The sequence below is a fragment of the Vibrio sp. 1727 genome, assembly GCF_033344415.1.
Lineage (GTDB): Bacteria > Pseudomonadota > Gammaproteobacteria > Enterobacterales > Vibrionaceae > Vibrio > Vibrio alginolyticus.
Genome location: NZ_JAWPOT010000002.1, coordinates 115,344 through 173,014, shown reverse-complemented (window position 1 = coordinate 173,014; position 57,671 = coordinate 115,344). Strand labels below are relative to the sequence as shown.

General features: G+C 45.0%; 35 protein-coding genes (1 of these 35 only partly in view). 16 read left to right on the top strand and 19 right to left on the bottom strand.

Going from position 1 to position 57,671, the window contains the following annotated elements; genetic code table 11:
* A protein-coding gene (locus R8O10_RS03125) for a response regulator (RefSeq protein ID WP_318191093.1) crosses the window boundary here: on the bottom strand, window positions 1-457 show its start. 1,589 nt of this gene lie to the left of the window's left edge; 457 of the gene's 2,046 nt are visible here — the first part of the coding sequence; its start codon is at window positions 455-457; its stop codon lies beyond the left edge, outside the window.
* Between the two features lie 363 nt (window positions 458-820).
* Here R8O10_RS03125 and R8O10_RS03120 point away from each other — a divergent pair, with 363 nt between their 5' ends.
* On the top strand, window positions 821-1,438 hold the full coding sequence (locus R8O10_RS03120) for an HAD family hydrolase (RefSeq protein WP_025767847.1): 618 nt from the start codon (window positions 821-823) through the stop codon (window positions 1,436-1,438).
* Window positions 1,439-1,528: 90 nt separating this feature from the next.
* Here R8O10_RS03120 and R8O10_RS03115 read toward each other — a convergent pair whose 3' ends face one another.
* Window positions 1,529-2,077, bottom strand: a complete 549-nt coding sequence (locus R8O10_RS03115; RefSeq protein WP_318191092.1) for a GNAT family N-acetyltransferase — start codon at window positions 2,075-2,077, stop codon at window positions 1,529-1,531.
* A 271-nt stretch (window positions 2,078-2,348) separates the two neighbouring features.
* Between R8O10_RS03115 and R8O10_RS03110 the strand changes: the two genes are divergently transcribed.
* Both R8O10_RS03110 and dcuC read left to right on the top strand, forming a co-directional pair.
* Window positions 2,349-3,473 (top strand): acyl-CoA desaturase, encoded by a 1,125-nt coding sequence (locus R8O10_RS03110; protein ID WP_017821552.1) that lies wholly within the window; start codon window positions 2,349-2,351, stop codon window positions 3,471-3,473.
* A gap of 359 nt (window positions 3,474-3,832) precedes the next feature.
* Window positions 3,833-5,200, top strand: coding sequence for an anaerobic C4-dicarboxylate transporter DcuC (dcuC, locus tag R8O10_RS03105; RefSeq protein WP_005398199.1), 1,368 nt, complete (start codon window positions 3,833-3,835; stop codon window positions 5,198-5,200).
* Between the two features lie 103 nt (window positions 5,201-5,303).
* On the opposite strand, the gene R8O10_RS03100 is transcribed toward dcuC, so the two are convergent.
* Window positions 5,304-5,660, bottom strand: a complete 357-nt coding sequence (locus R8O10_RS03100) for a hypothetical protein (protein WP_005376535.1) — start codon at window positions 5,658-5,660, stop codon at window positions 5,304-5,306.
* 576 nt (window positions 5,661-6,236) lie between these two features.
* On the opposite strand from R8O10_RS03100, the gene R8O10_RS03095 reads away from it, so the two are divergent.
* From R8O10_RS03095 to R8O10_RS03080, 4 genes are all read left to right on the top strand, one after another.
* Window positions 6,237-7,469 carry an OFA family MFS transporter gene (locus R8O10_RS03095; RefSeq protein ID WP_017635352.1) on the top strand — a complete coding sequence of 411 codons (1,233 nt, stop codon included), beginning with the start codon at window positions 6,237-6,239 and terminating at the stop codon, window positions 7,467-7,469.
* A gap of 67 nt (window positions 7,470-7,536) precedes the next feature.
* The gene (locus R8O10_RS03090) at window positions 7,537-9,150 is read left to right on the top strand and encodes a VRR-NUC domain-containing protein (RefSeq protein ID WP_318191091.1); all 1,614 of its coding nucleotides are present in this window, start codon (window positions 7,537-7,539) and stop codon (window positions 9,148-9,150) included.
* Between the two features lie 165 nt (window positions 9,151-9,315).
* A complete protein-coding gene (locus R8O10_RS03085) occupies window positions 9,316-9,963 on the top strand; it encodes an AcfA family outer membrane beta-barrel protein (protein ID WP_318191090.1) in 648 nt (215 codons plus the stop codon).
* Between the two features lie 15 nt (window positions 9,964-9,978).
* Window positions 9,979-10,314 carry a NirD/YgiW/YdeI family stress tolerance protein gene (locus R8O10_RS03080; protein WP_318191089.1) on the top strand — a complete coding sequence of 112 codons (336 nt, stop codon included), beginning with the start codon at window positions 9,979-9,981 and terminating at the stop codon, window positions 10,312-10,314.
* A gap of 81 nt (window positions 10,315-10,395) precedes the next feature.
* Here R8O10_RS03080 and yegS read toward each other — a convergent pair whose 3' ends face one another.
* From yegS to R8O10_RS03025, 11 genes are all read right to left on the bottom strand, one after another.
* Window positions 10,396-11,298, bottom strand: coding sequence for a lipid kinase YegS (yegS, locus tag R8O10_RS03075; protein ID WP_318191088.1), 903 nt, complete (start codon window positions 11,296-11,298; stop codon window positions 10,396-10,398).
* Window positions 11,299-11,306: 8 nt separating this feature from the next.
* Complete coding sequence (locus R8O10_RS03070) at window positions 11,307-12,212, bottom strand: LysR family transcriptional regulator (RefSeq protein WP_005376541.1); 906 nt, start codon at window positions 12,210-12,212, stop codon at window positions 11,307-11,309.
* Between the two features lie 172 nt (window positions 12,213-12,384).
* Window positions 12,385-12,810 carry a bifunctional diaminohydroxyphosphoribosylaminopyrimidine deaminase/5-amino-6-(5-phosphoribosylamino)uracil reductase RibD gene (locus tag R8O10_RS03065; RefSeq protein ID WP_005376542.1) on the bottom strand — a complete coding sequence of 142 codons (426 nt, stop codon included), beginning with the start codon at window positions 12,808-12,810 and terminating at the stop codon, window positions 12,385-12,387.
* A 49-nt stretch (window positions 12,811-12,859) separates the two neighbouring features.
* A complete protein-coding gene (locus R8O10_RS03060) occupies window positions 12,860-14,161 on the bottom strand; it encodes a BatD family protein (protein ID WP_318191087.1) in 1,302 nt (433 codons plus the stop codon).
* The gene (locus R8O10_RS03055) at window positions 14,158-15,888 is read right to left on the bottom strand and encodes a vWA domain-containing protein (protein ID WP_213915792.1); all 1,731 of its coding nucleotides are present in this window, start codon (window positions 15,886-15,888) and stop codon (window positions 14,158-14,160) included. Before R8O10_RS03055 ends, R8O10_RS03060 begins: the two co-directional genes overlap by 4 nt.
* Complete coding sequence (locus R8O10_RS03050; RefSeq protein WP_213915793.1) at window positions 15,881-16,951, bottom strand: vWA domain-containing protein; 1,071 nt, start codon at window positions 16,949-16,951, stop codon at window positions 15,881-15,883. Before R8O10_RS03050 ends, R8O10_RS03055 begins: the two co-directional genes overlap by 8 nt.
* Window positions 16,944-17,522, bottom strand: coding sequence for a DUF4381 domain-containing protein (locus R8O10_RS03045; RefSeq protein WP_213915794.1), 579 nt, complete (start codon window positions 17,520-17,522; stop codon window positions 16,944-16,946). The genes R8O10_RS03050 and R8O10_RS03045 overlap by 8 nt, the downstream gene beginning before the upstream one ends.
* Window positions 17,523-18,485 (bottom strand): DUF58 domain-containing protein, encoded by a 963-nt coding sequence (locus R8O10_RS03040; protein ID WP_046875998.1) that lies wholly within the window; start codon window positions 18,483-18,485, stop codon window positions 17,523-17,525.
* A gap of 12 nt (window positions 18,486-18,497) precedes the next feature.
* Window positions 18,498-19,481 carry an AAA family ATPase gene (locus R8O10_RS03035; RefSeq protein ID WP_213915795.1) on the bottom strand — a complete coding sequence of 328 codons (984 nt, stop codon included), beginning with the start codon at window positions 19,479-19,481 and terminating at the stop codon, window positions 18,498-18,500.
* A gap of 85 nt (window positions 19,482-19,566) precedes the next feature.
* Window positions 19,567-20,868, bottom strand: a complete 1,302-nt coding sequence (locus tag R8O10_RS03030) for an anaerobic sulfatase maturase (RefSeq protein WP_213915796.1) — start codon at window positions 20,866-20,868, stop codon at window positions 19,567-19,569.
* Between the two features lie 106 nt (window positions 20,869-20,974).
* Window positions 20,975-22,501 carry an arylsulfatase gene (locus tag R8O10_RS03025; RefSeq protein ID WP_017635363.1) on the bottom strand — a complete coding sequence of 509 codons (1,527 nt, stop codon included), beginning with the start codon at window positions 22,499-22,501 and terminating at the stop codon, window positions 20,975-20,977.
* A gap of 141 nt (window positions 22,502-22,642) precedes the next feature.
* Here R8O10_RS03025 and R8O10_RS03020 point away from each other — a divergent pair, with 141 nt between their 5' ends.
* Complete coding sequence (locus R8O10_RS03020) at window positions 22,643-23,500, top strand: LysR family transcriptional regulator (protein ID WP_025767859.1); 858 nt, start codon at window positions 22,643-22,645, stop codon at window positions 23,498-23,500.
* Between the two features lie 134 nt (window positions 23,501-23,634).
* Here the strand turns inward: R8O10_RS03020 and R8O10_RS03015 are convergent, their stop codons facing one another.
* Window positions 23,635-25,182, bottom strand: coding sequence for an arylsulfatase (locus R8O10_RS03015; protein WP_005376560.1), 1,548 nt, complete (start codon window positions 25,180-25,182; stop codon window positions 23,635-23,637).
* 306 nt (window positions 25,183-25,488) lie between these two features.
* Between R8O10_RS03015 and R8O10_RS03010 the strand changes: the two genes are divergently transcribed.
* From R8O10_RS03010 to R8O10_RS03000, 3 genes are all read left to right on the top strand, one after another.
* Window positions 25,489-25,875: a winged helix-turn-helix domain-containing protein gene (locus tag R8O10_RS03010; RefSeq protein ID WP_213915798.1), complete on the top strand. Its 387-nt coding sequence runs from the start codon at window positions 25,489-25,491 to the stop codon at window positions 25,873-25,875.
* An 80-nt stretch (window positions 25,876-25,955) separates the two neighbouring features.
* Window positions 25,956-28,310 (top strand): fatty acid cis/trans isomerase, encoded by a 2,355-nt coding sequence (locus R8O10_RS03005; protein ID WP_170960431.1) that lies wholly within the window; start codon window positions 25,956-25,958, stop codon window positions 28,308-28,310.
* An 18-nt stretch (window positions 28,311-28,328) separates the two neighbouring features.
* Window positions 28,329-28,520 carry a hypothetical protein gene (locus tag R8O10_RS03000; protein WP_005376565.1) on the top strand — a complete coding sequence of 64 codons (192 nt, stop codon included), beginning with the start codon at window positions 28,329-28,331 and terminating at the stop codon, window positions 28,518-28,520.
* Window positions 28,521-28,570: 50 nt separating this feature from the next.
* Here R8O10_RS03000 and torS read toward each other — a convergent pair whose 3' ends face one another.
* Complete coding sequence (torS, locus tag R8O10_RS02995) at window positions 28,571-31,534, bottom strand: TMAO reductase system sensor histidine kinase/response regulator TorS (protein WP_136977175.1); 2,964 nt, start codon at window positions 31,532-31,534, stop codon at window positions 28,571-28,573.
* Window positions 31,535-31,577: 43 nt separating this feature from the next.
* Here torS and torT point away from each other — a divergent pair, with 43 nt between their 5' ends.
* Together torT and R8O10_RS02985 are read left to right on the top strand one after the other, a co-directional pair.
* A complete protein-coding gene (gene torT, locus R8O10_RS02990) occupies window positions 31,578-32,627 on the top strand; it encodes a TMAO reductase system periplasmic protein TorT (protein ID WP_318191138.1) in 1,050 nt (349 codons plus the stop codon).
* 64 nt (window positions 32,628-32,691) lie between these two features.
* On the top strand, window positions 32,692-33,147 hold the full coding sequence (locus R8O10_RS02985; protein ID WP_005376571.1) for a methylglyoxal synthase: 456 nt from the start codon (window positions 32,692-32,694) through the stop codon (window positions 33,145-33,147).
* Window positions 33,148-33,224: 77 nt separating this feature from the next.
* Here R8O10_RS02985 and helD read toward each other — a convergent pair whose 3' ends face one another.
* Window positions 33,225-35,294, bottom strand: coding sequence for a DNA helicase IV (gene helD / locus R8O10_RS02980; RefSeq protein ID WP_005376572.1), 2,070 nt, complete (start codon window positions 35,292-35,294; stop codon window positions 33,225-33,227).
* Window positions 35,295-35,618: 324 nt separating this feature from the next.
* Between helD and yccS the strand changes: the two genes are divergently transcribed.
* From yccS to R8O10_RS02965, 3 genes are all read left to right on the top strand, one after another.
* A complete protein-coding gene (gene yccS / locus R8O10_RS02975; RefSeq protein ID WP_053303489.1) occupies window positions 35,619-37,772 on the top strand; it encodes a YccS family putative transporter in 2,154 nt (717 codons plus the stop codon).
* Between the two features lie 189 nt (window positions 37,773-37,961).
* Window positions 37,962-38,192: a hypothetical protein gene (locus R8O10_RS02970; RefSeq protein ID WP_005376575.1), complete on the top strand. Its 231-nt coding sequence runs from the start codon at window positions 37,962-37,964 to the stop codon at window positions 38,190-38,192.
* An 80-nt stretch (window positions 38,193-38,272) separates the two neighbouring features.
* Complete coding sequence (locus R8O10_RS02965) at window positions 38,273-38,575, top strand: hypothetical protein (RefSeq protein ID WP_318191086.1); 303 nt, start codon at window positions 38,273-38,275, stop codon at window positions 38,573-38,575.
* 184 nt (window positions 38,576-38,759) lie between these two features.
* Here the strand turns inward: R8O10_RS02965 and R8O10_RS27915 are convergent, their stop codons facing one another.
* Window positions 38,760-44,006, bottom strand: a complete 5,247-nt coding sequence (locus R8O10_RS27915) for a cadherin-like domain-containing protein (protein WP_412035158.1) — start codon at window positions 44,004-44,006, stop codon at window positions 38,760-38,762.
* 189 nt (window positions 44,007-44,195) lie between these two features.
* Complete coding sequence (locus R8O10_RS02960; protein ID WP_412035157.1) at window positions 44,196-57,380, bottom strand: retention module-containing protein; 13,185 nt, start codon at window positions 57,378-57,380, stop codon at window positions 44,196-44,198.
* Window positions 57,381-57,671: the final 291 nt, after the last annotated feature.

The following is a 57,671-nucleotide window of genomic DNA, read 5'->3' as shown; positions in this document are numbered from 1 at the left end:
CATGAGTCCAATCCATGGTCAAGTCAAGATGGAACCCTTTTGCAACCCAAGCGAAGAATGTTGCTAAACCTATCCCAGCAAAGGTTTGAGCAAACATGACCCTAGTAACATGAACCAGTAAAATGTGTAAGAAAATTGCAGACATAAACGACATAACCCATACATTGGACCAGTCATTCATCAGTAACATATAAAAAAAGAAAAACGGTAAGCACAGCGTTATCGTCACTTGGTAGTAAATAGGAACATAATCTCTCCAAGTCGATGATAAGCGGTTTCTAAAAATGATGCCGAAAAACAATAACGAGCAAAACAATCTAAGAGGTAAATTTTCATAAGCCTGTGGAAAGGCAAACTCCCAGACAAAGTAGTACAGCGGAAAGCCAAGAAACCCCATCCAGCCAACGAGAGTTAGGTTTGGTTCTGCATATTGATAAACCTTACGTATCGAGTCCATATAATCTGTTTTGCTTACTCCGCCTGACGCACAACAATGTGATTTTGATTCACTTTTATCATTTTATTATTAACTAATTATATATTAATCATCATTTATAAGCAGCGCGAAATGACGTAAACAGCTCGCAATACTTATCTTTAGTTTCAATCTTTTAAGACAGCTGCACTTGATTTACAACCAAATAAACAAAGTTGCATATAGTTTAGTGTAATTTTGCGATAATCGCTCTGTATCCAATTGGATGTTAATCTCATTTTGTGCAAGAAACTTAAGTCGCGCCTTTGGCACGACTTTCCAACGATTCAAAAACAGTACTCACCGCATATAGCGTGGTGAAGAACAATTGGCTTGGGATGTGTTATGAATTCTGTCCAGATAAAAAATGTCATTTTTGATGTAGGTAATGTATTGGTACGCTGGTCTCCAGTAGAAATCGTTCGCTTAACATTTGGTGGTTCCGTAGAGTCAGAGAAAATGGCTCAGATGCTATTTTCATCACAAATCTGGAAAGATTTAAATAAAGGGACGATCTCCGAAAGGGAAGCAAAACAGCGTTATCAACGTGAACACCAAGTAACGACGGAAGAAATGGGCCGCTTCTTTTATTATGTAAAACACACTCAAATATTACTTTACGGCAGTATAGAGCTGTTAAAACGAGTAAAAAGAGCCGGATATGGCGTATATGCGCTCACAGACAACATCAACGAAATTGTGGAACACCTTCGTACTACTTATGAGTTTTGGCCACTGTTTGATGGAGCAATCATCTCTTCTGAAGTTCAATTACTAAAACCACAAGCGGAGATCTACCAAACTCTACTTTCAAAGTATCAGCTTAACCCCGAAGAGACAGTATTTCTTGATGACATGCCTTACAATGTTGAAGGTGCCCGAGCAGTTGGCATGGCTGCTATTCAGTTTGAAAATGCTCAGCAATGTGAGCTCGAACTAAAAGCCATGGGGGTTAACTTCTAGAAAGCTTTTAATAAAAACATAACGTTAGGGTGCATAAACAAAAAAGAGCAGTGTTGAGACTGCTCTTATCTAATGTTTTAGAACGCTAGGTTAGGAGTAAATCACGTTTTCCTCAATCCCACTAACTAATGACTGGGCGTTCTTCCAACGGAATACTTTTTCTAACACCTCTTTGCCATCAGGTGCGCGCCAAGTTCGCTCTTGATCCTCTTGTCCACAAATGTGGCGATAGAATTCAATCGCAGAAATGTTTTGCGACACAACTTCTAAATAAAGACCTGTGTCTTTAAAGTACTGCTGTTGCCATTCTGCGACAGCAAGTAATAGCTGCTTACCAATACCACGACCACGGTAACTGTCATCAACATGCAATGCGTCAATAAAGGTTCCACGCTCGAAATCATGGTTGCCGAACACACAAACAAAGCCAAGTAGCAAACCTCCCTCCTCCGCCAAGACAATGTGCTGATTGAATGGTGGGTTGGTCAAACGGGTTTGCCAAATCAGTAGTTTGTCGTCAATCGCTTCTTTCTCAAGATAGTTATCACTAAGAATGCCACGGTAATGACGCTTCCAGCTATCCGCATGAAGATGCGCAATGCGCTCGTAGTCCTTATATTCCGCTAATCGTAAATCCATTACGTATTCCTATTTTCTTACATTTTTGCTTCTTTATAGAGTCTCGGTATATTCCACCTTTATAACACTTGTTTCTTGGCAGATTTTATACACCTTAAGCCAGAGCTCATTTTTTAATACTACTCATTATTCAATTAAAAGCAAAATATCCCATCAAGTTCCTTAATCTACACCCAAAGGAATAGTCACATTTGTCTAACTTTAATTTGACTTACATGTGTACGCTGATATTCTGGCGAACAGTTGTTAGCTCAAAGTTAGGGATACACCTGTGACTCAAAACAAACCACCTGTTATCTGGTTGAATACATTGATATTTTCTGCCAGTTTTGTTCTGACTTTTATTGTAATGCCTTGGTATGCATATCATTTTGGACTGGGTTGGGAACATCTAATTTGGGGAGTGATTGCATTTAGTTTTACTAACCTTTCTATTACAGCAGGCTATCATCGTCTCTGGAGCCACAAAACGTACGAAGCTCATCCTATTTTGCGCGCCATTTTTGCGATTGGAGGAGCATTTTCTTTGCAAAATAGTGCATTACATTGGTCTTCTGATCATCGTGTGCATCACAAACATGTCGACAATAACGATAAAGATCCGTACTCAGCCAAGCGGGGTTTTTGGTATTCTCACATTGGGTGGATGTTACGTGATTACAATAAATCAAAGGAAAACGAATATACAAACTGCCGTGACCTAAAGCGCGACAAAATCGTCATGTGGCAGCATAAGTATTATGTTCCACTTGCCCTACTGACTAATATTGGTTTCCCAGTCATGCTCGGACTGATCTACGGTGATATCTGGGGGATGTTATTGGTCGTTGGTGCGGCTCGACTCTTTATGAGTCACCATACGACTTTTTTCATTAACTCCCTCGCACATATTTGGGGTAAGCAAACTTTCACAGACAAAAACACTGCTCGCGATAATGGTGTACTCGCCTTTTTCACATTTGGAGAGGGTTACCATAATTTCCATCATATTTTCGAGAATGACTATCGCAATGGCGTGTATTGGTGGCATTACGACCCAACGAAGTGGTTGATAAAGTCATGTTCTTGGCTAGGACTCACATCTAAGTTGCGCACAACGCCTACATTTAGAATTGAAAAGGCCCGTGCGAGTCAACTTTTGAAGAAAGCAAGAGAAAAGCTAGAATCGAAACCGAACACGCAAACAATCCTCGATCAGCTACAGCACGAGTTTGATACTCTAGTTCATCACATGCAGGAATACTACGAGATGCGCAAAGAAGTACTCGGTGCCAAAACTGCCAGTGTGGTAAAGAAATACGAATGTTCTGTAACGAAAATGAAGTACCAGCAAATTAAAGCAGAGTTCGAACGGCAGCAACGTAGTTGGAACCTTATGGTTCGTCGATACGCATAGTTTATCCTCATTCTTACGATTACTTAGCTTCGCTTCGGCGAAGCTTTTTTGTTGTGAAGAGTGTTTTCCAATAATTGCTTACTGAGTAAAGTCTTTTTCCTATTGTGAATCAATTCACTCTTTATTCATTCACTTTCCTAGTCATATTTTCCTTCCTATAAATAGCTTCAAACCAGCACATAACACTTAGAAAACCAAATTCCAACAATACAATCTAACGAAATTATTTATTAAATTATTATTTGTCTCAGATCATGCAAGCCCCATATTTGTCTCGTGCCACAGCTAAGAATTCTGTAAATTCCTTGTCATAAACTGAAACAGTTTCTTTCTTTTTTACATAACATTCGGAGATCCCTATGTTAGAGCTCTTAATTGGCTTAGTGGTTACCATTGCGGTGGGTTACTTTATTGTCAAAGGCTATAAAGCTGCGGGCGTGTTACTGACAGCTGGTATTGCTTTACTTCTTATGACTGGCGTTTTGGGGCACGACGTGCTGCCGTCAAAAATCACCTCAACTGGTAACATGGTGACAGATGCGCTTGAATACGTGAAATACATGCTTCAATACCGCGGTGGCGGTCTTGGTATGCAAATCATGCTGCTTTGTGGTTTTGCGTCATACATGACTCATATCGGCGCGAACAACGTGGTAGTGAAACAGTTCTCTAAACCGCTTTCTGTCATCAAGTCTCCTTACGTCCTTTTGGTAGCGGCTTACATTGTGGCGTGTTTGATGTCTCTTGCGGTAAGTTCTGCAACAGGCCTTGGCGTACTATTAATGGCGACACTATTCCCAATGATGGTCGCGATGGGCATTTCTCGTCCAGCAGCCGTTGCAGTGTGTGCCTCTCCAGCGGCAATCATCCTTTCTCCTACTTCTGGTGATGTTGTTATCGCAGCAGAAAAGTCTGGTTTAGCGCTTGATGTGTTTGCGGTACAAACTGTGTTGCCTGTTTCTATTTGCGCAATCATCGTCATGGCAGCGGCAGCGTTCTTCTGGAACAAATACTTAGATAAGAAAGAAAATACACCAATGGAAAAAATTGATGTATCAGAGATCAAAGCTGACGCACCAGCGTTTTATGCAGCTCTTCCATTTCTACCTATCATCGGCGTTTTCCTATTCAACGGTCGTACCATTCCAGGACTTAGTCTAGACATCTACACTATTGTGGTTGGTTCGATTTTCCTTGGAGCTCTGATCCATTATGTTGTAAATAAGTTCGATGGTAAGAAATCACTAGAAGATTTAGATTCTTGTTACGCAGGCATGGCTGACGCGTTCAAAGGCGTTGTGATGCTTTTGGTTGCCGCAGGGGTTTTTGCACAAGGTCTGATGTCTATCGGAGCTATCGATAACCTACTTCATCTCGCAGATAATGCTGGTGCAGGCGGCGTTGCTTTAATGCTTATTCTAACTGCATTGACAGTTGCAGCAGCAATTGCAACGGGTTCGGGTAACGCGCCTTTTTATGCGTTCGTGGAGTTAGCACCATCTTTGGCTGCGAAAATGGGATTAAACCCTGCTTTCCTAATTATCCCGATGCTTCAAGCATCAAACCTAGGCCGTACTATCTCACCAGTATCTGGCGTAATCGTTGCGACATCAGGTATGGCAAACATCAGCCCGTTTGAGGTTGTAAAACGCACATCCGTTCCAGTTCTAGCAGGCCTTATCACGGTGATTATTGGTACTATGGTGCTTGTTCCAATGAGTGCCTAACGGTATTGCCACGATCAAACTAAAAGCAATATCCGAACAAAATTACGTTTAATTAAAAACGCCAGCAAATGTGCTGGCGTTTTTTTTATTCTAATGTGTTGATTTACGCTGACTTAAATCGGTCAGGAATCTTAGTGATGCTCTCTCTGTAGCTAAACCATAAGTAGGTAACGGCAAGCGAAAAGAATAAATATGAAAGTGCGAATACGATTGGAGACGTGATTAATTCCGCGGACATTCCCCACATCACACCGACTACGGTTATCGTCAACTTAGAAAGCATACCGCAAATGAGTAGGAATAAAGCAAGCTGTGGAAAGCGCGAGCTGCGAAATGCGAAGAAATAACAGCTACCTACCGCTAAAGAAGCAATAGATAAGCCCAACATAAATGAATGGATGTGGTCTGCTGATGCGATACCAGCGGATACCGAAGCCATGAGTAATAGGAACAGTTTCATAAGTCACCTCACAACAAATCTAAAAAGCATCCCTTCATAAATGAAAACTCATTTTTCACTATATTCTGCGCCTAAAATCAGCAATTACAAGTTACTTTTTTGCTCACTTAATGAACACAAAAGCTAATCAGCTTCAATTATTACAAAAGGTTAACAATTAAAAATTAAGAAACCCTTTGCATCTGATACTTACGACAGTCAGATGATAAATTCGCCATTTTTGTTACAGATGGTTAACATGGAAACATTTTGAAATTTTTTATTTGAAATGTGAACTGTGCACTCAACAGCGTAAAACCTCTCTGTCTTGACTCATCATTCGTTATTAGCGAACAAAAAATATCACTTTTTTACAACGTTCTTACTACATACAAAACCATGAATTCACATCCACTTTTAATGTTGCAAATTATTTTATCAGTAACCGTAAAAAGAGATTCCAATCACATATTTATTGGTTATAATCCGCGCTCATTGCGTTAAACGTTGAAAAACGCAAACTAATTTTGAGAAAAAACATCTTTAAACCAACCTTCTTTGCGGCATTGCCAATAAGAGGAAAAACTGAGAATAAAAATGAGCAAGATTGATAAAGCTATGCGCATCCTGTTAGCAGGGTTCTGTATCAACCTTTGTCTTGGCATCCTGTATGCTTGGAGTGTATTCAACAAGGCACTGGTAACTGAATCAGGCTGGAGTGCTGCAGAAGCTTCTGCACCTTACGCAACTGCAACCATCACTTTCTCTATCTGTCTTCTTATTGCAGGTATTCTTCAAGACCGCATGGGCCCTCGAATGATCCTTATCCTAGGTACTGTTCTTACAGGTCTGGGCATGATCGCGTCTGGCTTTGTTGACACTCCACTCATGCTGAACATTACATTCGGCGTGATCACAGGTGCAGGTATCGGTTTTGGTTACGCATGCCTATCACCTTCTGCGATGAAGTGGTTCCACGCTTCGAAGAAAGGTATGGTTAACGGCATTATTGCGGCAGGTTTTGGTCTAGCGGCTATTTACCTTGCGCCAGTAACTTCTGCGCTAATAGACAGCATGGGCATTCAAACTAGCTTTATGGTTCTTGGTGTTGGTATCCTAGCGATTGCGGTTCCTCTTGCAGCAACCATCAACAACCCACCAGCAGACTACACACCTGCGGAGCCTAAAGTAAAAGAAGGCCAAGCACCTAAAGCGGTGAAAAAGTCAGATGACTTAACTTGGAAAGCAATGTTGAAAACGCCACAGTTCTACTCTCTATGGATCATGTACGCGTTTGCAGCTTCTGTTGGTCTAATGATCATTGGTAACATCACGACAATCGCAAGCGTTCAAGCAAACTTGCCAAACGCGGTTTACCTAGCGTCTATTCTTGCTGTATTTAACTCTGGCGGTCGTGTTGCCGCGGGTATGCTTGCAGATAAAATCGGCGGTGTTCGTACGCTTCTACTTGCGTTCGTTCTACAAGGCGTAAACATGGTGCTGTTCGCGACGTTCGACTCTGAGTTTACACTGATCATCGGTACAGCAATCGCAGCGGTAGGTTACGGCACACTTCTAGCGGTATTCCCTACTCTAACGGCTGAGTTCTACGGTCTGAAAAACTACGGCACTAACTACGGCGTGCTTTACACAGCATGGGGTATTGGTGGTGCAATCGGCGCAGCGGTTGTTGGTTTCTCGATGACAAATGGCGACGGCTACACCTTGGCTTACACAATTTCTTCAGCAATGATGGCAGTATGTATCGTACTAGCGTTCATCACTAAGCCATTGTCTGAAGCGAAAGTAGCACAGCTAAAAAACGCATAATTGCGAATTGATTTGATAGCAAAAAGGCTTAACCTATGGGTTAAGCCTTTTTTGTTATCGGTCGTTTATGGAAAGCCCTATCGAACTTGCACCAGACTACTATCTAGAGAACTTCTTCAAGCTGACTCATCACGCAGTAACTTGGTACAGCGATTTACTGACCAAGGAAGAACACGCATGGCTTTGCTCGTTTGATTCTTTGAGCAAACACGCCCAGTGCCTTTTGGTGCGTTTATACAGCCGAAAGGGGTGTTGGTTTCGAAGCGATAAGCTGAGTTATCAAGAAATACCTTCTATCAATGAAGCACTGGTAGAATTGAGTCAGCATGAGTTTGTAGCCCTTTCCCCCCCTCTTTCTCATCAAGAGTTAGCGGCCAATTTACTGACCAAACCAGAAATCTCTGCGCTTTATCCCGAACTGCCGAAATCACTCAAGAAAGACGCCCTTGTCGAACGTTTGAGTAATGCGGAATTTGATCGTATAGAGAAGCTTGAGTTTACGATCGTCAAACTCAATTCAGCTCATATGATCGACGTGTTGCTCACTCTGTTTTTTGCCAACACCCATCAAGACTTAAGTCAGTTTGTGCTTGATGACTTAGGTTTGCATCAGTTCGAGCAATATCAATTGAGTAAAGTGCGCCGTTTCTTTGATTCACGTGAGCAAATAGACCGTTTAATTGAACTGAGCCAGTTGGCCAACCTGTACTGGCAATTTGACCGAAAAGACAAAGCCAATCTCGACTTATTAATTGAGGCAATGCCTCAGCCCGTTAAACACCGTTACGTAGATCGTAAACGCGAGCACATGTTGAATGACATAGCACGTGATTACGAACGGCTTAATGATCTAGAGACCGCCCTGTCTCTATTTGGCCAAACTCAACTCACACCGAGCCGAGAACGACGCGCACGTATCTATGACAAATTAAACCATGATGATTTATTTGGTGACATTGTCACAGATATGCTTAACTCACCGATCGATGTGTCTGAGCTCGAAGTTGCACAAAAACTTGAGCAACGGTTAAAACGAAAACAAGGCGAGAAAGTGCCAAGAGTGACGAAGCCAACCTGTACGGAATACCGCCTTGAACTGGATTTATCTCAACAGAGAGTCGAACTCGCCAGCAAAGCGTATTTTGAGTCCTTAGGCTGGACTGTATTTTACGCCGAAAATGCACTGCTTAATGCATTACTTGGTCTCACTTTTTGGGATGCGATTTTCGCTCCCATCGAAGGCGCATTCATCAATGCCTATCAACATCGTCCTCTGGATTTGTACCATTCTGATTTTGTTACCAAACGCCAAGCTTTGATAGATGCGACGTTTGATATGTTGGAAACGGGCAATACTTATACGTTGTTAACTAGATACGATGAGAAGTTTGGTATCAGCAATCCATTTGTGCATTGGAGCTTAATAAGTAAAGAGCTACTCGAAATGGCACTCGATACAATCCCAACTAACATGTTGATGGCGCTATTTAAAATACAATTGAGTGACCTAAAGCTTTACCGCAATGGGATGCCTGATCTGATTGCTTTTAAAGGAAACGAGTTCGAATGGATTGAAGTAAAAGGGCCAGGCGATAAACTCCAGGATAACCAATGGCGTTGGATCAAAGAGTTTACTCGCCTTAATGTCCCGTTTGCGGTGTGTTACGTCGCAGCAACTTAACTTACTCTATATAAAGAGCTTGGTGTTTGTTCACTCAAACCGCCCCTCGGTTATCGCCCCTTGCTCTTTTTTCTAAACATTTTTTCGTTTCTTCACGATCGCTTCACGCTTCTTCACACAAAATGCGCTTCTACTCACTAAGTTGATTTGAAGAGGCAAAATAAAATGAACAAAACACTTCTTGCGTTACTTGTTACCTGCTCAGTTTCGGTATCTGCGGCTCCTTATGTAGGTCTGGAATATGGACTAGGCACCACTGACCATGATTTGGAACCTCACTTTTCAACTGACAACGTAACACTCAACCCTGAGCTTGAAGACGGTATTTTCTCAGGCTTTGTCGGTTACGCATTTAATGACAACTGGGCATTGGAACTGGGTTACAGCCAGTTTGACCTTGATGACGGCCGTTCTAAGAACCTTGGTATCAAGACAATTGATGGCAAAGATTACCATCATGAAATGGATTGGGATTCCTCGATCACAGCCAAACAAGTCTCGCTAGCACCAGTGTTTAACTATACATTAAGTGATAAATGGACAACAAAATTCAAAGCGGGTTTAACTTACACGCAATACGACGCCAAGGTTGCTCAACATCAAGAATATGAGCTTGTCGTGAATGACGATGTGGAAATAAGCAACACGCTTTTCCATAGCTCAGAGAAAAACAACGAGTTAGGCGCAATGTTCTCTGTGGGCGCGGAATACCAAGTGTTGCCAAAGCTCACCATTGGCGCAAACGCAAAATACCAACTAGACAGCTACGCAAACACTGCATCCTTTAATGTAGGCACAACTTATTACTTCTAATATCAGGAGAGGATAATGAAAAGAGTATTGTTAACATCCATGCTTGCCCTACTTTCAAGCTCGGTTTTCGCCGCGTTTAATGGTCCAGAAGTCAGTGCAATCAATACGGTGAAAGAGGCGCGCAACGCAACCGACAACAGCGCTGTAGTGCTAACCGGGCATATTGTTCAATCATTTGGTAACGAGACTTACTTGTTCAAAGACAACACTGGTGAGATCGAAGTAGAGATCGACAACGAAGATTGGATGGGTCAAGAAGTGACACCAAAAGATACCGTAATGATTCGAGGAGAGGTTGATTCAGATTGGACAACTACGCAAATAGACGTTGAGACCATTCAAAAACGTTAAGAAGTTGACTAATACCTCAACACAAATAACACAGCCACATTTTAGTGGCTGTGTTACGCAATAATCATGGAAAACGCTCGTTTAGCTAGTCAAGCAAGGGCAATCTTGCGGTACGACTAATCGTATACTCTTAGGCTGAACATCAAATCTAATGGTTCTCGAATGATAAGGTTCTCCATCTAAATTAAGAGGCAATGGATTCGGAAAATCTATCTCCAACCAGCTTGCTTTAGTGTACTTCACAAACTCTCCTTTCTCACTCGGGTTATTGATCTCGTCGATTACTTTAGGCAGCTCATGAGGTAAAAATGGGCGCACCAATGTTAGATCCATCATCCCATCATTAATCATCGCTTTTGGAGCTAACTCTTGCCCACCTCCAGCAAGGCGCCCATTACAAAACGCACCGAGCAACATTTCTCCCTGATACGCGCCACCTTCAATCTTTATTGTTCCGTCATATGGTTTAAAGCCAAGTGCTTTTATAACACCAGTTAACGTGTAAGCTCCGCCGCCAAGAAAGTTTTTGAGTTCAACAGGCGTTTCTGCTGTAACTTCTGCACCAAACCCTGCTGTTGCCACGTTAATAAAGCAGCGATCGTTCGCTTTGACGCAATCGACCAAAGCGGACTGCCCCTCAACAGCAAGAGATAAAGACGCCTTAATGGAATTAGGTACTTGAATAGCGGCAGCAAAGTCATTGGCGGTACCAAGGGGAATAATGGCTAACTCAGGGCGTTTTTCTTTGTCAATTTGAATAATCGCAGAAGCCGCCTCATTGACGGTCCCATCGCCACCAGCGACAACAATACGTTCAATGCCTTCATCAACCGCTTCTTTAACTAGCCGCGGCATGTCTTGAGATTCCCACGTCACACGCACCGGTACGTCGATGCCTTTTTCTCTCATTTTCATGATTGCATCTCTTAACTCTGGATTCCCAGCTTTTTTTCCGTTAAGGATGGCACGTATTGTCTTTTTCATTGCACTTCCTATTGGTTGATGACTTTTCCTGCTTGCTTAATCTGTGAACGTAACCACTGATGGGCGCTGTCGTTTGTGCGACTAGGATGCCAGATTGTACAAAGCTCATACATTTGTTCATCAAATGGCATTGATAAAGATTTAACATGATAGGTGTTATTGAACAAGTTGATCATCGACTCTGGCATTAAACCAATGTATTCACTACCACAAATAATTGGGAGCATTTCTAGTACGCCTGAGGCTCGATACTTAATCTTTCTCTTATCCAAGTCGACAATGTCATCGGCGTTTAACAAGCTCTTACGACTCTGCCACTGCGAAACCACTACGTGTTCTTCTTCAAAAAATTGTTCAGCCGTAATCTCGTCATTCAGGCGTGGATGCGCTTCGCTACATACCACCACCAAACGCTCCGTAAGTACAGTTTCCAGTTTTAACACCGTTCTTGCTCTTGGTGTGATATCAATGATCAAATCGTATCGTTGTAACCGCAGATCACTTTCAAAATCTTCCGTAAAAAGCGGATGTACTTCTAATGCAACATTTGGCGCCGACACACGGATTTGTTTCATGACTTGAGGTAGCAACTCAAAGCTTGCAACGGACACACAGGCAATAGAAAACACTCTATTCGACACTTTAGGGTCAAACTCACTAGAGGCCGATAATGTCGAAGTGAAATTTTGTACTGAAGCTAGAAGAGCAGGATAAATATCCATCGCAAACGAGGTAGGCTCGACACCTTTAACGCAACGATGAAACAATGGATCATCGTAGATATCACGTAGCCTTGCTAGCGCTTTACTCACCGCAGGCTGGGTGATGTTTAAACGCGCCGCCGCCCGAGACAAGTTACGCTCTTCATAGATGGCAGTGAAAATGGGAATAAGATTAAGGTCGGTCGGTTTCATGCTATTAAATTTTTCAAAAGTCACTTTCTCTATTTTAATCTAACAGCATGATCCTTCACGTAGCGAAGTGCAATAAATGGGCGGTATCGCTTGTTTTAATGAGTTTTAACTCAATTTTGACGCACTTCATTCACTACATAAACTGGCACCGTAGTGCAACGTAAAGCTTGACTTAGGCTTTGCCTAGGTAAGGGGTAAGAAACTCGCTGACTTCCTCGCCGCATAAACCAGTTTCTACCTCTATACCTGCTTGTTTTAGAATCTCGATACCTCGACCACTGTTGCGCGGGTCGGGGTCCAATATGGCTACGACGACTTTGCTTATGCCGGATTTGACTAATGTCACCGCGCAAGCTGGCGTGCGACCAACAAACGAACACGGTTCCAGCGTAACGTATGCCGTCACCGATTCCAACGAGCCTTGATACGCATTCAGCGCTTCCACTTCCGCGTGATTGCCACCAATCGCTTGAGTATGACCTTCAGAAACGATTTGATTGTCTTTCACTAACACGCAGCCAACCGGCGGGTTGGGTTGACATTCAGGAAGCGCATTTTTGGACACTTCCAATGCGCGGCGCATAAACTCTTGGCTCATTTGAACTCTATTCTCTAATAAAAACGAGGCGCTATATTAGCGCCCCGTTTTATTCATTGCCATCTCTTCCAATGACTTTGTCCAGTTCTGGTAACGCTCGCGGAATACGGAATTTAAAGCGTTTTTGTTTGGTCTGGACTTTGCGCCACATCGACTTCAGTAAATGAGCGCTATTTTCACCATTTTGCATTCGCGACGCACTTTTTTGCCACGATTCACTCGTATCGGCTTTGGTCATTTCTAGCTCGGCCGTATTTAAACGCAATTGTTTGTACAATATGGTCCTTGCTTCAGACCAACGTTTAGCCTTTAACAAACGGTGGAACGTCAGCCATGCTGGTGTCGGTCTGTTGCGGTAGTAACGTTTAATGGCTACCAATGAAATAATCACAAAACCCAGCAACACAAGCGTGGAAACAATCCATTCAAAGTACGTTCTGATGAAGGACTTCAACGTGTGCTTCGCGGCAAAAGTTTTGCCCTCTAACATCACCGTTTCCACTTGCTGAGTCTTACTGTTCCACCAACGGAACTCATAATCCGGCAGGGTTAATTCACCACCTTGTTGAATCACGTACACGCTCTCTTCTGTGCGTGTTGACTGGTAATCACCACGTGTTTGCGTATCTGTCAAACGGTGGGGTTGAGGATACGCTTGATAACGGGTTGTTGATTCTCCTTTCAACAAGTCTGGTAGCAATACAGATAGTGAATCTTGAGCCGAAATGGTGATTTTACGCGTGATTGCATCCCCAACTTTGAGTGACTCAGTGGAGGTTTCCCACTCTTGTTTTACGTCTACGTGCGTTGCAGAAAACCAAGGCGTATCACCGCTCAACAATCCCGATGGCAAGACAGTTTTGAACTTAATCGGCTGCGTATAAAGTGTGCCTGACACCTTCTCGCCATCCGGCGCCGACACCTGAACGCCCACAGCGACAGGTGGAATCACAAAATCACCAGATGCTTGTGGATACAAAGTCACTTCCCAGCGTTGACGCGACCAAGTTTGTCCCTCTTTTTGCTCAGTAAAGTTGGTTGCTAGTTGATTACGCTGTTTGGCGATAACATTGGGTATTTCAATATTGCCAATTCTCGTACCACCCGTAAACCAACGCGGCGTTGCCACTTCGATGGTTAAAATAACTTGCTCATTGACGCTAAAACTTGGTGTTTTACGCTTCTCTCCAGCCGTTGGTTGTTTACCAACCCACGCTTGTAACTCAACACCATGCTCTCGTTGAACGTCACGAATATCTTGAGCCAACACACTACTGCTCAGGAGGAAACCGAAACAGATAACTAACCACAAGGGTAAAGCAAAGGGCGTAAAACGGTGGCTTTTCATCATTGCACCGCCTCCTCTGTATTTTCGTTCGCAGTAGAAGTTGATTCTCCGGTTTCTATTGAACGCAATTGAATCTGAAACTTCGCATTTAAGAAGTATTTAGGATCCGCTTCGACTCGCTTTAACCATTTGTCGGCTAATTCTTGGCTACCTAAGATGTCGTCTGCACTTAACGTCTCTTTAATCATCAACTCCGCTGACGTTTTTTCATCCGCCCCTTCTGCGGTTTGAGGGTTATCGCCTAGCTCGGTTGATGCTTCTTGCTCTGTTCCTGCCTGACTCTCACTCATCCGGTTGATGTCCTCTACAATACCACCAATCACTTTCAAGTTATGCTCAACATCCGGTCTTAGCCTCTCGCTCAACGTTGGCTTGTTGGCTAGGGATTTTAACAAGTCACGTGCAGCCAAATATTCACGCTGACGCGCCAATGCACTCGCCGCATTATAAAGACCGTAATCTCGAACCTCTTCGGACGGGTCGTTTTGCATTTCCAAAAAAGCGCTGTGCGCGAGCTCAAACTCGCTAGCGTAGTAGTACGCCGTGCCTTTGCGTAATGGATCGACAAAGTGTTTTGCAGCTTCTAAATACGCTTGTTGGTTGAACAAACGCTGTCCTTGTTGGTCTGGCGTCAGCCACAAATCCCACCACCATTGCGCCACCTTGTCGAAGGTCGTCACTTTTTGCACAACTTGTGGCTGCTCGGCTTTAACAGAAATGTTCTCCGCCATTGCACTGGTTGGCATCAATAACGTGCCGCTCACCATTACAATCACGCACCACTGCACTAACCACCCTTTTCTAAACCACAGCATCATGATCAGCGCGATTGGGAACAGAAGTTGATATCCCATGTCTTTCCAAGGCATTGAAGATTCGCCATTAAGCTGCATATTGCGCTCAACGTATCGGTTCAGTTGCTCGATATCACTGTTATCGACGGTCACTTCCACCAATCGACCGTTGGTCTGGCTGGCCAGTTTTTGTAGAGAATCCAAATCCATTGGGTTGTTACTCACAATGTCAGCGTTCCCTGCCGCAAGAATTAACAGTTGATAAGGTTTGCCCGAGAAATACGCTTGGTATTGCTCAATCGTGGCCGGGTTCACGCCGTCGCTCACCAACAGAACGGTGGAGCCGGGTTGACCTTGCAATTGTTGGTCAATTAACGGCAAGGCTTTTTCGGCAAGCTTACCTTGCACGGGCATAATCTCTGGCGTAATGGCCGCCAAAAATGGGTCAAATACTTTGCTGTCTTGAGTTATAGGCATCGCCACATGAGCACTGCCCGCGAACACGACTAAACCCGTTTTTCCGCCTTTTCGCGCGGCTAGCAAATCGCGTATTTTCTGTTTGGAACGCTCAAGGCGGCTTGGTGGGAGATCTTTTTGCAGCATCGAGTCACTGTTATCAAGCACCACAAGCATAGAGGCTTTATCTTCGCCAAAGGGAGAAGATTCTCGTTGCCACGTTGGGCCTGCACAAATCACAATGGCGATGAACACAATCAGCATCAAGAGCTTAAGCGGCAGTTGCTTACGCCAGCCTCGCTCACCTATCGTCAAAGCATTGCGTAAATGTTCGGGCAGAATATCCTTCCAGCTTGGCTTGCTTTGTTCTCGCCAGCGTAACCACACCAAGAAAAACATGGGGACCAAAGCCAGTAACCACAGTGGTCGAATAAAATGAAACTGCGTAAAGAATTGCGTCCAACTAAGAGAATCAAACATCGCTCTCTCCTAATGATGATCGTGTAACAGCCCTTCTTTTGAGTGTTGCGACGCTGAACGCTAGCAAATGCATGATGACCACTAACGCCATCAAGTAATGGTGAAGGCTTTGTTTTGGGCGGTATGTGGTGCTTTCGTAAAGTTGAGGTTCCAGTTTGCCAATTTCGTCGTAGGCAGCCGATAGTTCATCACGGTTGAGTGCTTCAAACGCTTCACCGCCGGATTCTTTCGCAATGCGATGAATCGTTTCCATATCCAACGCGGTTTCACCTATCGTTTCCGGATCGCCCATCGCAATGACGTGTACTCTCACGCCTTTGGCTTTCGCAACTTTCGCCGCATCAATCGGTTCAACAAAACTGCCCGTGTCGTTACCATCGGTTAATACAATCGCGACTTTTTCACGGTTTTGGTCTTGTTCTAAAGCACCACGCGACTTATCGCTTTGCTCAAAAACTTTAATCGCTAAGCCAATCGCATCACCAAGATGGGTACTCTGCCCTGCCATCGCCACATCGGTTTGGTTAAGCAGTTCGAGCCACACTTTTTGGTCTGCGGTAAATGGCGTTTGCACGAAAGCAGCATCACCAAAAAGCACCAAACCTAATCGGTCACCTTTACGAGACTGAACAAACTCCGACAGCACTTCTTTTGCCGCATCAAGACGAGAAATTTTTTCGCCTGTACGTGAGGTGAAATCTGGCTCGGCCATGGAGCCCGAAAGATCCACCACCACCATCACATCGCGCCCTAAACTCTCGCGAACTTGAGGCTCGCCTAACACGGTGGGTTTTGCCATCGCACACACCACCAAAAGCCATGAGAGAATTAACGTTGCTCGTTGCCACCAACTCGGGGTCAACTGGCTTGCACCTTCTGATGGCGTCTCGCCAATCGCTTCCACCAGCTGACTAAAAAACGGCACTTTGATCGCCATTTGCTTAGTGCGATATGCAGGCACCAAGTAGTACACCACCAACGGCAAGGGCAAAACCAGAAACCACATTGGGTGAGCAAATTCAAAACCAGACAAACCAGTTATCGATGCAAGAAGATCATTCATGTTGACCTCCCTGATGTGCTTTGCGTTTCAATCGTGGTGATTTCTTTGCCGCGCTTTTTTGAGCATCACCACGGTGTTCACTCACCCAGTTTTTCGCACGAGCAATTAGCGTTACACGATCTTCGTTGGTTAGCGTAACCCTTGGGTCAACAATACTTTGTAGCCAGCGCTTTGAAAGCTCATCGTTAAAGACCACAAGCGAGTTTGCTTGAGAATCTTCGGTTTGCGGATACAACGCATCGAGCTTGCGCAGAAAGGCGGTATCAAACAATTTCGCGTTGCGGCTATCAATATGAATCAGCACTACTTTAAGCACCGAGAACAATGCTTTAGGCATATCTTTGTTGCTCGATTTGATTTGCGAAATCGCCATTAGAGCCTCTTTTCGGTAACGATTATGCCACCATTGCCGAGCCAATCGATATACGACATACACCAATGCAATGAGCACAACCGCCGCTAAAATTTTCCAGCCAATAGTTTGCGGGTACCAACTCACGCTGGGTGGTACAGCCACATCATGCAGCTCTCTGAGTATGTAGGTACTCGGAGGCGTAGGAAGATCACTCATTTAACGCCCTCCTACCAGTTTTTGGAATTGTTTAATGTGCTCACCTGTCGTATCGAGTTCGATGTGCGGAAGGTGTTTCATCGCCATAAGTTGAGAGAGTGATTGACGCTGTAAGCTAGTTCGAGCCTCAAGCTTTGCGCTCGCAGCTTCTACCTTTGCTTTGCTGTCTAAATTGAGTTGATACTGCCCATCACCAACCACCCATTTCGATTTTGCCAAATCGTCTGGTAGCGCTTGTTCTAATGGGTCACTGACCATCACTGCAAGAACATCGTTGTGCTGTTGTAGCTGTTTAAGGTGATCAAGGTGGTGCTCCTCGCAGTCGCTCCAGTCGCTGATAAAAATCAAAGTGGATTGCTTGAGCTTCATGCGTTTAATAAGCTCAATCCATTGACTGAACGTTACTTTTTCGGAATTGCGGGAGTCCACATTGAGCGATTGATTGGCTTTAGCGAGACGTTTAAGTTGCGCCAGAAGATCGTTTTGCGAACGCTGTGCCTTGCTGTGAAACAACGCCTGCTGGGATGCGATGACAAAACCGACTCGGTCGCCATCTTTTAATACTCGCCACCCACACATCGCTGCGATCTCTGCCGCGACAACCGATTTCATTACTTGCGTCGAAGCAAAAAACATTGTGCTTCTCTGGTCGACACACACGATTACGTTGCGATCTTTTTCTTCTGTATAACTGCGTACGTGCGGCTTACCTGTACGCATCGTAACTTTCCAATCAAGGTTACGAATATCGTCACCCAATTGGTAATGGCGCAGCTCTTCGAAGTTCAATCCACGACCGCGAAACAACGAATTGTGTCGGCCAGAGAGTACGCTACCCGCCTTTAGGTGAGGAAGTAAACTGAATGATTCTGCTTGTGCTTGAAGACGTACTAAACGAGCGTAATCGCAGTACAAACGAGGATCCATCCCCTGTGATTTTGGCGCAAGAGTTGGCTTAGCCATAATGCCTCCCACTTACCCAATTTCTACACAATCTAGCAGCTCTTGTACGACTCGTTGGTGATCGACTCCGTCTGCTAGTGCATCGTAGGTCAAAGAAAAACGGTGGCCCAATACAGACGGAACAATGGCACGCACATCGTCAGGAGTCACATGGTCACGTCCTTGCATCCACGCATACGCACGAGCGCATTTGTCGAGTGCGATGGAAGCACGAGGACTAGAACCAATCTCAATCCATTTTGCTAAGTTTGAATCGGCATAACGCTCTGGCTTACGAGTCGCCATCACTAACGCAACGATGTAGTTTTCCACTAGGTCCGATACCACGATGTTTGGTAACTGACGGCGCGCTTCTAGCACCACGTCTGGCTCGATGTGTTTTGGCGTAATAATTTCGCTGCTGGTTTCCGCACCCAATTCTTCACTGCGCACCAGACGAATGATGTCACGTTCGGCGTCATCTTCTGGATAATCGACGGTAACCTTCATGATAAAGCGGTCCATTTGCGCTTCTGGCAGCGGGTACGTGCCCTCTTGCTCTACAGGGTTTTGCGTTGCAAGCACCATAAATAAGTCTGGCAATACGTGAGTTTTATCGCCTACCGTGATTGTGCCTTCGGCCATGGCTTCAAGTAGTGCCGCTTGTACTTTGGCTGGTGCACGGTTGACCTCATCAGCAAGTACAATGCTGTTAAAAATAGGCCCTGGTTGAAAGTGGAGTTGCGGCTTACCTTCCAGCTCTTGATAAACCTCAGTACCCGTCACGTCAGATGGTAAAAGATCCGGCGTAAACTGGATTCGACCAAAACTGGTGTTTAACAAGTTCGCCAACGATTTTACGGAACGTGTTTTTGCCGTTCCCGGTAAACCTTCTAGCAGAATATGCCCATTTGTTAATAACCCGATGACTAAAGCTCGAACCACGTGGCTTTGTCCAATGACGCTTTTTTCTGTTTGTTCGATGAGTTCTTTTATCGCTTGTTGTGCGTGGTTCATAGGATACCTTTTCAATGGTTTAAGCCGTCTTTTCGATAGTTAAGTATAAGAACAAATGAAATAACTTAAGGTTATATTCACTATGTTATCTTTGCGGTTCTTGAGATTGGAGAAGTTGTGCAAGACCAACCAACATCGGTAACGCATAATCAAAGAACATTTTGATTCCCGAACACAAATAGTTTAGACCACTCTCACCATTCGGCGTTTTGATCAAACGGTTTTTTGGGCACTCACCCCAACAATAAGGCAAGTAAGGGCATTGCTTACAATACGTCGGCAATGAATCGCGTTTTGCCATGCCAAAAGTATATTGTCTTGTAGAGAAGGCCATTTCATTCAGTGAGCGTTCATGAATGTTGGCGAGTTTGTATTCTGGATACACATAGTGGTCGCAACTGAACACGTCGCCATTGTGCTCAATCGCCAACCCTTTGCCACAAAACTCCGCCGTCACGCAAAGCTGAGACGGTTTCCCCATTACTTGCGCCACCGCGGTTTCAAACAGATTAACCAGCACACGGCCAAGATCGTTATTCACCCACTCTTCAAAGGTCGCCATTAAAAAGCGTCCCCAGTCTTCAGGATCGACTGACCAATCCGTTACAATCGACATTGGATGCCCCGGTTTAGCCAGATCACTGCCTTTGGTTGGGATCATCTGTTCGTTCCAAAACTGCGGCGCGGTTGTTTGGAAGTTGTTGGCTTCTACCACCGGCGCAAACTGAATATAAGTCACACCCAATTCTTGGGTTAAAAATCGATATACTTCGAGCGGGTATTTCGCATTGTGACGATTCACCGTGACCAACGCGTTGAATTTCACGCCATGCGCTTTGAGCTTATCTACCGCTTTCATCACGAGATCAAACGTTGGCTTACCGCTGTGGGTTTTGCGATATTTGTCGTGCAGCTCTCGTGGTCCATCAATCGACAAGCCAACTAGGAAGTTGTGCTCTTTTAAAAACGCACACCACTCATCGTTTAGCAAAATGCCGTTGGTCTGAAGGTCGTTTTCAATGCGAACGCCTTTCGGCTGATATTTCTTTTGCAAAGCTACGACATTGCGGAAATAGTCCAACCCAAGCAGCGTCGGCTCCCCGCCCTGCCATGAGAATACAATTTCTTCGCCATCCTGACTTTCGATATAGCTTTTCACGAACGCTTCCAGTGTTGCGTCGTCCATTTTTGGCTGCTTTTCTTGGTACAGTAGATTTTCTTTATGCAGATAAAAGCAGTACTGACAATCGATGTTGCACTTTGCTCCGCCTGGCTTTGCCATCACATGGAATCGACGGTCATACGCGCCCAGAACAGGCGCTTTAGACGCCGTTTTAAGAGGAACAATAGGCATGGTAGTAGAATGGCGAGGGGAAATCTTACTCATACGTTTCTCACTATTACATATACCCAAATAACCTCGTGAGCGCTGTACAGCAAAAGTGAAGCTATTTGGGTATATAGCGCTCCAAAAAGCGCTATATAATCTTAATTTACTTAGAAGACTTAGGTACGAACGAACCTGCTTCCATACGAGGCGGGAATTCTTTGAATGTACCCATCACCTCTTTCACTGTATCCATTGCTGGCATCATTAAGAATGAACGCTCGTACATCCAACGAGAATAACCCATGCCTTGATCGCCTCGTTCAAATGGATCAATGCTCAAGTCAAAGATCAGTGGCACACGAAGTTTAGTGAACGGCTTACGCCATACATCCATACCCGTTTCATTCTCTTGAATCATAAAGTGGAACTTGTACTTTCCTTGGCGCAATGCCACAAGATCGCCGTCGTCGCTCCAGTAAACGAACTCATTTCGTGCGGATTTGTCTGACTTACCCGTTAAATATGGCAGTTGGTTGTAACCGTCTAGGTGAACTTTGTAGTCCATATCGCCAACTTTTTTGCCTTTTAGCAGTTCGTCTTTAACTTTGGTATCACCTGCCGCAGCAACTAGTGTCGGGAAAAAGTCCTCTAATGACATCATGCCGTTGAATGTTTTACCTGCCTCAATTTTTCCAGGCCATTTAATCAACATTGGCACACGGAAACTCCCTTCCCAGCCAGTGTTTTTCTCTGAGCGGAACGGTGTCATCCCTGCATCCGGCCACAAATCCACCATAGGGCCGTTGTCAGTGGTGTAAACAATGATTGTATTGTCATCCACACCTAACTCTTTGATCTTGTTAAGTAGCTGACCGATTTGGTCATCGTGCTGCTTAACACCATCCGCGTAGAAACCGGCACCTGTTTTACCTTGGTATTCTTCAGGAACATGCGTGAAGTTGTGCATGCGAGTGGTGTTAAACCAAGTAAAGAACGGCTTGTCCGCTTTTACTTGTTTTTCTATGAAGCTCTCAGCGGCATCAAGAAACTCACCATCAACATTTTCCATACGCTTACGCGTTAGTGGACCGGTATCTTCGATTTTGCCATCAGCGTAAGAATGGATAACGCCACGAGGGCCAAATTTCTTCTTGAACTCCGGATCTTTAGGGTAATCCACATTCTCTGGCTCTTCTTCTGCGTTCAAGTGGTATAGGTTGCCGAAGAATTCATCAAAACCGTGGTTGGTAGGAAGATGCTCGTCTCGGTCACCTAAATGGTTCTTACCAAATTGTCCGGTTGCGTAACCCATTTGTTTAAGCACGGTTGCAATCGTCGGATCTTTTTCCGAGATACCTTCCGGAGCGCCTGGTAAGCCCACTTTTGATAGACCTGTACGTTTTGGCATTTGACCAGTGATGAATGCAGAACGGCCTGCTGTCGAGCTTTGCTGCGCGTAGAAGTTAGTGAACTTCGCACCTTCTTTAGCAATGCTATCGATGTTTGGCGTGTTGTACGCCATCATACCTTGGTTGTAGGTACTAAGGTTCCAGTAACCAACATCATCACCAAAGATGACAAGAATGTTGGGTTTGTCCGCTGCATGTGCAACTGCAGATGCAGCGCCCAAAGCTAACGTACATGCGTTAAGTACGAGTTTTTTACTGCTCGTTTTGGTCGCATTTTTCATATTATCTCCAAGAGTTCGCTAGTGCGTAAAAAATGGTATTCGCTTTTCAATACCATTGTTGATATAAGATAAAGCACTAATTTCAGGCGATAAATGCAGTCAAAATTAGTTAACCTATAAATTAAATTTATGAGTGACGTTATGGACTTGAATTTGATCCAAACTTTTCTTGTTGTTGCGGAGTTTCAATCTTATACAAAAGCCGCGGAACAATTAGGGCTTACACAACCTGCTGTGAGCGCTGCAATAAAGCGTTTAGAGCAAGTCGTAGATAAGCAATTATTCGTTAAAAAAGGACGAGGGATCGCACTAACCTCCACCGCTTATCAATTACTGCCGCAATTCCAGCAAGCGGTTAATATTATTGACAATGCGATATCTGATAAAAATCATTTTGAAGTGTGTTGTTCGGAAATTTTGTTGCACATTATGGACCCGATAAAGAACACTATTTTTTATGAATCACCACCCGAAAAATTCCTATTATTTGAGCTGTTAAGACAACAAAAAGTCGATCTAGTAATCGATACGGTGATCACAAAAGATGCAGCGTTTATTATTGAAGATGCCTATGAGGAAGAAGCCGTGGTTATCTGTCGTGAGAACCATCCCCGTGTACACGGCACGCTCACAAAAGAGCAATTTTATGAGGAAACTCACTGTTTATTTTCAGGAAAATGGAACAACATGTCGGGGTTCGAGCAACTAGCAAAGGAAACAATTCAAGAAAGAAAAGTCGACTTGATCACATCTTCGCTAGCGGGCATGGCGCTGTATGTCGCCCAAAGAGACAGTTTAGGGATCGTGTCTCAATCTTTTGCAAACAAGTGGAGCAAAGCGCTCAAACTTCAAATTTTGCCCTGCCCCATTTCGATACGCTCTATCCCTTACAAGTTCGTCTACCATAAGCGAGAGGTAAACAACCCAGCCCACATCGCTCTACGTGAAAAAATCAAAGCCAACTTAACGGCAGCCCACTACGAACCAATTTGTTTATAACTCTTGTCAATTGAAGCGTTAGGCGTTTTCGTCATCAAGCTTTCTACAAACCTGAATAGATAGAATTTTACAGATAAAAAAGAGGCTCATTTTAATGAGCCTCTTTCTATATGTGATACTTCGCTTAGCTTTTCCTACTTATTTGGGTTCTCTTTTAGTTTCTCCATCACTTGATCGAGCGAGAAGCTTGCTGCTTTTTGCCTTGGTGGGAACTCTTTAAACGTTTCAAGGAATCTGCCTACGTAAGCTTGCGCAGGAACAAGCATGTAAGCACGGTCTAGCATCCAATCGTAGTAAGTGTTAGAAGTGATATCAGCCACTTCGTAAGGATCCATACGCAAGTTGAAGATCTTAGGCACACGAAGTGTGGTGAATGGTTCAGCCCAAATACGCAACGTACCTTTTGCTCGTTGCTCCATAAAGACCAGCTTCCATTTGTTATAGCGAAGTGCAGTTAAGTCTCCATCATCTGAGAAGTAAAAAATTTCTTCTCGTGGGGCCTTATCCTCTTTACCAGTCAAATATGGTAGGAAGTTATAGCCGTCTAGGTGAACTTTGAATTTCTTACCATTCGCACTATAACCTTTGAGCAATTTCTCTTTGATATTGTCATCACCCGCGGCAGCAACGAACGTTGGCATCCAGTCCATGTGATGCATGATATCATTCGAAACAGAGCCAGCTTTAATTTTACCCGGCCAACGTACCATCGCAGGAACTCGGTACGCACCTTCCCAGTTGGTATTTTTCTCTCCACGGAATGGCGTTGTACCTGCATCTGGCCACGAGTTCATGTGTGGGCCATTATCGGTGGAGTAAAAGACGATTGTGTTGTCTTTAATACCCAAATCATCCACTTTTTTCAGTAGCTGACCTACATGGTTATCATGCTCGACCATACCATCTGCATACTCGCTGATACCTGTTTTTCCAGAGTTCTCTTCTTTCACATGAGTACGGAAGTGCATACGAGTTGCGTTCCACCAGACAAAGAAAGGTTTTTCAGCCTTGACTGCACGATCCATAAAGTCGAGTGCCGCATCTAACGTCTCTTCATCCACGGTTTCCATGCGCTTGCGGGTTAGAGGTCCTGTATCCTCAATTTTGCCATCAGCGTACGAACGGATAACGCCGCGCGGACCGAACTTTTTACGAAACTCAGGATCTTTAGGATAATCGACGTTTTCTGGCTCCTCCTCGGCGTTCAAGTGATAAAGGTTGCCAAAAAATTCATCGAAGCCGTGATTAGTAGGAAGGTGCTCATCTTTATCACCTAAGTGGTTTTTACCAAATTGCCCTGTCATATAGCCCATCGGCTTCAGCATTTCGGCAATGGTTGCGTCCTCTTCCTTCAAGCCAAGATCAGCACCTGGAAGCCCCACTTTACTCAAACCTGTTCTAAGAACGGTTTGGCCCGTAATGAAAGTAGAACGGCCCGCTGTACAAGATTGCTCACCGTAATAGTCAGTGAACATCATGCCTTCTTTGGCGATACTGTCTATATTTGGTGTTTTGTACCCCATCAAGCCAAACGTGTAAGCACTGAGATTGGACTGGCCAATATCATCACCCCAAATGACGAGAATATTTGGTTTCTCTGCTGCGATACTGCTACTTGTCGCACCGATTAAAGCGGCGGCAAGAATCGCTAATCGGCGTTTAACGCCATATTTCGCTGTCATATAAACCTCTGTGTGTATTAGAAAAGTGCTTCCTGCAACAGAATGTATAGTTCACAAATAGCGGATAAGCGAATTTACTAAATGAGAATTCTTTCTATCTTTGCCTAACATTACACCGTTATTTGTAGCTAATACGCACTCCAATAGCACTTTAGTTCAGATCGACATCGCACCATTCATCACTACTGTTAATCTCAAGTATTAAGATTGTCTACGCATATCACAGTGCTCATAAAGTACCTGATTGCTTTTATATAAATATTAATGATAATACGTTTTACTACTATTAATAATTAAGGTACCCGTGTGCTTGACTCCAAGGTTTCAAATGGAAAAACTTCCCAATGCCAACACAACGGCGTTTACCATAATGATGAGGAGCTATTACTAGATAAGCACACTCACTCTGTGGTACTCAATTACTTGCCAAACAAGAAATCTGTTCAGTTAACAAGCATTCAATTTAAGCTGCTGCAAACTCTCACTCACCATCAAGATCAAGTACTTAGTAAGCCTTTTCTTTACGAAACAGTACTAAAACGTGAATTTACTGAACATGATCGAGCACTCGATATGCACATGAGCAGAATGAGAAAGCGTCTAGTTCACGAAGGCGTTCCGACAGACAGAATTCAGACAGTCCACCGCCAGGGTTACATTTTCAAGCGCTCAGACAATCAACAGAAAAATTAACGCTAATTGACCCAACTTTTGGTAATTGACCGCTTATTTTGCTTTAATTAATGCAAATTCTAATCACGTAAAATAACTCAATGAATTTGCGCTTAATTTTTACACTTTGCATTGCTACTTTGTTTGCCGGCTGTGCAACCTATGCTGGTCTTAACTATGATCAACTGTTTGGTCCACAGCTCGTGCGTGAACGCACTGTTGACGTAGAAACCCCTCAAGCAAACTTCTTCCAAAGCGAAGTTAAACCCATTATGGATAACCGCTGTGTCGTCTGCCACGCGTGCTACGATGCACCATGTCAGCTTAAGCTCTCTTCTGTTGAGGGCATTGACCGTGGTGCGAGTAAAGCACTGGTATATGAAGGAACAAGACTCACAGCCGCAGCACCAACACGCTTATTCGAAGATGCAGAAACAACCCAAGAGTGGCGCGATGCGGGTTTTCATCCGGTTCTCAACGAACGTGATCAAAGCATGGCAGCCAACATTGACGCAGGCCTTATCGCACGTTTGCTACAGCAAAAAGAGCGCCACCCATTGCCTGACCAAGTCCAGTTAGAAGGCTTTGACTTTTCGATAGACCGAGAGCAAACCTGTCCAACGATTGAAGAATACGAGCAATACGAAAAGGATAACCCAACCTGGGGCATGCCTTTTGGTATGCCAAATCTATCAAACAGTGAATACCACACACTCATGACTTGGTTGGAAAACGGCGCAATAATGAACGTTCACCAACCTGTTAGTGAGAATGAGCAAGCGCAAATAGATAAGTACGAAGCATTACTTAACCACTCTGATTTGAAAAATCAGCTGATGGCTAGGTATATATATGAGCATTTGTTTTTATCTCATCTCTACTTTTCGGAACTCGATGAAGATCCCCGATTCTTCACGCTCGTCCGCTCTGCTACACCACCAGGACAGCCCGTAAAACGTATTTCAACGCGTCGCCCGTATGATGATCCAGGGGTTGAACGCGTGTTTTATCGAATTATTCCAGAGCAAGGGACCATAGTAGATAAAACTCACATGCCATTCGCGTTAAACAAGCAACGCATAGAGAACTGGAAAACTTGGTTTATTGATGCTGATTACATGGTTAGTCAGCTACCGAGTTATGAACCAGAAGTTGCTGCAAACCCGATGACATCATTCATCGACCTTCCAGTGAAGTCGCGCTTTAAGTTCATGCTAGATAATGCGCAAAATACAATAATGGCATACATCAAAGGCCCAGTTTGTCGTGGCCAACTGGCATTGAATGTTATCAATGATCGCTTTTGGGTGTTTTTCCTTGATCCAGATAAAGCAGACATCCCAGAAGTAAATGAGTTTTACCGATCTCAGGCTGATAATCTAAAACTACCGGCAGAACAAGAGAGTAACACGCTACCTGTTACCAACTGGGTCAAGTACGCGCGCCAGCAAGCTCGCTACCTAGAGGCTAAATCTGAGTTCACTAATAACTGGTTTAAAGAAGGTGAAAACCTATCCACCGATGTAATTTGGGATGGTAATGGCACCAACCATAATGCGGCATTAACGATATTCCGCCATTTTGATAGTGCTTCTGTTGTTCAAGGGTTAGTTGGTGAGCAGCCTAAAACAGTGTGGATTCTTGACTACGCGTTACTAGAGCGTATCCACTATTTGCTTGTTGCTGGGTTTGACGTTTACGGTAACTTCGGCCATCAGCTCATGACACGAATGTTTATGGACTTCTTGCGTCTAGAAGGCGAAAGTAACTTTATCTCGTTGTTACCCGCCGATATGCGCCATGAACTGCAATCTAGCTGGTATAAAGATCAAAGCCCGCAGTTGAGTGACTTTTTACAACGAAATGTGAAGCCGTTTAACCAACCAACCAGCGTTCAGTATAAGAGTGACGATCCAAAAACGGAGTTGGTGGAGTTGTTGAGCGAACATGTTTCAGATGTGCTTCTGCCTCGCTACGAAATTCAAGACACGGCTCTTTCTGCGAGTAGTGAAAAGCAACTAAAACGTATTGACCACGTTCGTGGTGAAGGCCTAAAAACCGTTCCGCAAATCACTATGCTTATGGTGAGAAGTCAATCAGGGGAAGATGAACTGTTCACCTTACTTCACAACAATGCACACACAAACATCTCTAGCTTGTTTGATGAAGAAAGTAACCGTGACTTTGCTAACGATGATATGACCATTGTACGCGGCGTTGTGGGAAGCTACCCTGCGGCATTTTTCTCGATCAACGAAAACCAAGTAAAAGATTTTGTCGATCAATTTAGTGCCATCCAAAACGAGTCCGATTACGTTAAGTTATTGGATAATTTTGCGATTCGTAGAAGCTCAGAAAAATTCTGGTCATTTAGCGATCGTTTACATAATTGGTACCGTACAAAACAACCGATCGAATTTGGATTACTTGACTATAATCGTTTTGAGAATCGATGATGATTTAAGGGGGTTCTCATGGGTATCCGAGATAACATTGCCGCTCTTGAACAACAGATTTACGTTGCTTGTTCTGAGGGAGACTACGAAACGGTCAATATGCTTGAGCATCAACTCGAATACTTGCGTGGCAAAGTGGAACATCCTTTTGATGATGACCCTTATGCCCTAGACACTCGATTCGAGTGGGAAGATGACATGACCGAATAGAAAAAACCTCCGGAAAGCCGGAGGTTTTTTTATTTTCAATGCTCGATGGATTACTTCGCCATTAACTCATCCAGAGCTTGAATTGATGCAGACACTTGAGAAACTAAATCATCTTTAGTCGCATTATAGGTATCTAAAGGTTGAGCCGCGGCTTCAATTGCTTGGCAAGCGTTCATTAGCGCAGTTAGTCCTAAACTTCCTGCACTGCCCTTTAATTTATGGGCAAGGTTCTTTACTTCTTTACTATCATTGTCCTCAGCAGACGCTTGCAGCTTGCTTAATACATCGGTGCTGGTGGCTCTAAACAGATTAATAATGTGCAACATCTTATCTCTGCCCAAGATTTTCATATCGGACTCAATCACGCTCGGATTAATGATAACCACATCGGGTTCCTTTTTTTGGGGTGCTTGAACGACCTTTGATTGTAGCTCTTGTTCTTGAGGCGAAATTTGATCAAACGGGGTACAGTCGGCATTTTGTGGCAACAACAACGGCTTTCCGTCTAGCGCATCCTGAATCAATGCCGCGAGTGCCTCTTTTGCCAATGGCTTAGGCAAGTATCCGTCAAAACCAGCGGCTAGATAGCGCTCAACTTCTTCCGCAAAAACGTGCGCAGACACTGCAATCATTGGCGTGACGGCAAGCGCTTTATTGGCCGGCTTATCACACTCAATCCGCTTTAAGCGTTGGATCAACTCAGTTCCATCACAATCAGGGAGGTTGATGTCGACCAAAGCGATATCAAAATCTTGTGTGCTGATCAGTTGCTCTGCTTGTGAGCCGTTTTCCGCCATCACGACTTGATGCCCCATGCTTTCTAGAAAACCTTCCGCGACCACTCGGTTGACTTCATTATCTTCTACTAGCAAGACCTTTGCTTTCACTTTGCAACGTGCGGTTGCCACGGTTCCTGTTTCAACAGGTTCGCTTTCCTCTAACGGAATAGAGAACCAGAATCGGCTACCATTTCCCTCTTCGGAATCGACTTCTAAAACACCGCCCATCGCTTCAATGATTCGCTTACTGATGGCAAGTCCAAGCCCCGTGCCTCCAGTTTGGCTCATCCCACCTTCAGCTTGCGTGAAGGCATCAAACAACGTTCTCTGGTATTTTTTGGCAATTCCTATTCCAGTGTCTGATACTTCAAACAGGACTTGCGACTCGTCCTCAGGGTTCAGGCTAACGTAGATATCAATTTCTCCTTCGTCAGTGAACTTAATCGCGTTACCAACGAGATTGTTCAGCACCTGACTGATTCTGGTGACATCCCCTTTCCAGTAGCGACTAACATCACTTTCAATATGGTAGGAGAACAGCAGCTTCTTCTCTTGTGCTCGACTGTTCATTAACTGGAAAGTGTCCTCCACCATTTGGTGTAAATCAAAGCCCATGTGACGAATTTCTAAATGCCCCGCTTCAATCTTGGAGTAATCCAGTACATCATTAAGGATCGCGAGCAACGTTTTACCACTACGATTAATGATTTCCGCATAACGCTTTTGAATTGGGTTGAGGCCTGAGTCAATCAACAAGCGTGCTGTCCCCAACACTCCGTTCATTGGCGTTCTTATCTCATGGCTCATCGTCGCCAAGAATGCCGATTTTGCTCGGCTCGCTTGCTCTGCTTGCTTGCGAGCTTTAGCGTGATTCAAAACCTCTTCATTCAAACGGCGGTTTGCTTGTTTTAACTGCGAAGTGCGCTGCTCAACGAGCTCTTCTAAATGCTCTTTATGCTCCTCAAGCTCTCGCTTGGCTTGAGCTTCACCCTCTGCTACCACTTTTAGTGCTTGCGCGGTATTACGAGCCGTGATGATGGCCTGCCCCATATGCGCCAACTCATCTTTGCCTTTCACTTCCAACTCAACCGCTAAGTTACCCTGCGCCACAGACAGCAACGCAGCGGAATATTCAGCTAACCGCTTCACAACAGAAAGGTACACCACACGCCATAAAATCAGCACCAATACAATCAAACCAACAATTGAAATAACGGTTAAAGACCACTGAGCGAATTTCAGTGTGCTGGTCAATTGGTCTACAGCGACGGTAGTGGTTTTGTTTGAATCATCAACCAATTTGTTGACCGTGCCATTAAGCTCTGAGAACAACTCTAATGTCTTTTGCATCAGTTGTTGTGACTGTTCGTTATTCTCGTATTGCTGCATCAGTATAGAAAATACGACCTGACGCTTACCAAGCTCTATGAGCAGTTGGCTCATTTGCTTAGAGCGCGTAGGATCTTCCACAGCGAGTACACGGCGTTGCATGATTTTGAGGTTGCTATCGAAATCACTTTGAACCTGTTGAATTCGCTCAATATTCGTTAATGTCCGAGCCTCTTCAATCTGATTCAACATTTTAAAGGCCAACAAGTGCAGTTCATGCAATCGCTCAGTCAGATCAAGATCGACCTCCACCAGTGCATCTAGCGCCTGATAAACTTGCGATTTTTTATTCGATTCTAATAAGTCATAAATATGCGTGACGTTAGCAACAGCAATGGTGCTTGTATTCTGAACTTGCGTACGAGTTAGTTGTTCTAGCTCTTCACTGAGCAGACGCATTTCTTCAACACGAGTATCTATCTCTTTTGCAAGCCACAGCTTTTTTTCAACCGAAACACCGAGTTCTGCCAAATTGTCGATAACGTTCTGGACGTTATTCTCTAAAGCTTCTAACAATTGAGAATCGAACGACTCACTCCCGAGCTCCTTGATGTGAGTGAGTAAAGACTCGAGCTGTTCGAACAGCACTCGCCCTGACTCCTTTCTTTCCTGCTCGTTTCTTGCGTTCGACAACATTTGTACAGACGAAATAATACGAGTACTCAACTCAGAGACTTGTCTCGCCTCAATCATGGCGGGAATCGCAGAATCCACGACATTTCTTTCGGTTTTGGCAACCAAAGAAAATCCAGACACACCAATAAGTGCCGATAACATGACCAGTATTGCCATCGCAATGAAAGACAACAAAAGTTTACGACCGATGCTTGCAGTTGCTAGCAGCATATTTTCATGACCTTAATGTTCGTGTTCAGCGACATATTACGTTATATTTTGCAGTGTTTACTTAATCTATGCCAACGAACTTCATTTCATGGTTAAAAATCAACACGCATTTCGCACATTTTTCAAACATTCTGCAGCCATTTTAACCCTAGTTGCTTCTTTGCCAGCGGTTGCCGCAGAGAAAATATGTGCAATATACCCTCACCTAAAGGATTCATACTGGTTGTCAGTAAACTATGGAATGGTGTCCGAAGCGAAAAGAGAAGGTGTCGAGCTACGAGTCCTTGAAGCGGGCGGCTACCCAAACAAAACCCGTCAAGAACAACAACTCGCACTGTGTAACCAATGGGGAGCAGATGCGGTTATCCTTGGGACCGTGGACCCACAGGCTTACGAGCATTCACTTAAAAATTGGGTGGGGAATACTCCCGTTTTTGCTACTGTGAACCAACTCGACTTGGATGAAGAACAAAGTGAGTTGCTAAAAGGGACTGTCGGTGTTGACTGGCATTGGATGGGATACGAAGCGGGTCAATATTTGGCAGCTCGCCATCCAAAGGGGTCAGGAAAAACCAACATTGCCTTACTTTTGGGGCCGCGAACTCGTGGTGGTACGAAACCCGTTACTGCCGGATTTTATGAAGCGATACAAGGAAGTGATATCAACATTGTTGACACATTTTGGGCAGACAACGACAAGGAGTTACAACGTAACCTAGTTCAACGTGTGATCGATATGGGAAATATAGATTACATTGTTGGCAGTGCAGTGGCGATTGAAGCGGCCATCAGTGAACTGCGCAGTGCCGGCAAAGCTGAGGAGATCGGTTTAGTTTCTGTGTACTTAAGTCATGGTGTATATCGAGGCCTGTTACGTAACAAAGTGCTCTTCGCACCAACAGATAAAATGGTGCAGCAAGGTCGGCTTTCCGTGATGCAAGCAACGCATTACTTAAGGGGTGAAGCTTATGACAAACATGCCTCACCAACCATCAAACCACTGACTCCGAAGACGCTTCATGACGACACGATCGAAGAATCGTTATCTCCGTCAGAATATAGGCCGACATTCCGTGTTAAGGCTGTTGATTGAAAGACCAAAAACGTGTTCTATTGAGTCACAACAATTTTAAAATCATACAAACGGAAACATCTTGATGCAAAAAACCATTCGTACCATGCCAACCCATAAACATGTGGCTTTGGTTGCTCACGACAACTGCAAACCTGAGCTACTTCGCTGGGTAAAAGAAAACAAAGAAAAGCTACAGAGTCACTTCCTTTACGCAACTGGCACGACAGGACACATGCTAAGTAAAGAAACTGGACTTGCGATCAAGAGCATGATCAGTGGTCCGATGGGCGGTGATCAACAACTAGGCGCTCTTATTTCAGAAGGCAAAATCGACGTTCTCGTTTTCTTTTGGGATCCACTGAATGCCGTACCTCACGACCCAGACGTTAAAGCGCTTCTTCGTATTGCTAGTGTCTGGAATATTCCTGTAGCAACGAACCGAGCCACCGCTAAGTTCCTGTTTAACTCCCCTCTTCTTGAGCAAGAAGTAGACATCGAAGTGCCGGATTACGAAGCCTATCTTGCTGAGCGCATGTAAGCTTTGATGCTAACCAAATAAAGCAAAGGCGATACCAAGTATCGCCTTTACTGTTTTTAACATTCTAAACGTTGCATTTAACGAGAAGTCACGATGGGATAGTCACCATTAACGAGCTCTTGAACGAATGCAGATCCCGCACCAGTATGCGTAATCCAAACCTTCTCTTTCGCACGTGTAATCGCCACGTAAAATAGCCTGCGCTCTTCTGCGTAAGGGAATTTGTCTTTGGACTCCGTCAACGCACCATCAATGTGAATTTGCTTCTTCTTAGCGGGGAATTGCCCCTCATCCACAGAAAGAATAATCACAAAGTCAGCTTCGCGTCCTTTACTCGCATGGCAAGTCATAAAGCGAATATCGAGATTAGGGAAACGTCGCAACCAATCGTCGAACAAATCGGGCTTATGATAATGGTTACGTCCTAGCAATAAAACTGACTTGGTTTGCTTGGCTTGTTGATTCAAGTGGTCCAAGATCTTTTCCACTTGATTGCTCGGCGCGGTATGTACGCTCTTCTGCTTGCGTTGTTTGTGGCTGTTTAGTGTTTTCGGCAACTGCGATGGGTTTTGCTGCACGAATGTATTCGCTACATCACCAATCTGATTGTTGAAACGATAAGTTGTATCTAAGTGATGAACGGTTGAGTGAGCAAAGCGTTCTTTAAAACCAGTGATAAGATCGACATCCGCTCCTGCAAACTGATAGATCGCTTGCCAATCGTCGCCAACAGCAAATAACGTGGCACCTGCTTGTTTCTGAGTGGATTCACACAGTGCTTCAATCAATGCCAGACGATCTGGAGAGATATCTTGATACTCATCGACCATAATAAAGCGCCATGGCGAGACAAACTTCCCTTTATTCACATAATCTGTCGCACGACTGATCATGGTTGGGAAATCCACTTGGTTGCTTTCTTTAAGCATTTTCTGCCACGCTGTAAAACATGGCCAGCATAAGGCGAGTTCACTATTTAAACGCGTATAGTCTTGGTGGTTTACGAGCTTTTCTTGTACTTGCTTTTTGGTCAAGCCCACCGCCGCTAAATGAGACAGCTGCGAATCTAGCCAAGCGATCAGTTTTGGATTTTCTGAATGGCTTCCTAACTCATCATCCCCTTTTAGGTACGCAATCGGCCATTTGTCTAAATGTTTTTGCCAACGTTTAAAGTTGGTGGGTGTCATCCAATGTTTTTTCAACCAGTCTACACACCATGCTGTTCGTTGATTTTCGTCCAACGCTAAAGGACTAATTTCGACAGGTTGCTGTTCGACTTGTTTAAGAATATACAAGCCCAACTGATGGAATGTGTTGACGCGCACACCGTCTGCCGCCATGCCCACTTTATCTACTAAGCGTTCTTTCATTTCAGTCGCCGCATCACGACCGAACGCTAACATGAGAAGCTCTTCTGCTTGAGCTTGATGGCTTTGCAACAAATAGGCAACTCGTGCGGTTAAAACGCTGGTTTTGCCCGAGCCGGCCCCAGCAAGAACTAAGTTGTGGTCGTCGTTGAGCAATACCGCATATTGCTGGGATAAATTCAAAGGAGAGGATTCAATTTGATTAAACAGCACTTCCCAATTTGGACGTTCTGCTTCTAGCCAATCGCGATTACGCTCACCAAGCGCCTCAGAGGTATCAATGAGCCAAGGCTCTATTTGCGACATACGATTCGGCATTCGCATTTTGGCTTCTTCTAGGGTGGTTTTCATCTCGCTTAACTCTTGGTTAAGGCTTTCAACCCAGGAGACCACTTGAGAATGCGATAAGTAAGCAGGCAAGTGCTTTAGTTTGTAAAGCTCTTCTTCCCACTTAGGTAGATACTCAGCCAGTTTTCGGCACTGAGTGTTGTGCCACTCTTGATATTGACGAACGGCCTCAAGCGCGAACTTTCGGCATTGTGGCCACGGTAAACCTTGGACTAGCCAGCTTTGTTGTTTGCCTTCGTGTTCATGAGCAAAAAACTGTAAAGAGCTCCATAATAACCCACGCTTTACGCTAACTTTGCCATTCCAGATCGTAAAAGGAATATGTTCTTCACTGCCTATCGAGCTTAATAAAACACTGTTCTCTTTTATTTCGACGTGATGGTACTCATTTTGAATAAAAAACTGTGCTTTGCTAGTGGCAGTAAGCTGCATGAAACGTGCGCCTTTTAGTTTAGAAGTTGTCGATTTATATCATTTTAAGGTGCTAAATTGTAGCAACGGCGAGCACCTAAGTAAGCTTCTTCTTCTATTCTTTAATAAAATTCACATTACTGTCGATTTAATAACCTAAAGCTGAGGTTATTTGAAGCTGGCTTTACAATCCTCAATACATGACCTGGCAGTTTTAATATAAGTCGATGACATCCCTGCTGATTTTATCAGCAACCACGAATTTTTCTTAAAGTAAATCATAAACGCGCTATAGTGGGTCTGGTAGTATTCCCCCTGTTCTTCATCGGAAACATAAGGCGCATTGTGCAAGCAACTTCTAAATTTCGGCTATATTGGGCAAACAAGACGATAAATTACAGCGTTCTTATCCTCATTACCTTACTGGGTGTGGTTATCCCAACTTGGTACTTCGAGCAAAACACGCTGATAACGCCATTAATATTAGGCGTTATTGCTGCTGCTTTGGCTGAAAGTGATGACAGTTTCACTGGACGCATTAAGGCTCTGATTCTCACCTTTCTCTGTTTTGCGCTTGCTGCTTTTTCAATTGAAATCTTGTTCGATACCCCTTGGGCTTTTGCGTTGGGATTATTTATCTCAACCTTCGGCTTCATCATTCTTGGGGCGATAGGTCCTAAGTACGCGAGTATTGCTTTTGGTTCGTTGCTGATCGCTATTTATACTATGCTTGGCGCACATGAAAGCACCAACATTTGGTTTCAGCCACTACTGCTTTTAACTGGTGCCGCCTGGTATTACTTCATGTCCATGATTTGGCAGATATTTTGGCCCCTTCAACCGGTGCAACAAAGCCTAGCCAATGTGTTCTTCCAAATGGCGAATTATCTTGATGCGAAAGCCAAGCTTTTTCACCCTGCGACCAACTTGACGCCACAACCGCTACGGATTGAAGCTGCAAAATGCAATGCTGCCACGGTTACGGCACTAAACGCTTGTAAAACCACATTACTTAACCGATCGAAACGGGGTCACATTGATGGGCCTAGTGACCGATTTTTAAATATTTATTTCATCGCTCAAGACATTCACGAACGCGTCAGTTCTAGCCATTATCGCTATCAGGATTTAGCGACCGAATTTGAACGTTCTGATGTGCTGTTTCGTTTTAAATATCTTTTGGAGTCTCAAGCCCAAGCGTGTCGTGATATTGCACTAGCCATTCAGCTAGGAAATGAATACTCCCATACCGATCAATCTATTCTGGCATTAGCTGAAGTACAGAACTCTCTTGCTTATCTAGAAGAACAAAAGCAAGGGCACTGGAAACGTCTGCTGATGCAGTTAACATATTTATTCAACAACTTAGCGACGGTAGAAAAACAACTTAATAACATTAACAACCCAGATGTCGAAGGCCTAGAAGAAGATACCCTCGCCGATACCAACCCACACACGCTAAAAGCGATGTGGCAGCGTATATCAGCAAATTTACACAAAGATTCGATGCTGTTTCGGCATGCATTACGTATGTCAATTGCCTTAACGATTGGCTATGGAATCATTCAAATATTCAACATCGACCGAGGTTACTGGATACTCTTAACCACTTTATTCGTATGCCAACCGAACTACAGTGCCACTCGCCAAAAATTGACGGCGCGAGTAATAGGTACATTAGCTGGTTTGTTGATTGGTGTACCATTGCTGACTTTTTTCCCTTCTCAAGAAAGCCAGTTAGTATTTATCGTTATCTCTGGTGTGATGTTTTTCGCCTTCCGGATGAACAACTATGGGTACGCGACTGGTTTTATTACACTGCTCGTCCTCTTCTTATTTAATCAACTAGGTGAAGGTTACGCAGTTGTCCTTCCTCGACTAGCAGATACCCTCATCGGGTGTGTACTTGCAGTAGGAGCTGTATTAGTTATTTTGCCCGACTGGCAGTCGAGAAGGCTTCACAAAGTTATGTCGGATGCGATAGAGGCAAACAAGCAGTATCTCGATCAGATCATTGGTCAGTATAGAATCGGCAAGAAAGACAATTTGAGTTACCGTATCGCTCGCCGCCAGGCCCATAATAATGATGCCTCACTCTCTTCTGCGATTAGTACGATGCTGGCGGAGCCTGGCAAATATCGCGCAGCTGTTGATGAAAGTTTTCGCTTCCTAACGTTAAATCACGCAATGTTGAACTATATTTCTGCATTAGGCGCGCACAGAACTCGCATCGAAGATGAGTCAATTCATAAACTCGTTTTAGATGCTCACCGTTGTATTCATCAGCATCTGGATGTACTTCATAAACAGCTTCACCAGCATTGTGAGGAGTGTGACCTATCTAATATTGATGATGCTGGACTCGAGCAACGCTTAAACGAATGGCGCGATGAAGACGACAGCTCTGCCCGCATGGTATTGCAGCAACTTCATCTTATCTATCGCATGCTCCCAGAGCTTCATTCACTTGCTAGTAAGTTTGCCGTCAGGGTAAGTTAGTAACATTCAAACCATATGTAAGAGGGAAGCGCTATATCGCTTCCCTTTTTCTTTTTACGCTTCCATCTACCCCAAAGTGGGTAATTATGTACCTTCTTAGGAAAAATCTGACGTATCACTTAACACACCTTGACAATATTCGGACAAAAATCAATCGATCAAATTCTAATCTATTTTGGTTGAATAAATATGTTGTATCCAAAGGATGAAGAATTTCGGGCAACGACGGATAAACCGAATCACGACGAAGGTATTGAGATGAACGCACAACAATTTAATGAACTTAAACAAAAGCTCAGTGATTTAACGGCAAGTCAGTTAAAGTCATTACAAGGTGAGATCAGCGTGAAACTAAATAAAGCGCAAAAACCGGTTCTATCTGGTGAAGAAAGAGAAATGCTTGCCAAACTGTTTGCCTAATCAAGTCATTGATATAAAACACTTGAACGTTTTATAAACTCCACCTATGCTCTCACTATCATAATGTTGGGAGTAGTGATATGCCTGTATCGGAAATTCAATCTGGACACCACATCGTTCAGATGTCACAACAAATGGCCGAGAAAGCTGCACATGGCATTAGCAATAATGTAAGTAAGGTAAAAGAAGAGCTTTCTGATCACAACATCGATTTAGCTGCGGTTGCGGATGTCGCAATGACGGCCTCAACACCTAGCCTTCCCTCTCAAAAAGTTGAATTTCTCATCAACCTAGCTCAAGCCGCTGGTTATAACCGAGTTGGCGCGTCTGTCATAGAGAAAAACAATGAAATCATTGGCAGCTTGCTAGACATCCACGTTTAGGCGATTTAACGTCAAATTATCGCTATTTTAATTTCCAACTATCACTATAACGTTGTAACAAGATAACCCCTTTGCTTCGTTCTTGCTTTCTATTTCGATTCAAATATCTCCTGTTTAAAATCAAGCTTTCCCGAAAAAAATGGGCGGCTTATCAGAGCCGCCCATTCTTATGTTGTATACAGGTTTATCCGTTATCAATAACACCGTTGTTCAGCAATGACTCTACAATCTCGTTGGAGCTGAGACCGTTGAAGTCGATTGAAGTACCTAAGTTTTCCACGACAATAGTCTGTTGAACATTTGCATCCGTCGTAATGTTCAGAGAAACACTTTCCGTCGATGCATCGTAGTCTGCCGAAATGTGACCAAGCAGATCATCCATGTCGATCATTGAGTTATTGAGATCAGAGATAACTTCACGTAAATCGATACTGTCTTCGTTAACAGTGAAGTCAGTAATGGTATCCACTGCCCCTTCATCAACGGAATCTACCGTCCACTTGAAGATATCGCTGCCGTCTCCACCCGTTAAGATATCTGAGCCTAAGCCACCGATAAGCACGTCATCACCATCACCACCCAGAATAACGTCGTCACCGTCTCCACCAATCAAGTTGGTACCTGTGTCTCCGCCGACTAAATAGCTGTCGTCCACTGCGGTTGACTGGTCAATATCGTCGCTATCACTACTCACATCCAAACTAATTTGGACAGGTGAAGACTGCGCTTCATCGCCATTAGATTCCGTTGATATCGCCGTAAGCGAAATATCGTAAGAACCGACATCAATACCACTGTTAGTATCTGTTGCGACAATTTCTAGCGTATCAATTTCATCGCTTGGTACTGTCCAAGTGGTACCATCGAAGCTAATGCCTGATGGAGAAACGCCACTTGTTACCTCAGCACTAGCTGGTACGCCCGTTAGCTCCAAAGACAGCACCTCGTCAACATCAGTAAGCGCCGCCATGATTCCGACAATCGCTAAACCTTGACTGCTCGCGGTTTGGCTAGCCGCAATTTGACGAATGTAATTAAACTGAGGATTGATACTCAATGTAGGTGCATCAGCTACAGGTGTCACATTGATAGTGAAGTCTTGATTCGCCTCCAATGCGGAACCCGATGCATTTTCGAAGTACACACCGTTGTCTTCGACTTTCACCGATAAAGTGATTGAAGCTGCGTTGACATCTCCTGCATCCACAAATACACCCTCAGAAGCGTCTGTTGCTCCAAGAACGGAGTTAATATTATCTGGTGTGCCCATTAGGGTTATTTCACCAGCCATCCCCGCCCCAACAGTCACACCACTACCTGCTGGCGGCTCGACACGAAGGTCGCCCTCGGTAACTGTAAGAGTCACCGTCATGATTTCATTCGCCTGCGCACCAGTGAAGTCGATGTCACTTACACTAATACCCGTTATTTTCTGGCCATCGGCTTCGTTGATCGTATCCGTTACCGACGTTGCAGTGATTTCAGGTGCGTCATTGGTCGCTTCAACATTCAACACTGCTGTGCCCGCGATTGTAATTGGGTCTGGAGCGCCGTTAGTTGTTCCGTCATCTGTGATTTCATAAGTGAAATTAACGTCACCAAAGAAATCTGCTGCGGGTTCAAACGTCCACTCTGTCGCACTCACTTGAGTCAACGTGCCGGAAGTTGGGTCCACTAACGCAACATTATCGACGGTCAAGTTGTCTGACTCAGGATCACTTGCGTTGCTCAGCAACTCAGTAGCCGTAATAGTTACCGAACCACCATCTTCTTCGGTACTACTCAACGTTACCTCTGATGTTACCGGTGCATCGTTCACCTCAGTGACTTCGAAGGTCGCCGTTCCTGACACCGTTTGAGGATCTGAAACACCGTTCGTTGTACCGTTGTCGGTAATGTCGTAGGTCAGATCGACCTTGCCGTTGTAGCCAGGCGCAGGAGTAAATGACCATGTACCTGTTACGTTGTCGAAATCCAATGTGCCGCTGCTTGGATCAACCAACTGGACATTGCTCACCATCAAGGTGTCGTTTTCAATATCAGACGCATTCGCCAACAAATCAGCTTGGGTAATATCAACCGCCGTACTGTCTTCTGCGATATCAGAAAGTGTCACTTCAGACGTCGTTGGAGCATCATTGACTTCCGTTACGTTGAACGATGCGCTGCCGTTAACCGATTTAGGATCGGATGCACCATTTGTCGTGCCATCATCTGTAATGGTGTACGTGATTTCAACTGGACCGTTGTAATCTGGTGCAGGGGTAAATTCCCACTCTCCCGTGCCACTGTTGAAAATAATGCTGCCCGAATTCGGATCCGTTAACTGAACATTGCTAACCGTGAGATTATCGTTCTCTACGTCTGTCGCATTCGCAATAAGATCCGCTTCAGAGATGGAGAACACACCACTATCTTCTTCAATATCCGGTAGCGTCACTGGCGTAGTTTCTGGGGTATCATTCACCGCTGTCACTTCAATATTGAAGCTGCTGCTGTTGGTATTTAGGGTGTCATCTACCCCACCAATTACGATACCTTCATTACCTTGGTCATCGACTGTCACGTCCACCTGAACGTCACCAAAGAAGTTCAGCTCTGGATTAAACTCAATCAGACCGTCTGCAATGGCATTGTTTAGATCGGCCACTGTACCTTTCAGTTCAACGGAGTCCGTACCATCACCGCTCACGGTTAGGTTGTAAGTAGCGATGAGCGTTGGATTAAGCTCCAAGATACCGCTGTCGACGTTCACATTGAGTACATATTCAGCATTCGGATCATCGAGTACGGCATCAATATCGGTAATGCTGAAACCATCAAGCAGCATTGGCGTATCTTCTGGTGTTTCCACATCCACGGTATTGACGAACTCTGGACGATCGTTCACTGCTTCAACATCAACAGTGACATCAAACTCCTCTGCGGAGCCCAAGCTTTGACTGCCATCGAGCCCAGTATCAACGGCTTGCACTTTGAAATGCAGCGAACCATCCCATGAGTTATCATTGCGATCCCCTGAATTAAACACCACTTGATCCAAATCTTGAGCATTGATTTCTAAGACAAAAATGCCGCCGCCTTGGTCAGTAAATACTGTCCCATCAGGTAATGAAACGCTCGCCCCATCAGGGACATTTGAGACCTCAACTCTCAGCGTCTCTGGATCATTTTCCTGGTAGTTTGCACCATCTCCGATGGACTCTTTGTTATCAACCACTAACGCATTTACATTAATAACAATGTCTTCGCCCTCATTACCTGCAGCCGAAGTGTCGGGGTTCACATCAACATCATCACCAATAGGATTGACAATAAGCGTAAAGTTATTGTTTCGTTCCGTTGGTACTTGTAGCAACTCCTCTTGAATGAAGACCGTAATACCTATCTCAGCCTCGCCACTAAAGTGTTTTGGCGGTTTAATTTGGATGTCACTCAGGTCAATGGACGTCTGAGTGAGATCTTTTAGTTGAATACTCCATTCGCCCCCACCGTTATTCTTAACAACATAATCAGAGGAATTGGATTTAACGATAAAGTCATCAGGAAGCCCCGTTAACTTGAGTGAAACGAAACTCTCAGAACCGTCATTATCGTTCAGGCTGATCGAAACACCAGAGCCCGATTGATTCAGCGAAATTAAAGTATCTTCGTCACCAATCACCGTGATTGGCTGCGTCGGATCGGCACCTGTAATGGTAATGTCATCAACGACTGGCGTAACTTCAAATGTGACATCGTCAGTGAAGGTTCTCACATCTATATTATCGCCAGAGTTATTCAAGATAGACTGATCAAACACAGCTTCATCAGTAATTTCTCCCTCGATATTAATCTTGACGGTATTTTGGCCACCACCTACGGGGTAATTTTCTTTTGGCTTAAACAGAACATTGTCAAGCGCACCAGCTAAAATCTCAGCTTCATTAAACTCAATACTGGTTCCTAAGCTGTTACCATTGGCATCAACAAACTCACCTAATGTTGTGTCATCAAGCTCTAACTTGATGTTCGTTAGTGTTTCTCGACCACCTTGAGTGTTGTTAAATTGATCGGCAAAATCAACACTCAAGTTAAGTTGGATTAAGCCATCTTCGTAACCAACACCATCCGCCGTGGGAACGTCGTTATTTAGATCAGTTACAGGTTGTTTGTTTGCATCCAAGCCGAAAGTACCAACGATATCTACTTTTACATTCGGTGTGACATCGCTATCCAACGGCTGATCCCCGGCTGAACTCGGAACGTCTGCAACCGGTAAAACCTGAACTGGAAACTGGACATTATTTTCTTTTTCATCACCGGACTCAGTGTCTTTAGTGACAAACCGAATTGGTAATTCGAAATCACCTGCGTAATCTTCTGCCAAGTGCATCGTCAAGCCATCAAGGCCAGTAATATTTCCACTCGCATCGATATGGGCTTGGAACACGTATTTACCATTGACAAAATCAACATCCGTCCCCGTGATCACCAAATCAGGAGGAATGCCAGGAGCTGAAGGATCGACGATAATAGTTAAGACATCTTCCACACCATCTGCATTAATCGCATCGACTTTCGACGTCAACTGAGCACCAAGGTTAATAGAATTGTCTTCCAACGCTTGAATTTGGACATCATCAGCCACCTGAATCTCTGCCGCTACACTCATTTTCGGTGTGAGGACGGTTGGAAACTCTAGTGTCACATCCGTTTGACGCACGACCGTCGCATCTTTTTCGTTGCCCAAATCTTCGCCCAAATCATTCACTTCTGCGTAAATGGTTAAGCCAATTTGAGAGAGACCACCGTTATCGCCATCGTCACTGTCATCGTTTGGTGTTAAATCAAGTCCAGACGGCGCTTTAATTGAGAAGTTGTCTTCATTAGTTACTGTCCAACGACCTCCACCTTCATTTAGTGCACCGACGATAACCAATTGGTTGAGGATCTCAGGGTCCACATTGTGAAATTGAACAACAAGTTGAGTCACCACTTCATCTGAAGACGCATCAAACTCTTGGTATTTAATGATATGAGCGCCAGATTCGCCCCCCATAGAAGTGTTGATCGTAAAGTCAATGTTACCTTGATCATCTGACTTCACGATATCGGTAGCACCACCACCACTTTCAGTGACAAGCAGACGGGTTTGGTCATCTATTGCCCCCGTCTTATCCTCTGGCTCAACGATTGGATTAACTTGGACATTCACCGTACCATTGATGGTTTTCTCAGCGATACCTTCACCGGGATTCGAAGCGTCAACATATTCATGGTCAATCTCTTTCACAGTGACGGTCGTGGTCAAGTCAAAGTCAGTACTTGAATCCTGCTCCAACTGGACTTGAACATAGCCACTTTGAGAGATTTTAGCGGAAAAATCTTGCTCTGATTCACCGGCTTGCGGTGAAAGCGTTAGTGTTCCAGAAACAAGCGCTTGTGCCACACCATCTACATAGACCGTGCTGCCTGGAGGAAATCCAGAGATGGTTACATCACTAAAGAATTCATCGGTATCAGGGCTTTGTACGAGCGTCGGTTTCCAATCGATGTCAAAGCGCGTATCTTCATCTCCCTCCGATCGAACAACGTAGTTATCTTGAGCATCAATAACGGGTTCGACCTTGATCCTTACCTATCTTTCAATCACACGACTATGACCATCATTCTCGGTAACAATGATCGTCCCTGTAATCGCAATGTTTTCGGTTGAAGAGGCTTCTGGAATAATTTGAATACCGGAATTAAAATTCAGCCCAGTGATGTTTGCTTCGTAAATCGGTTGACCGTTACCATCATAGCCAACAAAGGTGAGGTCAACGCTTGAACCGTCTGAATCTACGACACGAACACCGTCGGGGATGTTGGACAGGATAACAGTAATGGCTTCTGAATCATCCTGTGGTCTATCGGCAACTTCACCAGATACAACCGAGAAGTTGAGGTTTACAACACCATTCTCTTCAATAGTCGTCTCTATTCCGGCCACATCTCCGTCTACGAATCGGTTCCAAACGTTCCCCGCGTCAATTAATACCGTGTCTGGTATGTCAGCAACACCTTTTACACCAACGATGACGGTCTTACTGCCCAGTGACAACACATCTTCTGTCGTACCGGTAGACAATGATGCTGTGTCTTTCACAATGCCTTCGACATTGAAAGTAAAGTCATCATTGCTGTGCAACGGAGGAAGAACTTCGACGTTCGCTAATTCAGACTCTGGCACTTCGTAATAAAGTACATTGCCGCCTGAATCGGTCACTTCTACTATCTGACTTGGGTTTGCTGAGTCCAGCCACACCAAAGTAACCCCATCAATTGAGAAGTTAGAAATGCGCACAAATAACGCTTCAGAACCATCTAAGTCCGCTGATGGTTTCATGGTGATCACTTCACTTAATTGGAGTGGATCGTGATCAGTGACAGGGTCTACCGTATTTTGAGTTCGAGCATTATCCTCAAACACATTAATTCGGTTTACAGTAAAACTACCTTTATCCGCAACTGGGTTTACATCAATAATGATGGTTTCGGTTTCTGAGCGAGCGGTATCTTTCCCAAGCAGTGGATTGTTGTTTTCCGTCGTAATAGCGGTGACATCAATTCTGATTTCGCCCGAGAAGTTATCTATCGGATCAACTTGAACTTCATCAATTCGGCTTGCATCCACCAGATAAACACCACCGGATTTTGGTATCGCACTACCATCTGAATAGACTAACTCTGCGTTACCTTCTCCTTGTGTAAAGACAAGCTCGTACACAATGCCTTCTGGGTTACTAGTGTCTTGGGTTTCAGCCGCGATGTTAAGTGCGACATTGTTTCCATCTTCATCAACCGAGTAGTTAAATTCGCTGCTTGCCGTCCACGTTGCAATATCTGCGACAGCAGCAACTTCAATGTCTAAACGACCATTAATCGTATGATCTGGCGTACCATTGTTAAGAATTTCCACGCGGATACGAGGATCGATACCAGAAGCATCGGTTGATGTATGACGATCTGGTACGAAGTACAAGTTATCTAACGAGACAAGCTCACCATTGAATGACTGCTCAACATTTGATGCGTCGAGAACAACCGTATTGCCCACAGATGTTAATTCAATGTAGTTGCCACTGCCGTCTCTGTAGTAGAACGTACCGTTGTGAGTATCAGCATCTCGAATAGTGATGTCACCTAAGCTCTCGTTACGGTCGATATCGTGTAAATTGATAACCAAGTCGACTTTCGCAGGGCTAACATCCAGCGTCGACAAGTTGTCCTGAGTATTTGCAGAGTCAACGCCCACAACGACACCATCACGCCCTTGGTCTTCGAACGCAGTAACGGTAGACGTGTCAATTTGCGCATTGCGGTCTCTTATCGAGATATCCACATCGGCATCTGCGATATCGCCATCACCATCGGTTGCAACAACGTTGATGGTGAAATCAATCGAGTCGGTTTCGGTATGGTCAAGGTCGTCATTCGGACGGAATGACACACTGCCATCGGTTCGAACAACCAAACGACCGATTTCAGTATCCACTCCGTCAAGAACCTTGTGAACAAATACGACTTGGTCGCTGCCGTTCAAATCGACAGAATCAGAATCAACACCATTTTGCTTAAAGTAAATGCCTGAATCATCAGCCGAGAATGAAGTCACTTGTGCGCCGTCAGCACCAAGGTCATCATCCCCCTCTACAGGGTCTCGGAATAAACGAACCGTGCGGCTGCCTTGCCCCTCAACACGCGAAATAGATGCATCGTGCAAGGTTGGAACATCATCGGTAATCGTCACTGGTAAGTTAATACCTGCCGTATCACCATCGACATCGGTCGCAAAGACTGGGAGATCAAGTATGAGTGTATCTTCGCCTTGAGTTGAGTGATCTAGCGCACCCTCAAGCGTAAACTTGTAAGAGCCGTCAGCGTTCAAAACTAGTGTGAACACTGAGTTACCATCAGGTGTTTGACCTTGATAAGTAAAGTTGTTGTTGCTTACCGCGGTTTGAACTAAAGTCACCGCAAAACCACCTGAAGTTACTCCTGGTATCGGGTTAGAAGTAAGATCCAGCTGATAAGAGACAACGGTATCTGCCCCTTCCACCGTATCGAAATTGCCCGTTGCTTCTAGGCTGTCTTTGTTGGTTGCCTGAGAGCCGTTGGCAAGGTCATCCTCATCAACAGCCAAAGCATCTGCTGATTTAATTTCGGGAATGTCATCAACTACGGTAATTGGAAGATTCAGTGATGATGACGTGTCACCATCAAAGTCTGTTACTGTAATTGGAATATCAATGACAAGGTTGTTTTCACCTTGAACAGCGTCATGGTCGATTGGTCCCAACAGCTCAAATTGGTAGCTGTCATTATTCGCATCAAGAGACAGCGTGAAGATCTTAGTTGATGTGCCAGTAATAACCGCTTCGTAACTGGTTACTCCACCATTCGTGCTTACTAGATTCAACTCGATGCTGCTGCCGTTCGACGTTAAACCAGACACGACTGCATCGAGGTCTGAAACTTGGTAGCTGACAATCTTGTCTGCACCAGCAACGACCTCAAATCCGCCGTTCAATACCGTTGAATCACTACTTGTCGTGTCAGAGCCACCGGAAAGATCATCTTCATCAACGGTTTGTTGGCTAGAGTCTGTCACTTTCACAATAGCTGGGACATCGTCCACCACGGTGATCGGCAAGGTGATGTTATTGGACACATCGCCATCAAAATCAGTCGCGTTGACTGGGAAGTTAATGACCAACGAGTTTTCATCGTTACCCGCAGGATGATCAAGTGCACCCAACAGTTCAAATTCATAACTGTCTGCTGAACCATTTAGCGTCAGTTTAAAGACGGTGTCCGTCGTACCTTGTACATAAGCTCGGTACTCAATCACACCGTTTGAATTTGAAAACTCAACCAACTCAAGCGGTTGACCACCTGAGGTAAGGCCAGAAACAGGCGATGTTAAACTATCCAACTGGAAGCTAACGATAGAGTCGGCACCATCAGTAACGTCAAAGTTGCCACCAATGATATTGGATTCTGGCGTGTCGTCCGAACCTTGGCTTGGAATATCATCCTCATCCACAGACAAGGTACTACCAGAGCTAATAGCATCAATGGTTGGTTTGTCATCTACGATCGTAACTGGCAAGGTCGCAGTGATGGTATCGTTGTCGCCATCCGTGATCTTCACAGGTAGATTCAACAAAATCTCATCAGAGTTAACCGCGTGATCTAACTGACCAGATAACTCAAAGTCGTATTTACCATCTTGATGAAGTGTCAACGTGAAGACCGTCACTCCACCCGGAGTTTGTCCCACGTAAACAAGCGCGTCAGCAGTTGAAGCGCCAACGTCTTGAGAAAGTGTTACCTCTTCTCCACCCGATTTCAGGTTCGGAATAGGATTTGAGCTCAGATCCAATTCGAAAGCATCAATACCATCTGCGCTAGTGACTTCGAATTCACCTGATACCGTTAACGGCTCTTTAGTGCCATCAGAACCAAGAGGTAAGTCATCTTCGTCGACACGTAGACTTTCAATATTGGTAACAACTGGAACATCGTCCACAACGGTAATTGGCAATGTGAAGGCTGGTGAAGTATCACCATCATTATCTGTCGCCGTCACAGGGAGGTTAATAACAATCTCGTTTTGCTGATTACCATCTGGATGATCAAGCGGCTTCTGTAAATCGAACTCGTAGGTGTTGTTCGTTGCATCCAACGTCAGTTCGAAAACCACTTCAGCAGGATTGCCAGCGACACCTTGGTATACGTTCACGCCGTTTGCGCTAGAAGACAGAACTAAGGTGATAGCGTCACCATCTGAAGTCAGTGACGCAACTGGCGTGGTCAGGTCACTCAGCTGAATAGAAGCAACTTGGTCAGCACCTTCGGTGATATCAAAAGTACCTGAAATAACAGTATCTTCTGCACTTGCAGCATCCGTACCTGCTGGTAGGTCATCTTCATCAACGGTTTGTTCGCTGCCTGCTAGCAAACCATCAATGGTCGGAACATCATCCACAACCGTAATTGGTAAGGTGATGTTGTTCGACACGTCTCCATCAAAGTCAGTCGCGTTTATCGGTAAATTTATGATCAGTTCATTCTGGCCATCAGCATTTGGATGATCGAGACGAGCGAGCAAATCGAACGTGTAGCTGTCATCAGAGGCATCGAGGGTTACACGGAATACTGGTGTCGTCGTGCCATCAATACGAGCTTCGTAAACTGAAACGCCACCTGCGTTTGATACTTCAACCATAACCAGAGATTGACCACCAGAGGTCAGGCCTTGTACTGGCGTCGTTAGGTCAGAAACGCTGTACTCGACAATGCCATCAGAACCATCAGTCGCGATGAAGTTACCGGCAATGCTGTTCGACTGTGTACCATCAGATCCGATTGTTGGGATATCGTCCTCATCAACCGTTTGCACACTTGTTGCTTCGATTCCACCAAGTGTCGGCTTGTCATCAACGATCTTGACAGGAATTGTCTCAGCAGAGGTATCGCCATCAAAGTCTGTTGCGATGATTGGGAAGTTGAGCGTTAACTCATCACTATCAACAGCATGATCGATTGGGCCTTCAAGCGTGAAGTTATAAGAGCCATCAGTGTTCACTGTCAGTGTAAAGACCGACTCGGTGCCTGCTGTTGCTTGATAGGTAAAGCTGCCGTCGCCATTTGCGGTTTCAGCCAATGTGACTGCCACGCCTTGTGATGTGAGTCCAGCCACTGGTGTTGCTGAAGCATCAAGCTGATAGCTCACCACTCGGTCCGAGCCTTGTGTGGTGGTAAAGTTACCATCGATTGAAATCGGGTCAGTTTGGTCTGAGCCAATCGTACTTAAGTCATCTTCATCAACGGTAATCGCATCGACATCAGTAATGGTCGGTTTATCATCCACGATGGTGACTGGGATCGTTTCTGTGGTGGTATCACCATCAAAATCCGTTGCGATGATTGGGAAGTTCAGCGTCAGCTCATCACTGTCTACCGCATGGTCGATTGGCCCTTGCAGCGTGAAGTTGTATGAGCCATCCGTGTTTACTGTTAGCGTAAATACGGCTTCAGTTCCTGCTGTCGCTTCATAAGTGTAGCTACCGTCGCCGTTTGCGGTTTCAGTCAGCGTGACGGCCACACCTTGTGATGTTAGACCGTCAACAGGCGTTGCAGCAGCATCCAATTGGTAGCTTACTACCCCATCAGAGCCTTGCGTTGTAGTGAAGTTGCCATCGATTGAAATTGGATCTGAGCCGTCGGAGCCAATCGTCGCTAAGTCATCTTCATCCACGCGGATTGCGTCTACGTCAGTGATGGTTGGTTTATCATCAACGATGGTGACAGGTAACGTCTTCGATGAGGTGTCGCCATCAAAGTCTGTTGCGATAATCGGGAAGTCGATTTGCAGACTGTCGCTATTCACCGCATGGTCTAGTGGGCCCTGCAGAGTAAAGGTGTAGCTGCCATCTGGCTTCACCACCAGTTCAAATACGGCATTGCCATCTGCTGTGGCAGTGTAAGTAAAGCTGCCATCACCATTTGTTGTCTCAGCAAGTACGACAGGCTCACCATGAGAGGTTAACCCTGCTACTGGATCTGCTGTTGCATCAAGCTGGTATTTAACAACGCTGTCCGAGCCTTCAGTTGTGCTGAAAGACCCCGACATAAACGCATCATCGTTTTGGTCTGAGCCAATTGAAGCGAGATCATCTTCGTCCACCGTGAGTGGAACAACGTTGTCAATGGTTGGAACGTCATCAGTAATCGTAACTGGAATGGTCGCGGTCGTCGTATCGCCATCAAAGTCTGTTGCAATGATTGGGAAGTTCAGTACTAGCTCATCGTTGTTTAACGCGTGATCGATTGGCCCTTCTAGACGGAAGTTGTATGTGCCGTCTGCATTCACATTCATGGTGAAAACCGGATTGCCATCCGCGGTAGCCACGTAAGTGAAGCTGCCATCGGCATTCGCAGTCTCTACCAAAGTAACAGGCTCACCTTGAGAAGTTAAACCTGAAACAGGATCAGCCGTTGAATCAAGTTGGTAGCTCACCACACGGTCTGAACCTTGAGTGGTCGTGAACGCGCCTTCAACATAAACAGCGTCAGTTTGGTCTGAGCCAATACCTGATAAATCATCTTCGTCTACTGCAAGAGGCACAACATTATCTATGATTGGTGCATCATCCGTGATCGTGACTGGAATGGTTGCCGAAGTCGTATCACCATCAAAATCGGTGGCAATAATTGGGAAATCAATCGTCAGGCTGTCACTGTTAGCTGCATGGTCAATCGGGCCTTGCAGCGTAAAATCGTAAGTGCCATCTGTTGCTACGTTTAACGTGAATACCGGATTGCCGTCTGCGGTCGCCACATAAGTAAAGCTGCCATCACCGTTGGCGGTTTCCACCAAGGTAATCGCCTCACCTTGAGACGTTAGCCCCGCAACAGGATCAGCCGTTGAATCCAGTTGATAGCTCACCACTCGGTCAGAGCCTTGAGTGGTCGTAAACGCGCCTTCAACGAACAGATCGCCGCCAGGGTCGGAACCCACACCGCTAAGGTCGTCTTCATCGACACTTAACGCATCCACCGCTGTGATGGTCGGTACATCATCAACAATCGTGACTGGAATGGTTTCAGTGACAGTGTCGCCATCAAAGTCGGTTGCGATAATTGGGAAATTTAGTGTCAACTCGTCACTATCAACCGCGTGATCAATCGGCCCTTCTAGCGTGAAGTTATAAGAGCCATCAGTATTCACAGTCAGCGTAAAGACCGCTTCAGAGCCCGCTGTTGCTTCGTAGGTAAAACTGCCATCACCATTTGCAGTTTCTGTTAGCGTGACAGCCACACCTTGCGAGGTTAAACCGTCAACTGGTGTTGATGTGCCATCGAGTTGGTAGCTCACCACTCGGTCTGAACCTTGCGTGGTGGTGAAGTTACCATCAATAGAAATCGGGTTGCTTTGGTCTGAGCCAATTGACGCTAGATCATCTTCATCAACCGTAATGGAATCCACGTCAGTAATAACTGGCTTATCGTCTACGATCGTCACTGGGATAGTGGCATTTGTGGTGTCGCCATCAAAGTCGGTCGCGATGATTGGGAAGTTCAGTATCAACTCATCACTATCTACTGCGTGGTCGATTGGACCTTCAAGCGTGAAGTTATAGCTACCATCAGTATTCACTGTCAGCGTAAAGACCGCTTCAGTACCCGCTGTCGCCTCGTAAGTAAAGCTGCCATCACCGTTTGCGGTTTCAGTCAGCGTGACGGCCACGCCTTGTGATGTAAGGCCGTCAACTGGTGTTGCAGAAGCATCAAGCTGATAGCTCACCACTCGGTCCGAGCCTTGTGTGGTGGTGAAGTTGCCATCGATTGAAATCGGGTCAGTTTGATCTGAGCCAATCGTGCCTAAATCATCTTCATCAACGGTAATCGCATCGACATCGGTAATGGTCGGCTTATCATCCACGATGGTGACTGGGATCGTTTCTGTGGTGGTATCACCATCAAAATCCGTCGCGATGATTGGGAAGTTCAGTGTCAGCTCATCACTGTCTGTCGCATGGTCAATTGGCCCCTGAAGCGTGAAGTTGTATGAACCATCCGTATTCACGGTCAGCGTAAATACGGCTTCAGTTCCTGCTGTCGCTTCATAAGTGTAGCTACCGTCGCCGTTTGCAGTTTCCGTCAGCGTCACTGCCACACCTTGCGATGTTAGGCCATCAACTGGCGTTGCAGCAGTATCTAATTGGTAGCTTACTACCCCATCAGAACCTTGCGTTGTAGTGAAGTTGCCATCGATTGAAATTGGATCTGAGCCGTCAGAGCCAATCGTCGCTAGGTCATCTTCATCCACACGGATTGCGTCTACGTCAGTGATGGTTGGTTTATCATCAACGATAGTGACAGGTAACGTCTCCGATGAGGTGTCGCCATCAAAGTCTGTTGCGATAATCGGGAAGTCGATTTGCAGACTGTCGCTATTCACCGCATGGTCTAGTGGACCTTGCAGTGTAAAGTTGTAGCTGCCATCTGGCTTCACAATCAATTCAAATACGGCATTGCCATCTGCCGTGGCTGTGTAAGTAAAACTACCGTCGCCGTTAGCAGTTTCAGCAAGCACGACAGGCTCACCATGAGAGGTCAACCCAGATACTGGATCTGCTGTTGCATCAAGCTGGTATTTAACAACGCTGTCTGAGCCTTCAGTTGTGGTGAAAGAACCCGACATAAACGCATCATCGTTTTGGTCTGAGCCAATTGAGGCGAGATCATCTTCGTCCACCGTGAGTGGAACAACGTTGTCGATAGTTGGAACGTCATCAGTAATCGTGACGGGAATGGTCGCGGTCGTCGTATCGCCGTCAAAGTCTGTTGCAATGATTGGGAAGTTCAGTACTAATTCATCGCTGTTTAACGCGTGATCGACCGGCCCTTCCAGACGGAAATTGTATGTGCCATCAGCATTCACGTTCATGGTGAAAACCGGATTGCCATCCGCGGTAGCCACGTAAGTAAAGCTGCCATCAGCATTCGCAGTCTCTACCAGAGTAACTGGCTCACCTTGGGAGGTTAGCCCCGAAACAGGATCAGAAGTTGAATCAAGTTGGTAGCTCACCACACGGTCTGAACCTTGGGTAGTGGTGAACGCGCCTTCAACAAACACAGCGTCAGTTTGGTCTGAGCCAATACCTGATAAATCATCTTCGTCTACAGCCAGAGGCAAAACATTATCGATGATTGGTGCATCATCCGTAATCGTGACTGGAATGGTTGCCGAAGTCGTATCACCATCAAAATCGGTGGCAATAATTGGGAAATCAATCGTCAGGCTGTCACTGTTAGCTGCATGGTCAATCGGGCCTTGCAGCGTAAAATCGTAAGTGCCATCTGTTGCTACGTTTAACGTGAATACCGGATTGCCGTCTGCGGTCGCCACATAAGTAAAGCTGCCATCACCGTTGGCGGTTTCCACCAAGGTAATCGCCTCACCTTGAGACGTTAGCCCCGCAACAGGATCAGCCGTTGAATCCAGTTGATAGCTCACCACTCGGTCAGAGCCTTGAATAGTGGTAAACGCGCCTTCAACGAACACAGCGTCAGTTTGGTCTGAGCCCACGCCGCTAAGGTCATCTTCATCGACACTCAACGCATCCACCGCTGTGATGGTCGGTACATCATCAACAATCGTGACTGGAATGGTTTCAGTAACGGTGTCGCCATCGAAGTCGGTTGCGATAATTGGGAAGTTGAGTGTCAGCTCATCACTATCCACCGCGTGATCAATTGGCCCTTCTAGCGTGAAGTTGTAAGAGCCATCAGTATCTACTGTCAGAGTAAATACTGGGTTGCCACCCGCAGTCGCTTCATAAGTGAAACTACCATCACCATTTGCGGTTTCTATCAGTGTGACAGCCACGCCTTGCGATGTTAAACCGTCCACTGGTGTTGCTGAAGCATCGAGTTGGTAGCTCACCACTCGGTCAGAGCCTTGTGTGGTAGTAAAGTTGCCATCAATAGAAATTGGATTGCTTTGGTCTGAGCCAATTGACGCTAGATCATCTTCATCAACCGTAATGGTGTCGACGTCGGTAATAACAGGCTTATCGTCCACGATTGTCACTGGGATAGTGGCATTTGTGGTGTCGCCATCAAAGTCTGTTGCGATGATTGGGAAGTTGAGTGTCAGCTCATCGCTATCTACCGCGTGGTCGATTGGACCTTCAAGCGTGAAGTTATAGCTACCATCAGTATTCACCGTCAGCGTAAAGACCGCTTCACTACCCGCTGTCGCCTCGTAAGTAAAGCTGCCATCAGCGTTTGCGGTTTCAGTCAGCGTAACTGCCACGCCTTGTGATGTAAGGCCGTCAACTGGTGTTGCAGAAGCATCAAGCTGATAACTTACCACTCGGTCAGAGCCTTGTGTGGTGGTGAAGCTACCATCAATAGAAATCGGGTCAGTCTGGTCCGAACCAATCGTGCCTAAATCATCTTCATCAACAGTAATCGCATCAACATCGGTAATAGTTGGCTTATCATCCACGATGGTAACAGGCAATACGATTTGGCTTGTGTCACCATCGAAGTCTGTAGCAATAACGCTAAAATCAAGGGTTAAGCTGTCGCTATTTGCCGCATGGTCAATTGGACCTTGCAGCTCAAAACTGTACGAGCCGTCGGTATTCAAAATTAATGTGAAAACTGCACTGCCATTTGCCGTTGCGCTGTAGGTGTAACTGCCATCTGCATTTTGCGTTTCGGCAATGGAAACGGTTTGACCTTGAGATTGCAGGCCATTTAAAGAATCAGCGTTTACATCCAACTGATACTGTACGACGCCATCAGAACCTTGAGTTGTCGTAAACTGACCTTCGACCAGCGTTGACTGTGATTGGTCAGAGCCTACCAAACTTAAGTCATCTTCATCGACGGTAAGAGCGACAACGTCATTAATGGTTGGCACATCATCGGCAATGGTTACCGGTAGAACAAGTGAACTGGTGTCACCGTCAAAGTCCGTTGCGACAATAGTGAAGTCTAGAGTTAAGCTATCGCTACCCACAGCATGATCGATTGGACCTTCAAGGGTAAATGAATAAGAACCGTCAGGGTTCACTTGTAAGGTGAAGATAGCGTCCCCTTCTGCCGTTGCAGAATAGGTAAAGCTGCCATCTGAATTGGTTGTTTCCGTCAGAGAGATAGATCGCCCCTGCGATTCCAACCCATTGAGTGGATCAGTGCCGCTCTCTAATTGATAACTTACAACACGGTCTGAGCCCTGAGTCGTCGTGAAGCTACCTTGCGCGAACACAGAGTCGCTTTGATCGGAGCCAATGCTTGATAAATCGTCTTCATCGACGGCTAGCGCATCAACGCCATCAATCGAAGGAACGTCATCTTGAACTTGAATGACAATTTGCGCAGCTTCTGGTGTGTTCGAACCTTCGGTAATAGAGGAGCGGTCACCATCCGCATCTACCGCGTAAACTGGCAGTGAGAAAGTGAGCGAGTCATCGTTAGCACCCGTATGGTCAAGTTGTTCATACAAGTTGAATTGGTATTCGCCCAATGCAGGTGCATCAATCGCCACATCAAATACGGTAATACGCACACCATCCAGCTCGATGAAGCCTTCGTAAGTACGTACGCCGTTACTCTCGGACGCTAGTTCTAGTTGAACAACCTGCCCTTGAGATTGGAGTTCTCCACCAACATTGAACTCTGTAGGTTCCAACTCATAGTGATCAATGATGTCACTTCCGACCGCTGTCGTGATCGACCCAGTACCACTTGTTACTGCCGCGCCTTCCTGTGAACCTTGGTCAACCCCCGCCTCATCTAAAGACAAGCCCGTCACGTTCTCAATCACTGGGTTATCGCCATCGAGGATGGTCATCGTAAAGGTGTTGCTTGCCGTATCTTGGTCATAGTCGACGATTGTGGTTGGTAAAGAGAGCTCAATCGTATCTTCACCGTTTGTTTGTTCTAACGGCTTAAATTGCTCAAATTGGTAGGTACCATCAGTATTCAGACTGATGGTTAAGACGGTTTCATTCGAGCCAGCAATGGACAAGGTGATAGTACTGCCGTCTTCAGAGAGTACCGCTTCTGTCGCCTGATTATCACTCAGTAGGCCATCGAACTGACTAAGTCCTTCTTGATTAAACGTGACCGTTGCCAATTGATCACTACCAATATCAACAAAGGTGCCAGTAATTGGTGTAGAAGAAGATTCAACGTTTTCAAAAGTAACGTTTTGCGGCGCAGGATCATCGCCATCAATAACGGTTGTCGTAAAATCGATAGGCGCTTGAATGCTGTTACCACCAATATCTGCACCTGTAATATCAAAAGCAATATTGATTTGATCACCGACGATCGATACTTGGCCATCAGCAACAGACGCAACATGGTCAACGCCCTGGCTAATCGTGGTAACGACTTCTAACTCTAAATCACGGCCTACAGATGTCGCTTCGATCTCGATACGAAGCACTTCGTTACCTTCTTGAGTACCGATAATGGCATTTTGCGCTTCGTCATAAACGAACGCCACTGGCTGACCACCAGAGGTAATATCACTGTTAAGCTCAGTCAACAAAGACTCTAAAGAAGACGTTTCGGGTACAAATGAAGCAGTATCAAGTGCGAGATCCCCTGCTTCAACCAGCACACTAGACGAAATGGTTTGCGGGTAGCTTGATAGAGAAATTGAGCCTTCTGTTACGCTAGATTGCAGTGACTGCCCACCATCAGCAAAAATCGTGACATTCAAACCGTCATCTTCGTCGCGAGCATCTTCTCCGCTGCGAGTCGCAGACGTTTCAAAAAAAGTAGAAGCGAGTACTTCCGGGTTATTATATTCAACCGTCACGTAGCCAGCATTAGCCGAGCCTTCAGCACCTGCGCCAGCAGCTGTTGCTTCTAAGATAGCGGTAGGGTCAGCTCCGTCTAAAATAGCTTGCTGGATAGCGGCAATATCGTTGGCGTCGAAGTCAGCACTTCCAATAGCCGTTGGGTCAAAAGTCACCAAGCCATTAACTGGAGATTGTACCAATACTGGTTCTAACGGTTCAGAAGAAGGCACAGGAAGACAAGCAACACAATTTGCATCGACCAGATAAAGCTCATTATTTATCTGTACGTCGAGAGAAGCATTATTTTCTGTGATAATAATCTCGCCAGGTCTTAACTCATCCCCCGCTTTTATGACCTTAACGTTTCCATCCAGGCCCAAAACCAAAACTTCACCTTTGACAGCATTTACAATCGCGCTCTGCGGTACCGTGTGCGTACTCATCTGACCTCCGCTAATGGCTTACGTTTCCCATTAACCTTTTCAGATAATTTCTTATTAATTTAGTGCGGCATACTGCACACCTTTATACGATTAAACTAAGTATTGAATCATTAAACAATCGATAAATACCCTACTACCAAGCAACATAAGTAAAACTTACTCGTAGTCACAGAAATGTGACACATGTGCTGACGCGTAGATATCGAATAATTATATGAAATTGATACCTTATTCTGATTAAGTGTAGTTGTTTTAAGAAAAGAAGAGAGATGAAATCATTCAGCTAAACGC

Excerpts from the sequence above, each read along its gene's own strand:
- R8O10_RS03120 (WP_025767847.1), top strand. The coding sequence starts at position 821 with ATGAATTCTGTCCAGATAAAAAATGTCATTTTTGATGTAGGTAATGTA.
- R8O10_RS03115 (WP_318191092.1), bottom strand. The coding sequence starts at position 2,077 with ATGGATTTACGATTAGCGGAATATAAGGACTACGAGCGCATTGCGCAT.
- dcuC (WP_005398199.1), top strand. The coding sequence starts at position 3,833 with ATGTTAGAGCTCTTAATTGGCTTAGTGGTTACCATTGCGGTGGGTTAC.
- R8O10_RS03100 (WP_005376535.1), bottom strand. The coding sequence starts at position 5,660 with ATGAAACTGTTCCTATTACTCATGGCTTCGGTATCCGCTGGTATCGCA.
- R8O10_RS03095 (WP_017635352.1), top strand. The coding sequence starts at position 6,237 with ATGAGCAAGATTGATAAAGCTATGCGCATCCTGTTAGCAGGGTTCTGT.
- R8O10_RS03090 (WP_318191091.1), top strand. The coding sequence starts at position 7,537 with ATGGAAAGCCCTATCGAACTTGCACCAGACTACTATCTAGAGAACTTC.
- R8O10_RS03085 (WP_318191090.1), top strand. The coding sequence starts at position 9,316 with ATGAACAAAACACTTCTTGCGTTACTTGTTACCTGCTCAGTTTCGGTA.
- R8O10_RS03080 (WP_318191089.1), top strand. The coding sequence starts at position 9,979 with ATGAAAAGAGTATTGTTAACATCCATGCTTGCCCTACTTTCAAGCTCG.
- yegS (WP_318191088.1), bottom strand. The coding sequence starts at position 11,298 with ATGAAAAAGACAATACGTGCCATCCTTAACGGAAAAAAAGCTGGGAAT.
- R8O10_RS03070 (WP_005376541.1), bottom strand. The coding sequence starts at position 12,212 with ATGAAACCGACCGACCTTAATCTTATTCCCATTTTCACTGCCATCTAT.
- R8O10_RS03065 (WP_005376542.1), bottom strand. The coding sequence starts at position 12,810 with ATGAGCCAAGAGTTTATGCGCCGCGCATTGGAAGTGTCCAAAAATGCG.
- R8O10_RS03060 (WP_318191087.1), bottom strand. The coding sequence starts at position 14,161 with ATGATGAAAAGCCACCGTTTTACGCCCTTTGCTTTACCCTTGTGGTTA.
- R8O10_RS03055 (WP_213915792.1), bottom strand. The coding sequence starts at position 15,888 with ATGTTTGATTCTCTTAGTTGGACGCAATTCTTTACGCAGTTTCATTTT.
- R8O10_RS03050 (WP_213915793.1), bottom strand. The coding sequence starts at position 16,951 with ATGAATGATCTTCTTGCATCGATAACTGGTTTGTCTGGTTTTGAATTT.
- R8O10_RS03045 (WP_213915794.1), bottom strand. The coding sequence starts at position 17,522 with ATGAGTGATCTTCCTACGCCTCCGAGTACCTACATACTCAGAGAGCTG.
- R8O10_RS03040 (WP_046875998.1), bottom strand. The coding sequence starts at position 18,485 with ATGGCTAAGCCAACTCTTGCGCCAAAATCACAGGGGATGGATCCTCGT.
- R8O10_RS03035 (WP_213915795.1), bottom strand. The coding sequence starts at position 19,481 with ATGAACCACGCACAACAAGCGATAAAAGAACTCATCGAACAAACAGAA.
- R8O10_RS03030 (WP_213915796.1), bottom strand. The coding sequence starts at position 20,868 with ATGAGTAAGATTTCCCCTCGCCATTCTACTACCATGCCTATTGTTCCT.
- R8O10_RS03025 (WP_017635363.1), bottom strand. The coding sequence starts at position 22,501 with ATGAAAAATGCGACCAAAACGAGCAGTAAAAAACTCGTACTTAACGCA.
- R8O10_RS03020 (WP_025767859.1), top strand. The coding sequence starts at position 22,643 with ATGGACTTGAATTTGATCCAAACTTTTCTTGTTGTTGCGGAGTTTCAA.
- R8O10_RS03015 (WP_005376560.1), bottom strand. The coding sequence starts at position 25,182 with ATGACAGCGAAATATGGCGTTAAACGCCGATTAGCGATTCTTGCCGCC.
- R8O10_RS03005 (WP_170960431.1), top strand. The coding sequence starts at position 25,956 with ATGAATTTGCGCTTAATTTTTACACTTTGCATTGCTACTTTGTTTGCC.
- R8O10_RS03000 (WP_005376565.1), top strand. The coding sequence starts at position 28,329 with ATGGGTATCCGAGATAACATTGCCGCTCTTGAACAACAGATTTACGTT.
- torS (WP_136977175.1), bottom strand. The coding sequence starts at position 31,534 with ATGCTGCTAGCAACTGCAAGCATCGGTCGTAAACTTTTGTTGTCTTTC.
- R8O10_RS02985 (WP_005376571.1), top strand. The coding sequence starts at position 32,692 with ATGCAAAAAACCATTCGTACCATGCCAACCCATAAACATGTGGCTTTG.
- helD (WP_005376572.1), bottom strand. The coding sequence starts at position 35,294 with ATGCAGCTTACTGCCACTAGCAAAGCACAGTTTTTTATTCAAAATGAG.
- R8O10_RS02970 (WP_005376575.1), top strand. The coding sequence starts at position 37,962 with ATGTTGTATCCAAAGGATGAAGAATTTCGGGCAACGACGGATAAACCG.
- R8O10_RS02965 (WP_318191086.1), top strand. The coding sequence starts at position 38,273 with ATGCCTGTATCGGAAATTCAATCTGGACACCACATCGTTCAGATGTCA.
- R8O10_RS02960 (WP_412035157.1), bottom strand. The coding sequence starts at position 57,380 with ATGAGTACGCACACGGTACCGCAGAGCGCGATTGTAAATGCTGTCAAA.